Here is a 56,312-nt window from a genome sequence, read left to right as displayed (position 1 = left end):
CGCGGATCCCGAGAAGGACATGGGCGAGTACTTCGGCATCGGCAAGATGCCGCAGTACTCGCTGCCCGAGCTGGCCGAGTACTACCGCGAGCGGAAGATGGCGGCGGTCGCCTTCGGCGTGGACAGCGTCTCGCAGACCGGTGAGGAGCCGGTGCCCACGAACGAGGAGGTCGCCGAGCTCGCCGCCGAGCACAGCGACGTCATCATCCCGTTCGCCAGCATCGACCCGGCCCGCGGCGCGGCGGGCGTGCGGGCCGCGCGCCGGCTGGTCACCGAGTACGGCGTCCGCGGGTTCAAGTTCCACCCCAACACCCAGGCGTTCTTCCCGAACGACCGGCTGGCCTACCCGCTCTACGAGGTCATCGCCGAGCACGGCCTGGTCGCCCTGTTCCACACCGGCCAGACCGGCGTCGGCGCCGGTCAGCCGGGCGGCGGGGGCATCCGGCTGAAGTACTCGAACCCGATGTACGTCGACGACGTGGCCGTCGACTTCCCCGACATGAAGATCATCCTGGCCCACCCGTCCTTCCCCTGGCAGGACGAGGCGCTGTCGGTGGCCACGCACAAGCCGCAGGTGTACATCGACCTGTCCGGCTGGTCGCCGAAGTACTTCCCGCCGCAGCTGGTGCAGTACGCCAACTCGCTGCTGAAGAACAAGGTGCTCTTCGGGTCCGACTTCCCGGTCATCACCCCCGAGCGGTGGATGAAGGACTTCGACGGCATCGCGATCAAGGACGAGGTGCGCCCGAAGATCCTCAAGGAGAACGCCGCGAAGCTCTTCGGCCTGGGCGGTTCCGCGGCGTGAACGAGAGCCTGGCGACCGTCCTGGAGACGGTCGGGGACCTCCGCCGCGACCGGCTGGCGGTCAGCCACGGCGAGCGCAGCCGCACCTGGGCCGAGCTCGACGAGCGGGCCGCCCGGCTGGCCGGCCACCTCGCCGCGCAGGGGATCGGCCCGGAGTCGCGGGTGGCGGTGGCGCTCTACAACGGGATCGAGTACATCGAGAGCGTCTACGCGATCCTCAAGCTCCGCGCGGTGCCGCTGAACGTCAACTACCGCTACCGGCGGGACGAGATCGTCGGCCTGCTGGAGGACGCGCAGGCCGAGGCGGTCGTCTTCGACGCCGCCCTGGCCGAGCGGTTCGGCGAGGCCCGCCCGGCCCTGCCGAAGCTGCGTGCGCTGGTCCAGGTCGACGGTCCGGACGACGTCCCGGAGTGGGCCGTCGACTACGAGCAGGCCGTGGCCGCCGCCGAGCCTGCGCCGCGCATCCAGCGGGGCAACGACCACTGGCTGATGTACACCGGCGGCACCACCGGGCGGCCCAAGGGCGTGCTCTCCCGGCACTCCGGGCTGTTCGCCACGGTCTGCGCCAACGGGCTGCTGCTGCTCGGGGAGTCCGTTCCGCAGTCGCTCGACGAGCTGCGGGCAGCCCTGGAGCGGCTCGGGCTCGACCGGGACGCGATGGTGTGCCTGCCCGCGCCGCCGCTGATGCACGCGACCGGCATGTACACCACCCTGGGAGCCCTGCTGGCCGGCGGTCGCGTGGTCTACCTGGCGTCGCGGTCCTACGACCCCGACGAGCTGGCGGCCACGGTGCAGCGGGAGCGGGTCGACACCGTCTCGATCGTCGGCGACGTCTTCGCCCGGCCGCTGGCCGACGCGCTGGACGCCGCGGAGGCGGCCGGCCGGCCCTACGACCTGTCGACGCTGAAGCTGATGATCAGCGTCGGCGTGACCTGGAGCGCGGACGTCAAGGAGCGGCTGCTGCGGCACGCCCGCGACATGGTCTGCCGTGACCTGGTCGCCTCCTCGGAGGGCGGGCCCTACGCCGTCCAGGAGACCCGCCGCGGCGACCCCACCGAGACCGCGCGCTTCCAGCTGTTCCCGGGGGCGCAGGTCATCGACGACGCCGGACGGCCGGTGACGCCGGGCTCCGGGGAGATCGGGCTGATGGCCGCGCCGGTCGACGAGCACATCGCCTACCAGGGCGACGCCGAGGCGACGGCCAAGACCTTCCGGGAGATCGGCGGGCGGCGCTGGGTCGTCCCCGGCGACATGGCCAGCCTGGATGCCGACGGCACCGTGGTCTTCCACGGCCGCGGCAGCCGGGTGATCAACACCGGTGGCGAGAAGGTCTTCGCCGAGGAGGTCGAGCAGGTGCTGCTCACCCATCCCGCCGTCCGGGACGCCATGGTCGTCGGCGCCCCCGACCAGCGGTGGGGCTCCCGGATCGTCGCCGTCGTGGCCCTGCAGCCCGGTACGGAACTCTCCGACGAGGAGGCCCGTGCCTACGTCGGCGAGCGACTGGCCGACCACAAGAAGCCGCGGGAGCTGGTCGTCGTCGACGAGCTCAAGCGCAGCCCCTCCGGCAAGGCCGACCTGACCTGGGCGCGGCACGTCGCCGAGTCCACCCCGTAGTCCCCTCACCTCAGGAGATCCCCATGAGCACTCCCATCACCGTCGACGGCGTCGAGGGCGTCAAGAGCATGGTCGGCAAGGAGGTCGGGCCGACCGACTGGGTGGAGGTCACCCAGGACATGGTGAACCTGTTCGCCGACGCCACCGGTGACCACCAGTGGATCCACGTCGACGTCGAGCGGGCCAAGAAGGAGAGCCCCTTCGGCGGCCCCATCGCCCACGGCTTCCTGACCCTCTCGCTGATCCCGCGGTTCCTGCCCCAGCTGTACACGTTCACCGGCTTCGGCATGGGCGTGAACTACGGCCTGGAGAAGGTGCGCTTCCCCTCCCCGGTGCCGGTGGGCAGCAAGCTGCGCGCCAAGGCCAGCATCGACGAGGTCACCGACATCAAGGGCGGCATCCAGGTGCTGACCACCGTCACGTTCGAGGTCGAGGGCTCGCCCAAGCCGGCGTGCGTGGCCGCCAGCGTGGTGCGCCAGCTGGTCTGATGTCCCTCGTCGGCCGGGCCGGCTGCGCAGCCGGCCCGGCCGACGACCCCTGCGATCCCCGAGGAGCCCCGCCCGATGAGCGATCCGCTGCAGGCCGCCGACCCGTCCGACCGCCTGCCGGCCGACCTGGTCGAGCGGGCCGCCCGCCTCGGCGCGTCGACGGTCCACGAGGCGGCCGGCCGGATCGGCGCGCTGCCGTCGTCGATCGGGGCCCTGTACCGCGAGCAGCCGTCCGTCGCCGGCCCCGCCGCGACCGTCCTCTGCCCGGACGGCGACAACCTGTGGCTGCACCGCGCGATCTACGCCGCGGCCCCCGGTGAGGTGTTGGTCGTCGAGGTCGGCGCGGGGGAGGACTTCGGCTACTGGGGCGAGGTCATGGCCACCGCCGCCCAGGCGCGGGGCATCGCCGGGCTGGTGATCTCCGGCTGCGTGCGGGACGCGGTGCAGGTGCAACAGCTCGGCTTCCCGGTGTTCAGCACCGGCACGTGCATCCGCGGCACGGTCAAGGACCCGCTGCGGCCCGGCGCGATCGGCGGCCGGCTGCGGCTGGGCGACGTCCTCGTCTCGCCGGGGGACCTCGTCGTCGGCGACGCCGACGGGGTGGTCGTCGTCCCGGCCGGTCAGGCCGAGGCGGCGGTCGCGGCCGGCGAGGCCCGGGAGCGCAAGGAGGCCGGCCTCATGGCCCAGCTGCGGGCCGGGGCCACGACCCTGGAGCTGCTCGGCCTGCCCGGGGACACCGGCGCCGGCCGGTAGTCGAACGCCTCGAGCGGTTGCCGGGGACGCGTCGCGCGTCCCCGGCAACCGCCGTCGGTCAGCGGGAGCCCAGCCCGAAGACCCGCTCGGCGTTGGTCTGGTACAGCGCCTTCTTCGTCGCCGCGTCCACACCCAGGTTGTCGTGCGTGCGGACCTCGTCCACCTCGTACTGGTACGGGTAGTCCATCGCGTAGAGCACGCGGTCGGCACCCAGGACGTCCTGGCAGAACCGGATCGCCGGCTCCCAGGCCATCCCGCTCGTGGTGATGTAGACGTTCTCCCGCATGTACTCGCTGATCGTGCGCTTGATCGGCTTCATCGACTCGTACCGCTGCGCGCGCACGGTGGCGGCGTGCATGTGGTCGAGCCGGAACAGCCAGAACGGCAGCGCCTCGCCCGCGTGACCGACGACGATCCGCAGCTTCGGGAACCGGTCGAAGACGCCCGCGGTGATGATCCGCAGCAGGTGCAGACCGGTCTCCACGCCGAAGCCGTAGATGGCACCGTCCAGACCCGCCTCCTGGAACGGGCGGATCATGTCCTTCGGCAGGCCGGTCGGGTGGATGTAGATCGGCACGTCGAGGGCCTCGGCGGCCTCGAAGATCGGCCAGTACTCCTGGTCGGAGAGGTACCGGCCCTGCGTGTGGGAGTTGACCACCGCGCCGCTGAGACCGAGTTCGGTCACGCCCCGGCGCAGCTCCTCGGCGGCGGCCGCCGGGTCCTGGGGGGCGATCGCGGCGAGCCCGCTGAACCGGTCGGGGTGCCGGCGGATGGCGTCGGCCAGCACGTCGTTGGTCGACCGGGCCAGGGCGACGCCCTCGGCGGTGTCGAGGACCTGCACGCCCGGGGCGGTCAGCAGCAGCAGCTGCCGGTCGATGCCGGTCGCGTCCATGTCGGCGATGCGCTCCTCGCCGAGGTCCAGGAGGCGGCGCTTGATGTTCTGCGGGCGCTCGGCCTGGCTGGCGGTGTAGAAGCCGGCCAGCCCGACGAAGCCGGGGTCGGCGCCGGGCTCGGCCATCTTGCGGTCCCAGGCGTCGAACAGGTCCTGGGTGGCCCAGGCCTCCTCGGTGGCGATGCGCAGGTAACCCTGGGACCCGCCGGTGCGGGGCGTGTCGTCGGTCATGGGTGCTGTTCCTCCATTGGCGGTGTGGGTGGTGGCCGGGGCAGGCCTCAGCCGACGACGACCTCGTCCAGGTCGACCTCGTCCTCGATCAGGCCGTACCGGAGCATCAGCTCCTGGATGAGCTCCAGCGACTCGCGGTCGCTGGCGCCCTGCCACAGGTTGATCCGCACGTCCGCCGCCAGCTCGGGCGAGATGTCGCTGATCTCCGGCAGGGCGGTGCGGAACGCCTCGGGGTCCTCGCGGATGGCGTCGGCGGTCGCCTGGACGCCGGCCAGGAAGGCCTCGGCGATCTCGGGGTTCTCCTGGACGAACTGCTGGCTCATCACGTACGTGCCGATCTGCAGGCCGGGCTTGGCCGACGTGTAGGGGCGCTCGACGATCTTGAGCCCCTGCTGCTCGGCGGCGGTGACGAACGGCTCGATGAGCAGCGCGGCCTCGACGTCCCCGTTGATCACGGCCGGGGCCATGTCCGGGAAGGGCAGCTCGACGAACTGGACGCTGTCGGCGGCGAGGCCGGCGTCCTCCAGCAGCGACCCGATGACGATGTCGTTGATGTTGCGCAGCGTGTTGACGGCGACGCGCTGGCCGGCCAGCTGCTCGATGCCGGTGATCGGGCTGTCGCCGGCGACCATGATCGCCGAGAAGTCCTGCTCGGGCTCCTCGGAGGTGCTGGTGCCGCCGGCCACCATCCGCAGCGGGAGGCCCTGCTCGGCGGCCACGAGCACCGACACGACGTTGGAGCCGGCGACGTCGAGGTCGCCGCCGATCAGCTGCGGGATGACGGTGGCGCCGCCGGCCGACGAGGAGATCTCGAGGTCGAGGCCGGCCTCCTCGAAGTAGCCCTCGCGCTGACCGTAGGTCAGGAAGTTCAACGGAGCGCCGGCGGTGTCGGCGACGGTGACCGTCGTCAGCTCCTGGGCGCCGCCGGACGCGGAGCCGGAGTCCGACCCCCCGGCGTCGGGGTCGCCTCCGCAGGCGGCCAGGAACAGGGCCGCGGTCGCGAGGGCTGCGGCGGGACGGAACCGGGGCATGGGGATGGTGCTCCTCTCGAGACGGGATGACCGGCTGTGATGGGCACCACCCGGTCGCCCAAGACGTTAGCTTGCGTTCCGCCCGTTGACCTAGTTCTCCGAGACGATTCCGTTGGGAGGAATGCAGCGCCGGTGTCGGCGGCTCAGTGCAGGTACCCGCCGCCGTCACAGACGACGGTCTGACCGGTGACCATCCGGGCGTCGGGGCCGCACAGGAACGAGACCAGCCCGGCGAGGTCCTCCGGGCGGACCCGGCGCGGAATGGCCTGCTGGGCCATGGTCCGGTCGAAGTCCTCCTCGGCGTTGTACTGCTCGGTCCCCGGGGTGGCGACCTGCCCCGGCATCACCGCGTTCACGGTGACCCCGTGCGGGCCGAGCTCCCGGGCGAGCACCCGGGTCATGCCGATGACCGCGCCCTTGCTCGCGACGTAGGCGAGCTGGCCGGGGCTGCCGGTGAAGAAGGTGCGCGAGGCGACGTTGACCACGCACCCCCGGTCGGAGGCCACCAGCCACGGGTGCGCCGCCTGGGTGGCCAGCGCGCCGCCGACGGCGTTGACCGTCAGATAGCGCAGGAGTTCCTCCTTGCCCGACTCCAGGTAGGGCCGGCGCGGCGAGATCAGGCCCGCGTTGTTCACCAGGACGTCGATGCCGCCCGACTGCTCGGCGACCGTCCCCATGGCGGCCGCCAGGTCGTCGGGCTCGGTGACGTCGCAGCGGATCCAGTCGGTCGTCGCGTCGTCCTCGGGCTCGAGCACGTCGAGCACGGTGACCCGGTGCCCGTCGGCGTCCAGCCGCTCGGCGAGCGCTCGGCCGATGCCGCGCGCGCCGCCGGTGACCACGGCGGTGGTCGCAGCGCCGTCCCGGCCGGGCCCGGGAGAACCGGACATGCGCGGACTCCTCCCTCCCGCGGGCGGGGTGCCCGCTCGAGCCGGGGATCCTCCCCGGCGCCCCTCAGCGCGCCGGGGCGAGGTCCTCCCGCACCAGCGACTCCCGGTCGGACTCCAGCACGTCCGCGGCGGCCACCACGATGTTGGGGTCCGGCCGGCCGACGACCGACTCGTCCTTGCCCTCGTAGGGCAGCGAGCAGAGCACGACGCGCAGTGCCTCGAGCCGCGCCCGCTTCTTGTCGTTGCTCTTGATCACCGTCCAGGGCGCGTACTCGGTGTCGGTGACGGCGAAGATGGCCTCCTTGGCCGCCGTGTAGTCGTCCCACTTGTCGAGCGAGGCGAGGTCGGTGGGGGAGAGCTTCCACTGCCGCACCGGGTCGATGGCCCGCACGATGAAGCGGGTCCGCTGCTCGCGCCGGGACACCGAGAACCAGAACTTGACCAGGTGGATGCCGCTGTCCACCAGCATCCGCTCGAACTCCGGGCACTGGCGCATGAAGCGCTGGTACTGCTCCTCCGTGGCGTAGCCCATCACCCGCTCGACGCCGGCGCGGTTGTACCAGGACCGGTCGAACAGCACGATCTCGCCGGCGGCCGGCAGGTGCTGCACGTAGCGCTGGAAGTACCACTGCGTCTGCTCGCGCTCCGACGGCTTGTCCAGCGCGACCACGGTGGCCCCGCGCGGGTTGAGGTGCTCGGTGAAGCGCTTGATGGTGCCGCCCTTGCCGGCGGCGTCCCGGCCCTCGAAGACGACGACCACCTGCTGCCCGGTCTCCTTCACCCACCCCTGCAGCCGCAGCAGCTGGATCTGCAGCCGCCGCTTCTCCAGCTCGTAGTCCTTGCGCGGGAGCCGCTCCTCGTACGGGTAGCCCTCCCGCCAGGTCTCGACCCGGGCGCCGTCCGGGCCGTACAGCTCGCCGTCGTCGTCCCAGTCCTCGTCGGAGTGCTCGTCGGGGAGCGCCTGCAGCCGGTACCGGGACACGTCGATCTCGCTCACGCAGGCTCCTCGCTGGCGCTCGTCGCCGCGTTCGCGGCGCTGCTGTGACCACTCGTGAGCTCGCACGCTCGCTCACGTCTGCGCAGTACCCGGCAGCGGACCCCTCCCATGCCCCGCTGCCATGCTGACCGGCGTGTCCGACCCCTTCGACACCGCTCGGCTGCGCCGGCGGGTGCTCGCCGCCTGGTCCGACTCCCCGGCGCGCTTCCGCGAGGACGCCAACGCCGAGGAGGACCTCGTCCGCGGGGGGTACCGCGACCGGCTGCTCGTGGAGCTGGCCCAGAACGCCGCCGACGCCGCCGCGCGGGCCGGCGTCCCGGGACGGCTGCGGCTGGAGCTCACCGGGGACGGCGCCGGTGGCGAGGTGCTCCGGGCCGCCAACACCGGCGCGCCGCTGGACGCCGAGGGGGTCGCGGGGCTGGCGTCGCTGCGCGCCTCGGCCAAGCGCGACGAGGCCGGCACCGTCGGCCGCTTCGGCGTCGGGTTCGCCGCCGTGCTGGCGGTCTGCGACGAGCCGGCGGTGCGCTCCACCTCCGGGGGTGTCGCGTTCAGCGCGGCGCGCACCCGCGCCGAGGTCGCCGCGGTGCCGGCACTGGCCGGGGAGCTGGCCCGGCGCGAGGGCGGGGTGCCGGTGCTGCGGCTGCCCTGGCCCGACCCGGTGTGCCCGCCCGAGGGGTTCGCCACCGAGGTGGTCCTGCCCCTGCGGCCCGGTGCCCGCGCCGCCGTCCGGATCGCGCTGGCGGAGTTCGAGGCCGAGCTGCTGCTCGCGCTGCCGACCCTGGCCGCGGTCGACGTCGTCCTCGACGGCGCGACCCGCTCGATCGCCGTCCGGCACGCCGGGGACGGCGCCCAGGTCACCGACGGCACCCGGACGACGGTCTGGCGGCTGGCCCGGCGCGCGGGCTCGCTGGCTGCCGAGCTGCTCGCCGACCGGCCGGTCGAGGAGCGAGCCCGCCGGGCCTACACCGTCACCTGGGCCGTGCCGGTGGACGACGGCGGCCGGCCGGTGCCCCTGCCGGTGCCGCAGCGGGTGCACGGCCCGACCCCCAGCGACGAGCCGCTGACCCTGCCCGCCCGGCTCGTCGCGCCCTTCCCGATGGGGCCCGACCGCCGGCGGGTGCTGCCCGGACCGGTCACCGACGCCCTGGTGGCGGTCGCGGGGGAGACCTACGCCGACCTGCTGGCCGGGCTCCCGGCCGATCCGGCCGTGCTCGCGCTGGTGCCCCGCGTCGGGCTGGCCGCCGGGGAGCTCGACGCGGCCCTGGGAACGGCGGCCCTGGAGCGGCTGCGCGGCAGGGCGTGGCTGCCGGTCGCCGGGCACGACCGGGACCGCCAGTCGCCGGGACGGGCCGCCGCGCTGGCCGAGCCGAGCGAGGAGCGGGTCGCGGCGCTCGTCGACGTCGTGCCCGGGCTCCTGCCGGCCGGCTGGTCCCGGCGCACCGACGCGCCCGCGCTGGCCGCGCTCGGCGCGCGGCGGGTCGGCACCGCCGACGTGGTCGAGGCGGTGCGCGGCGTGGACCGGCCGCCGGCCTGGTGGGCGGCCCTGTACGCAGCGCTGGACGGCGCCGACCGCGAGGAGCTGGCCGCCCTGCCGGTGCCGCTCGCCGACGGGCGGACCGCGCACGGCCCGGCCGGCGTGCTGCTGCCCGACCCCGCGCTGCCGGTGGCGCGGCTCGGCCCGCTCGGGCTGCGGGTGGCCGCTCCCGAGGCGGTCGCCCCCGCCGCCGCGCGCCGGCTGCTGGAGCGGCTGGGGGCGGTTCCGGCGACCGCCGCGAGCGTGCTCGCCGACCCCGGCGTGCGCGCGGCGGTCGAGGGGTCGGTGGACGCGGTGGACGACGGCTGGGACGCCGGGGCCGACCCCGCCGCCCTCGCCGAGGCGGTGCTCGCGCTGGTCGCCGCGGCCGGGACCGCGCCCGGCGACCTGCCGTGGCTGGCCGAGCTCGCGCTGCCCGACGCCGAGGGCGGCTGGGCGCCGGCCGGGGAGCTGGTGCTGCCGGGGTCGCCGTTCGCCGCGGCGCTCGAGCCGGGTGCCCTCGGCACGCTGGACGCGTCGGTCGAGGCGGACCCCGCCGCGCTGCGGGCGGTCGGCGTGCTCGACGGCTTCGCGTCCACCACCGCCGAGGACCCCGACGACCTCGACGTCGACGGGGTGGAGGACTGGCTGGACGCGGTGCTCGACCGGCTGCCCGCCGGGGCGCCTCCGCCGCGGTGGCCGGCGCTGACCGCCGTCCGGGACCTCGAGCTGGTCGCCGACTGGGGGCGGGCGCTGCCACTGCTGGCCGGACTGCCCGCGGCGGCGTGGGCGGACGTCGTCCTCGACGGGGTCGCGGTGCCCGGCCACCTGCGCTGGTGGCTGCTCACCCACCCGGTGCTCGACGGGCGCCGTCCGGACCGCCTGCGGTCCCCGGACGCGCCGGAGCTGCAGGGACTGTACGAACCGGCGCGGGCCGATGCCGCGCTGCTGGCCCTGCTGCGCCCGCCCGCGTCGGTGGCCGACGTCCTGGCCGACGTCGAGGGCGCGCTCGACCTGCTCGACCGGCTCGGGGACCCGCGCCGCAGCGTCCACCCGTCGGTCCTGCCGACGGTGTACGCCCGGCTGGCCGCGGCGCTGGACGGGGTGGACGTCGAGCCGCCGGACCGGGTGCGCGTGGCACCGGATCGGGTCGTCCCGGCCGAGGACGCCGTGGTGCTCGACGTGCCGTGGGTACAGCCACTGGTCCGGTCGGGGCTCGTGCCGGCCGGGGGTGCGCCCGGGCCCGTCGCCGACCTGCTGGACCTCCCGCTGGCCGGGGAGGTGGTGCGGGCGCGGGTGGAGAGCAGCCCGGTGCGGCGGCTGCGGTGGGCCGACGTGCCGGGCGCGGAGCTGGCCGCCGCCCGGCTCGGCGCGGCCGTCCCCGCCACCGAGGTGGCGGTGCACGATCGGCTGTTGGTGGGCGGCCGGGGAGCGCGGTGGTGGCCCGACGGCGACGTGGACCACGTCGACGGCACGCCGGCCGCGCTGGGCCGGGCGCTGGCCTGGCGGGCGGGGGCGTGGCCGCTGCGCCAGGCGCTGGCCGAGGCGTTCGCCGAGCCCGACGCCGGCGACGCGCTGGCCGCCGAGGACGGCGTGGCGCCCTGAGGAGCGCGGATCGCGAACCGAGCACGCCGCCGGTCCGGGAACCGGACCGGCGGCGCGTCCCTCGGTAGCGGGTCTCGTGGATCAGTACCAGCGCGGCACGGCCTTGGCCCCGGGCGCGTGGCCGTGGGCCGACGGCCGACCGCCGCCCCGGCCGGCCGGTGCCCCGGCGGTCGGCGCCGCCTGCCTGCTGCGCCAGCAGTCGTAGAGCGACCGCCACTGCGCGGCGGTGAGGGCGGCGGCCCGGGTCGTGGGGGACAGGCCCTCCTGGCGCAGCCAGCGGATGCCGGCCGTCCCGGGCAGCTGCGACCGCAGGGCGGCACCCAGCGCCGCGCCGGGCTTGGCCAGGACGGCGGCGGCCAGGCGGTCGAACGCCGCGGCGTCCTCGGTGGGGAGGTCGTCGCGGGCGGTGGCGGGTGCGCCGTCGAGGGCGCGGTGGGGGCGTGACATGGCAGACCTCCGGAGGAGGGCAGGGCTGCGCGCACGGCGCAACCGCGTATCAGGGAGGAGTGCCCGCGCGGGGCGGGCGGACGGCGGGGAGCTGGGCTCGACCCGCGGTGCGTGTCGCTCGGGTGGGATCAGGACCGCATGACGAGGACGGTAGGACGACACCACCGCGGCCGTCGACCGCTTTTCGGCGACCGTCGGTGTCAGCGGGGCGAGCGGCCGGCCTTGCGCTGCCGGTTCGCCTCCCACCGGGCCTTGTCCCGCGCGCGGGCGTCGGCGTTCTTCTCCCACTGCTCCGCACGACGCCGCGCCCGGGCCAGTTCCCGCTCCTCGAACGTGGAGTGCTGGTCCCAGTCGCGGGCCAGCAGGGCCACGATCCACAGGCACAGGCCGACGACGGCGAGGAAGGTGGCGAGGATCGGGTCGAGGGTCAGGAAGGCGGCCGCCGTCCCGGCGACCCAGATCCCGCCCCACACCGCCAGACGCATCGACACCGCCCCAGTATCCCCCGGTCGCGGGGCGTCCTCCCCGGCCGTCCAGGGCGGTTGGACTCTTGCTTCCTCGGCGGTGGGTCCCTACGGTCGACACCAGCGGTTCAACAGTCAGCCGTGGAACCCGTGCTGGATCCGTTCCGCAGGTGCCCACCCGCGCGGCTGGAACGGCTCCACCCCCGAGAGGGGTCCCGTGACCGCTACCTCCCTGTCGCCCACCGACGACCTCGTGTCGATCACGGTGGCCGGCACGTCGTCCACCGCTGCCCTCACCGTCGCCGGCGAGGTCGACTCCTCGTCCGCCCCCGTACTCCGGACCGCCGTCGACCAGGCCCTCGCCCGGGGCGTCCGCGAGCTCGTCGTCGACCTCGACGCCGTCACCTTCCTCGACTCGGCCGGGCTCTGCGTCCTCGCGGCCGCCCACCGCAGCGCCTCTCTGCAGGGCGTCCGGCTGCGCGTGCTCGCCTCGGGCAGCGCCGTCATCCGGCCGCTGCAGATCACCGGACTGTGGGAGCTCCTGGCCGTGGAGCTGGTGCAGCCGGGCGCCGGCGCCGCCTGACGGCGCTCCCACCGGCGCGGGACGGGCGCGGCCGCCGGGCCGCCGCTCCGCCCCGGGCACTCCTCCGTCCCCCCGGATGGCGCACACTCGTAGTCGCCGACGTGCCCTGACGAGGAGGACCCCGTGCGAGATGCGGTCATCTGCGAGCCCCTGCGGACCCCGGTCGGGGGCTTCGGCGGCTCGCTGCGCGACGTACCCGTGCAGGAGCTGGCCGCCACCGTGATCCGCGCGGTCATGGAGCGCACCGGCCTGCCGCCGGAGTCGGTGGACGACGTCCTGCTCGGCCACTGCTACCCGACGATGGACGCCCCGGCGCTGGGCCGGGTGGCGGCGCTGGACGCCGGCCTGCCGGTCACCGCCTCCGGTCTGCAGATCGACCGGCGCTGCGGCTCGGGGCTGCAGGCGGTCCTCTACGCGGCGATGCAGGTGCAGTCCGGCGTCTCCGACGTCGTCCTCGCCGGTGGTGCCGAGTCGATGAGCAACGCGCCCTTCTACTCGACGGCGATGCGCTGGGGGGTCAAGGCCGGCCCCGGGGTCATGCTGCAGGACGGTCTGGCCCGCGGCCGGGTGACCGCCGGCGGCCAGAACCACCCCGTGCCCGGCGGCATGCTGGAGACGGCGGAGAACCTCCGGCGGGAGTACGGGATCGGGCGCGAGGAGCAGGACGAGTACTCCGTCCGCAGCCACCAGCGCGCCGCGGCCGCCACCGAGGCCGGCCGCTTCGCCGACGAGATCGTCCCCATCACCGTGAAGAGCCGGAAGAGCGAGACCGTCGTCGACCGCGACGAGCACATCCGGCCCGACTCCAGCGTCGAGACCCTGGCCAAGCTGCGGCCGATCCTCGGCAAGGACGACCCGGACGCCACCGTCACCGCCGGCAACGCCAGCGGCCAGAACGACGGCGCCGCGATCGCGATCGTCACCTCGCCGGAGAAGGCCGCCGAGCTCGGGCTGCGCCCGCTCGCCCGGCTGGTCTCCTGGGGCGTCGGCGGCGTGCCGCCCAAGACCATGGGCATCGGCCCGGTCCCGGCGACGGCGAAGGCGCTGGCCCAGGCCGACGTGAAGCTCTCCGACGTCGACCTGATCGAGCTCAACGAGGCCTTCGCCAGCCAGGTGCTCGCGGTGACCCGCGAGTGGGGCTTCACCGAGAGCGACTTCGAGCGCACCAACGTCAACGGCTCGGGCATCTCGCTGGGCCACCCGGTCGGCGCCACCGGCGGCCGCATCCTGGCCACCCTGCTGCGCGAGATGGAGCGCCGCGACGCCCGCTACGGCCTGGAGACGATGTGCATCGGCGGCGGCCAGGGCCTGGCTGCCCTCTTCGAGCGCGTCTGAACAAGGACCCCGAGAAGGACCCCGTCCTCCCCACCGCTCGGAGAAGGACCCCGCCCCCGTCGGTTGTCGCGACAACCGACGGGGGGGGTTCAGGACGACGGGTCGCGGTCGGGGTAGCGGGCCCGGGCGAGGGCGTACAGGCCGAACGCGGCGAACCCGGCCGCGACGCCGCCGAGCAGCCACGGCCCCGCCCGCACCCCGGCGATCGCGGTCATCGCGCCGTCCAGGCCGGTCGCGGTGGAGACGTCGGCCGAGGTCGCGGCCCGCCACAGCAGCACGCCGACCAGACCGAACGCGACCCCCTTGGCGACGTAGCCGACCCGCCCGACGGCGAGGATGAGCGGCTCCCACCGGTCGGGGGCCGCCGGCAGGTCGATGTCCTTCATGAACCCGCCGGTGACCCCGCGCAGCAAGCTGTAGGCGCCGACGGCGACCACCCCGGTCGCGACCGCGGCCACCAGCGCGGCTCCGCCGGGGATCTCCAGCGTCTCGCCGGTCAGCTCGCGCAGCCGCTGGTCGGCCTCGTACTCCGCGCCGACGGCGAACAGCAGGGCGGTGCCCCCGAGAACGGCGTAGACGGTGGCCTTGGCCAGGCACCGGGCGCAGACGAACGCCGTCCGCCGCCGGTGCGCGCCGTCGAGCAGCCCGCGCCACCACAGCAGCACCTCGCCGGCCTGCCACAGCGCCAGCGCCAGCAGCCCCAGGCCGATGAGCCACAGGAGGACCAGGCCGCCGGGGGAGCCGGCGACCGTGTGCAGCGCACCGGTCTGGTCGGCGTCGGTGCGCCCGGAGCCCCGCGCCAGCTGGAGGGCCAGCCAGCCGATGAGCAGGTGCACCGCCCCGTAGGCGACCAGCCCGATCCGCGCCACCGCCTCCAGCACCGGGTGGTCGGTGACCTCCCGGGCGTGGTGGACCGCCCGGTGCACACGGTCCAGCAGCGAGCGCGGCGAGGGCACCGCACGATGGTGCCCCAGAGCTGATGACCTCGCCCCCGGGCCTGCCTCGGCCGGGGACGGCTCTTGCGGCCCCGTCCAGGGCACCGCCGCGAGCGTGCGAGCGGTGGGGAGGAGGGGGTCCTTCCTCAGGTGCGCTCGGGGTAGCGGGCCCGCACGAAGCAGAACGCCCCGAACGCGGCGATGCCCAGTGCGACGAGGGTGAGCAGCACCTGGCCGAACGGGGCGTCGAGCACGGTGCGCAGGGCGCCGTCCAGGCCACTGGCCTTGGCCGGGTCGAAGGTGATCGCGGCGTAGACCAGCAGGGCTCCCACCAGGCCCAGCGCGACGCCCTTGGCGGGGAAGCCGACCAGGCCGAGCTTCTCGACCAGGTTCCGCGTCCGCGGGGGCGCCTGGCCCAGGTCGATCTGCTTGAGGAAGCGCTTGGAGACGCCCTTGTAGACGAGGTAGACGCCGACGCCGATCACGACCAGCCCCACCAGCCCGACCAGCCATCGGCCGGCCGGCCAGCCGAAGACGCCGGCGGTCTGCTGCTGTTGCTGCCCGGAGCTGGACTGCCCGCCGCCGGTGGCGAAGCGGATCGCGAGGATCGCCAGCGCGGCGTACACGATCGCCTTGGCCACCGACTTGACGATCTTGGTGACCGCCTTCTTGCGGGCGTCGCCGGAGGCCGACAGGCCCTGGCGCCAGCGGAGCACCTCGCCGGCCTGCCACAGCGCCAGCGCGATCAACCCGATGGCCAGCACCCACAGCAGCGGCTTGCCCAAGGGCTGCTGGGCCAGCGTGGACAGCGCGCCGGACTGGTCGGCCGACTGGCCGCCCCCGCCCCAGGCCAGCTGCAGCGCCAGCCAGGCGATCAGCAGGTGCACGACGCCGTAGGCGATCAGCCCGACCCGGGCCAGGTTCTCGAGGGCGTCGCTGTTGCCCGCCCGGTCCGCCGCGCCTGCGGCCGACCCCACCGTCCCGCGCCCGCTCATGGCCGGCTCCTCTCCGTCCCCACCTCGTCGAGGGGGCAGATCAGCGTGGCACAGGACGGACGTCTCCGCTGGTCGGAGCCGGGTCCGGGGCCGAGTCCGGGGTGGGGAGCCGCCACCAGAAGGCGGTGAAGAAGAAGCCCTCGCGCAGTCCGGCGGAGTGGCAGGCCACGTGGTCGGCGTGCAGTGCCTCCTGGCAGCGGATGTCGGTGCCCGGCAGGAGGTCGGGGCAGCGCTCGGTGTCCGGGGGGACGCCGGTGCCGGTGATGGGCGGGGAGTCGAACGCGCGCGGGGTCAGCGTCTCGCGGCGGGGGTGGCTCAGTCGGGCGGCGGAGGCGTTCACGGTTTCCCTCGGGCGCAGGGGGGTGCGGACGACACCACGGTCCCGCGCCCGGCCTCCCGGCGTACCGGATCCGGCCGCCGGGAGGCCGGGCGTGCCGCGGGTCGCAGCCGCCTGTGGTGGACACTGGCACCCGTGGTGGACACCGGCTCGAGGACGGCGCAGGCGACGACCCCGGAGGCGGCCCGCCGGGCGTGGCCCCGGTGGGTGGCCGGCGGCGTCGCGCTGCTCGTCGTCGCGGGCGTCGCGGTCTTCTGGGACGCGGCTGGGGCGCGGCTGCTGCTCGGGGTGGTGGGCGCGCTCGCCGTGGCGCGCGGCGTCGTCCTGACCCGGGCCGGGGACCGGAGTCCCGGTGCCGTGGCGGTCGGCGCCGGGCTCGCCGCGGCCGCCGTCGCGGTCGCCTCCGGCGGCCTCGCCGCGTGGGTGCTGCTGGCCGCCGTCCCGGCCGGGCTGCTGGCCGGGGCCGTCCTGCTGCTGCGCCGCGGGGGCGCGGTGCGCCGCAGCGGTCAGGCCGCGCTGGTCTGGTGGGCCCTGGTGACCACGCTCCTGGGAGTCACCGGGACGCTCAGCACCTGGACCCGAGCCGCCGACGGCGCCGCGGTGGTCGCGGCGCTGGCCGTCGGCCTGCTCGGGGTCGTCGTCCTCGTCGGCGGGGTCAACCTGCGGACGCTGGCCGCGCGGCCGCCGGCACCGGCCCGTCCGGCCGCCTGCGCGGGGTGCGCCTGCAGCGCCGGGGGCTGCGGCGCCTTCGGCTGAGCCGGAGCACGGGCGCGGCGCGCCGGGAGAGGCCGGTCCCGTTTCGGTTACGGGGTGCCCGGTGCGGGGCACCCGGGTTGCGTGACCGGACACGTCTTCGTGGTCGGCGCCGACCTGCGCCGCCTGGTGTGCGACGACGTCCTCGTGCCGACCGACCGCTCGGCGCGGGTGACCGCCGGGTGGCAGGAGCTGCTCCCGCCGGACCTGGTGGCCCACGCGGACGGCGACGGCGTCTGCCTCGACCTGCGCTGGAACGGCGGCGAGCGGGCGATGCAGGTGCCCGGCGACGGGTCCCCGCGGCTGTGGCTGGTGGACACCGTCGACGGCGCCGACCGCGACGCCGACTCCGACGACGCCCTCCCGTGGCTGCTCGACGGCGCCCGCGAGGCGCTGGCCGCGGTCGCCCGCCGGGAGGTGCCCGAGCCGGTGCACGGGCGGGCCCGCCGGCTGGTCGCCCTGCCGGCTCTCGGCACCGGCTGGGGCGGAGCCGGCGGCTGGCGCGGCACGCTGCTGCAGCAACTGCTGCCCGTGCTCCGCGAGGCGGCGGCCGAGCACGGCTTCGACGTCGCCCTCGTCCTGCGCGGGCCCAGCGACCTGGCCGCGGCCCAGCGGGTGCGCCGCGGCGACGAGCACAGCTGGGACCTGCCCGACCACCTGATGACGCTGGCCGAGGACCTCGGCGAGCGCGCCCGGCGGGGGCAGCTGGCCGCGTTCATCGGCGCCGGCGTCAGCGCGGCGGCGGGCCTGCCCACCTGGGAGGAGCTGCTCGACGAGCTGGCCGAGCGGTCCGGGCTGGACGACGGACTGCGCACCGGGCTGTCCGGTCTGCCGGCCCAGGACGCCGCCGCGCTGCTGGCCCGGGAGCTGGGCCGCGGGCAGCTGGAGTCCTTCGTCGAGGAGCGCTTCGGGCCGGCGCACTACGCGCTGGCGCACGCGCTGATCGCCGACCTGCCGGTGCAGGAGTTCGTCACCACCAACTACGACCCGCTGGTCGAGCTCGCCGCCGCCGACATCGGGCGCGAGCTGACCGTGCTGCCCTTCGACGACCCGGAGCCCGGCCGGCCGTGGCTGCTCAAGCTGCACGGCGACGCCGCGCACCCGGAGAGCATCGTCCTGACCCGCGAGGAGTACCTGCAGTTCGGCGACTCCCGCGCCGCGCTGGCCGGCGTCCTGCACTCGCTGCTGCTCACCCGGCACGTGCTCTTCGTCGGCACCTCGATGCAGGACGACGACCTCATCCGGATCGCCCACCAGGTGCGCACCGCCATCCAGGCGCCCGGCGCGGCGCCCCGCCGGCGCAGCGGCACGGTCCTGGCGCTCCAGGAGGACCCGGCGCGGGCCCGGCTGTGGGAGCGGGACGTCGAGACCGTGGCCATCTCGCCGGCCGGCACGTCGCCGGCCGAGGCGGCCCGGCTGCTCGAGGTGCTGCTCGACCTCATCGGCTGCCTGTCCACGCCGCCGACCGGCTACCTGCTCGACCCGGCCTACCGGGGCCTGCTCAACGAGGAGGAGCGGGCGCTGGCCGAGGCGCTGGCCACGGTCGAGCGCGCCGTGCCCGAGCGGACCGGCACCTCGGCGACCGGTGAGGTGGCCGCCCTGCTGCGCCGGCTCGGCTCGCGGACCTGCGCCTCCGAGCCGCCGGCCGACGGGCCGACCGACCGGGCCGACGACCGGCTGCAGCAACAGCGCCCCGGCTGACGCAGGGGGGCGGTGTGAGGCCGCGGCGGCCTGGGCAGGGGCGGGGCATGCGCCGACCCCGGTGGGAGAACAGCCTGAACGCCGTCGCCAAGGGCTACGGCTGGCTGCCCGACAAGCGCCGGTCGCAGGGGCGGCGCACCGTCTCCGCCCGGCTGCTCGGGCTGCCCGTGGTCGGCATCGTGGGCCCGGACGCGGCGCGCTTCCTCTACGACGAGGACCACGTCCGCCGCTCGCACGCCATCCCCGAGCCGGTGCAGGGCACCCTGTTCGGCAAGGGCGCCGTGCACACCCTCGACGGCTCCGAGCACCGCGTCCGCAAGGCCGTGTTCGTCGCGCTGCTGATGGACGACGACCGCATCGGCCGGCTGGTCGAGCGGGTGACCGCCGCCTGGGACGCCGCCGCCCCCGGCTGGGTGCGGCAGGAGCGGATCGTCCTGTTCGAGGAGGCGCGGGTCGTGCTCACCCGCGCGGTGTGCGACTGGGCCGGCGTCCCCCTGGCCGACGACGAGGTGCCCGGGGTGGCCCGCGACCTCACCGCGCTGGTGGACGGCTTCGCCACCGGCGGGCCCCGGCACTGGCGGGCACGGCGCGCCCGCGGACGGCTGGAGGCCCGGCTGTCCCGGCTGGTGGCGGACGTCCGCAGCGGGGCGGCGACCGTGCCCGGGGGCTCGGTGGTCGACGTCCTCTCGGGGCACCGGGACGCCGACGGGGAGCAGCTGGACCCCCACGGAGCCGCGGTCGAGCTGCTCAACGTCATCCGGCCGACCGTGGCGATCAGCTGGTTCGTCGCGTTCTCCGGGCACGCCCTGGTGCGGTGGCCGCAGTACCGCGAGCGGCTGGCCACCGGGGACGTGGCGTTCGCCGAGGCGTGGGCGCACGAGGTGCGCCGCTTCTACCCTTTCGCACCCTTCATCGGCGGGCGGGCGCCCCGCGAGGTGGAGTGGGACGGCGAGCGGATCCCGAAGCACGCCATGGTGCTGCTGGACCTCTACGGGCAGGACCACGACGCCGACCTGTGGGGCGACCCCTACACCTTCCGCCCCGAGCGCTTCCTCGGCCGGGAGATCGGCGCCTTCGAGCTGGTGCCGCAGGGAGGCGGGGACCCGCGGACCACCCACCGCTGCCCGGGCGAGCAGCTGACGGTCGCGGTGCTGGCGGCGCTCGCCGTCCGGCTGGCCCGGCTGCAGGTCGACGTCCCCGAGCAGGACCTCAGCATCTCGCTGCGCCGGATCCCGGCGGTCGTGGCCAGCGGCGTGGTGCTGGAGGTGCGGGGCGGCCGCTGAGAGTGCAGCCGCGTCGTCGCGCTCCGCAGCGGGCGCGCCGGAGGCGGTCCTGGGTGTCGGTGCCCCATGGTCTCATCGGAGCCGACCCGGGGGAGGACGTCGATGAGCAGGCTGCTCGCACCGTTGATCGCGATCGTCGGTCTGGTGGCGCTCGCCGTCGGCCTCGTGTGGGCCGAGCTCGAGGTCACCTCCATGGGCGGCGTGCGCCTGGTCGGCGTCGGCGCGCTGGCGCTGCTCGCCGCGGCCGCGCTCGCCGGCGTGCACGAGAGCGGGGCCCGGGCGTCCCGGCGGCGCCGCGTCGCCCGCTCCTGACCCGAGCCCGCTCCTGACCGCGCCCGCTACTGAGCTGCGCCCGCGGGTGCCGGGCCCAGCCCGGCGTCGCGGGCCAGCGCCACCGCCTCCGCGCGGCTGGCCGCGTGCAGCTTGGTGAGCACGTCGGAGACCCGGTTGCGCACCGTCTTCTCCGACAGGAACAGCCGGGCGGCGATCGCGGCGTTGGGCAGACCGTGCGCGACCAGGTCGAGCACCTCCCGCTCCCGGTCGGTGAGCTCGGGGAACGGCACGGCCGCCGAGCGCGCCCGGGACGAGGCGAAGAACGCCAGCACCCGGTCGGCGATCCGCGGGCCGAACACCGCCTCGGAGCGGGCGGCGGCGCGCACCGCCCGGAGGATGTCGGCGGCCTCGGACTCCTTGAGCAGGTAGCCCCGCGCTCCCGCGCGCAGCGCCGCGAACACCGAGTCGTCGTCGTCGCTCATGGTCAGCACGACCACGGCGGTCCCCGGGTGGGTCGCGCTGATCCGCGCGGTGGCGGCGACCCCGCCGGTGCCGGGCATGCGCAGATCCATGAGGACGACGTCGGGCCGGTGCCGCTCGACCGCCGCGACCGCCGCCTCGCCGTCGGCCGCGGTGCCAACCACCTCGACGTCGTCGGCGTCGCCCAGGGAGTCGGCGACCCCGTCCCGGTAGACCGGGTGGTCGTCGACGACCAGCACGCGGATGGCCCTCACCGGGCGGCCAGGGGGAGTCGGGTGCGCACGGTAGTCCCTCCACCGGGGGTCGGATCGATCTCCAGGGTGCCGCCCACCTCGGCGGCGCGTTCCCGCATGCTGGTCGAGCCGACGCCGGGCACCGCGTCCGGGGCCACGCCGGTGCCGTCGTCGGCCACCTCGACCAGCAGGTCGCCGTCCGCGACCGCGAGGGTGACCCGGCAGGTCGCGGCGCCGGAGTGGCGGACGGCGTTGGTCACCGCCTCGGCGGCGATCCGGTAGGCGGCCACCTCCACCGCCGCCCGCAGCGGCGGCAGCTCCCCGGCCACGACGGTGACCGGCGCGGGCGCGTCCCCGGCGGCGGCGGCGGCGGGCACGGGCAACCGGTAGGCGGCGACGTGCTCGCGGAGCGCGCCGGCCAGGCCCAGCTCGTCGAGGGCCGGCGGGCGCAGGTCGTCGACGGCCCGGCGGACGGCGGCGACGGTGCGCCGCATCTGGTCACGCAGCCGGCCGGCCAGCGCGGCGAGGTCGGGCTCGCCGGACAGCTTCCCCGCCAGGCGCTCCAGCTGCAGCGCCATGCCGGCCAGCTCGGGGCCGACGCCGTCGTGCAGGTCGTGCCGCAGCCGGCGGCGCTCCTCCTCCCGGCCGGCGACGATCCGCTCGCGGCTGGCCTGAAGGTCGGCGACCAGGCCGGCGGCCCACACCAGGGTGGCGGCGCGGCGGGCGACGTCGTCCAGCGCGCCCTTCTCCGGGCGCCGCCAGCGCTCGCCTGGGGACCGGTGGGTGACGTGCAGCTCGCCCACCGGCTCGCCGAGCGAGGTGAGCGGGAGGACGTCGGTGTCGGCGGCGTCGGGCGCCGGACCGGCGGACGTCGTGGGCGCCAGCCGCGGATCGGCCGGGACGACGGCGACCCGCGGCAGCCGCAGTACGCGGGCCACCTCGTCGACCAGCGCCTGCAGGGCGTCGGCCGGGCCGCCCGCGACGTCGAGCGTGGAACCCACGCGGGTCGCGACGGCCAGCGGGTCCCGCCGCTCTCCGTAGAGCAGCCGGTCGACCGCCCGCTGCGCCCGCTCCCAGCCGGCCGCGGCGGCCAGCGCGGCGACCGCGGCCGCGGCGACGGCGAACCGCCGCTCCCCGGCGCTGAACTCCCCGACCACGGCGACCAGCCCGCCGTAGGCGAGCAGCAGCAGCACCGACAGCAGGGTGAAGACCACCGCGCGGCTGACCACCTGGCCGACGTCGAACAACCCGTGCCGGAGGACGGCGACCGCCACCGCCAGCGGCACCGCGGCGAAGCCCAGGGCGAAGAAGGCGCTGGTGAGGACGGGCAGGTCGACGACGAGGGAGGCCAGCGTGCCGACGACCAGCACCGAGGCGCCGAGCACCAGCCACTGCAGCTGGGTCCGCTCGACCCCGGTGGAGTGCCGCATGCGCACCACCAGGGCGGCCACGCCGACCGGCCCGCCGACGAGGAAGACCGCCATCGAGCAGACGATGAGCACGTAGTTGGGCCACAGCGCGTCGGTGAGGTGCCACGGGTTGGTCAGCCGCGGGTCGACGTCCAGCTCGGTGGGCCGGATCATCGCCGCGACGGTGCCCGCGACGACGACGGTGACCAGGAGCCGGGCCACCGGCCGCCAGCGTGGGGAGGGCAGCCGGCCGGTCGGGAAGTACAGGGGCACCAGCGCGACGACCACGTAGTAGGTGGCGAAGCCCCAGGCCGCCGTCCAGGTCGCCAGGTCGGGGAGGAAGCCGGTGTCGCCATCGACCAGGACCGCGCGCACCGCGTACTCGCCGGCCAGCAGGTAGGGGCCGGTGAGCGCGCTGGTCATCAGCAGCCAGCCGACCAGGTTGCCCGGCCGGCGCCGCAGCACCAGCGCGCCGACCAGGGGGTAGAGCAGGCCGAGGACGGCGTCGCTGGCCTCGACCGGCACGCCGGCGTCGGTCCAGGCGCCCATGGCGACGGCGGCGAGCGTGCAGGAGACGCCGACCGCGGCGAGCAGCCCGGGCAGCCAGCACGGGGCGGTCGGCGGGGGCACGGCCGACATCCTGCCCGGCGGGAGGCCGCTCAGGCCCGCAGCACGTCCACGCCGGCGGCCCGCAGGTCGCGGACGGCCGGGTCGTCGTCCGGGGCGTCGGTGACCACGCCGGTCACCGCGGACAGGGGGAGCACGGCGAACGGCGAGGCGGCGCCGATCTTCTCGACGCTGGCCAGGACGTAGGTGTCGGCGGCCCGGCGGGCCAGGGCCCGCTTCATCGCGGCCTCGTCGGCGTCGCCCGTGGTGAGCCCCGCCTCGGCGTGCACGCCGGTGACGCCCAGCAGGAAGACGTCGGCGGTGACCAGCTGCGCGGCCTCGACGGCGGCGGCGCCGCAGGCGACCACGGAGTGCTTGAACAGCCGCCCGCCGATCAGCTGTACCTCGACGCCGGGGTGCTCGACGAGGGCGACGGCGACCGCGGGGCTGTGCGTCACCACCGTGGCGGTCAGCTCGCGTGGCAGGGCACGGGTGACCGCGAGCGCCGTCGTGCCGCCGTCCAGCAGCACCGTGCTGCCCGGGCGGACCAGCCCGGCGGCGCGAGCGGCGACCCGCTCCTTGCTCTCGACGGCGACGCTGCGCCGCGCGGCGGAGTCGGCGACGGCGGGGGACGCCGGCAGCGCGCCGCCGTAGACCCGCTGGCACAGCCCGGCCGCGGCCAGCTCGCGCAGGTCGCGGCGGACGCTGTCCTCGGAGACGCCGAGCTCGGCGGCGAGGTCCTTGGCGACCAGGCGGCCGTCGGTGCGCAGCCGGCCGAGCAGCAGGTCCCGGCGGTGGGCGGCGAGCATGCACGTTCCTCCTTGTTTATGCACGATTCTGCACTATCGTCCGATGTCATGACCACCACCGTGCAGGAACCCGTTCCCGGCATCGACATCCCGGACGCCCGCGGGCGGACCGGCCTGGACCGCACCGGCCGCCACCTCACCGGCAACCCGGACGTCCTGGTGACCGACGTCGAGCTCGTCGCGAGCGCCTGGCACGTGCTGCGGCGCACCACCTTCCGTTACCGGCACCGCGACGGCCGGTGGACCACCGAGCAGCGTGAGACCTACGACCGCGGCAACGGGGCGACGATCCTGCTGCACGACGTCGCCCGCGGCACGGTCCTGCTGTCCCGGCAGTTCCGCTTCCCCGTGTACGTGAACGGCCACCCCGACGGGATGCTGGTCGAGACGGCGGCGGGCCTGCTCGACGCCGACGACCCGGAGATCGCCGTCCGCAGGGAGACGCAGGAGGAGCTCGGCGTGGCCGTCGGCCCGCTCGAGCACGTCTTCGACGTCTTCATGAGCCCGGGGTCGGTTACCGAGCGGCTGCACTTCTACGCCGCCGCCTACACCGCCGCGGACCGCACCGGCGCAGGCGGCGGGCTGGCCGAGGAGGGGGAGGACATCGAGGTGCTGGAGCTGCCGTTCGCCGAGGCGCTGGCGATGGTCGACGACGGCCGGATCGCCGACGCGAAGACGATCCTGCTGCTGCAGTGGGCGGCGCTGCGGGGGCCGTTCGCGCGGGCCTGAGCCCGGGCGCCGCTGCCCGAGAGGGAGGGACGCACAGCCCTGGGGTCCGGGACACGGGGCGGGCGAGGGTCTGTCCGTACCGAACGACCCCCTGAGAGAGGAACGAGACGATGACCGCGTCCACCGAGCCCGCCGCCCCCACCGAGGCGGCACCGCGGACCGGGTCGACCCCGGGTGCCCGGTTCCGCCGGATCGGCGGTGGGCTGTCCCTGCTGGCGTCCGGCACCCTGGTCGCCGCCAGCCTGGCGATGATCCCGTACCAGAACGAGACCCAGGCCGAGTACCTGCAGACCGGCGTCGACCACACCGGCCCGATCCTCTGGGCCGCCGTCGTCCTGCACTACGGCTACCTGCTGCTGCTGCCGGCTGCCCTCACGCTGGTGCACCTGGCCCGCCGCGGGGCGCGCCGCACCTCGCTGGTCGCGATGGTGCTCGCCGGCCTCGGCGCCGGGCTGTCGGGCATCGTGGTCGTGGACTTCTACCACGTGGCCCTGGCCAACGCCCTGCCGCTCGAGGAGGCGCAGGGGATCGTCGACCTCGCCGACGGCTACGGGCAGGGTGCGCTGATCGCGCTGCCCTCGATGCTCGGGCTGCTCGTCGGCACCAACCTGGCCATGTTCGCCGCCTGGCGGGCTCGGATGATCCCGCTGCTGCCCGTGCTCGTCACGCTGGTCGGCTTCGGCATCTTCCTCTTCGCCTCGGGCGACGCCTGGCTGCCGACGATCGGCGGGACGCTGGCCGCGATCGGCCTGGGCTGGGCCGGGACGATCGTCCTGAAGATGCGCGACGAGACCTGGGACCGCATCTGAAAGAGGACCCCCTGCCCCCCACCACTCGCACGCTCGCGGCGGGCCCCTGCAGGGGGCCGTCCGCGAGCGGCCCTCGTGGCCACAGAGGCCCGCCCCCAGGTGGCCTCCGTGGCCACTTCGGCCGTTCTCAGGTGAGGCGGGCCAGCTCGGTGGGGAGCGGGCCGGGGGAGAGGACGCCGAGCCGCTGGGTGGCCCGGGTCAGCGCGACGTAGAGGTCGTTGTGGCCGCGCACGCCCTCGTCGAGGACCCGCTGTGGATCGACGACGAGCACGTCGTCGAACTCCAGCCCCTTCGCCTCGGTCGGGGTGAGGACCACCGGGCCGAGGGAGGAGTCCGCCTCCGGGCCGGAGGAGACGCCGGCCAGCCGCTCGGCCAGGGCGGCGGCGACCCCCGCCACCCGGCTGGCCGGAGCGATCACCGCGGTGGTGCCCTCGTGCCCGGCCCACCCCGCGACGACGTCGGCGACCCGGCCGGCGAGGGCGTTCTCCCCGGTCACCTCGGCCCACGGCGGCTCGGTGCCCGGCCGGACCGAGCGGGGCGCGGTCGCACCGGTGCCGCCGGCGGCCAGGACGTCGGCGGCGACGGTCATGATCTCGGCGGGCGTCCGGTAGTTGACGGTCAGCTCCTCCAGCCGCCACGCGGGGCCGACGTGCGGCTCCAGCGTCTCGCCCCACCCCGAGGACCCGGCCAGCGTGCCGGTCTGGGCGAGGTCGCCGACGGCGGTCATCGACCGGGTCGGGCAGCGGCGCACCAGCAGCCGCCACGCCATCGGGGACAGCTCCTGCGCCTCGTCGACGACGACGTGACCGAAGGTCCAGGTGCGGTCGGCGGCGGCCCGCTCGGCGGTGGTGCGGGTGTCGATCGCCCGCTGCCGATCGGCCAGCTCCTCGGCGCCGATGAGGTCACCGGCGCTGAGCACCTCGGCCTCCAGGTGCTCGTCCTCGAGGTCGATCGACCGCGAACCGTGCAGCACGTCGAGGGTCTCCTGGGCCTCGGCCAGCCGGCGGCGGCGGTCGCGCTCCTCGCGGGCGCGCTGCGCGCTGTCGTCGAAGCCGAGCAGCTCCTCGGCCTCCTCCAGCAGCGGGACGTCGGCCGGCGTCCACCCGGTGCCGCGCGCGCGGTGCAGGAGGGCCCGCGTCGCGTCGTCCCATCCCGGGGTGGCCCGCTCGATCCGGGCGGGGTCGGCGTAGAGGTCGCGCAGCAGCCGCTCGGGGGTGAGCACCGGCCACAGCTCCTCGACCAGCCCGCGGACAGCGGAGTCCTCGGCGACCTCCTTGCGCAGCGCGGACAGGTCCTCGGGGTCGAGCAGGTCACTGCCGAGCCGCTCGGCGTACCGCTTGGTCAGCGTGTCGACGACGCGGGCGGCGAACACCGGCCGCGCCAGGTTGTGCAGCCGGTCGGCCCGGCGCGCGGCGTTCTGCGCGCGGCTGACGTCGATCGGCCGCAGCCGCAGGAGGAACCCGTCGATCGTCACCTCGCGCGGCCGGTCCGGCAGGACCTGCCGGTCGGTGACCGCCCGCTGCAGCACCTCGACCATCTCCAGCCGGCCCTTGACCGCGGCCGTGGCCGGGTCCTCCGCCGCGCGGGCGTCGAGGCCGGGCCGCAGCTGGCCGAGCCCGGCCAGCAGTACGCCGGTCTCGCCGAGGGAGGGCAGCACGTCGGCGATGTAGCGGAGGAAGGTCGGCGTCGGGCCGACGACGAGCAGGCCGCGGCGGGCCAGCCGCTCGCGGTGGGTGTAGAGCAGGTAGGCCGCCCGGTGCAGCGCGACGGCGGTCTTGCCCGTGCCCGGCCCGCCCTGCACGACGAGCACCCCGCGGTCGTCGGCGCGGATGATGCGGTCCTGCTCGGCCTGGATGGTGCGGACGATGTCGGTCATCCGGCCGGTGCGGGCGGTGTCGAGGGCGGCCATCAGCGCCGCCTCGCCGGTGAGGTCGGAGCCGGCGACCCCGCCGGTGAGCACCTCGTCGTCCAGCCGGACGACGCGGCGCCCGCGGGTGCGGATGTGCCGGCGGCGGTCCACGCCGAGCGGGTGCACCGGGGTCGCGGTGTAGAAGGGCCGGGCCGCGGGCGCGCGCCAGTCGACCAGCGCCGGGTCGCCCCCGGCGTCGTCGGCGGGCAGGCCGATGCGGCCGATGTAGAGCGGTCCGTCCTCGGTGCGGTCGATCCGCCCGACGCACAGGCCGGCCTCGGCGGCGTCGAGGGCGGTGACCCGCTCGGTCTGGAACCGGACGGTGGCGTCACGCTCCTGCAGCGCCTGGGGGTCGACCGCGGGCCAGGAGATGGCCTGCTTCAGCCGCGTGGCGGCGAGGTCCCGGGCGGCGTCGAGGCGTCCGTAGAGCTCCTCGACGTACTGCTGCTCGGCTTCGATCTCGGGGTGGGGAACGACATCGGGCTGCGTCGTCGGCACTGCACGTCTTCCTGTCGGCATCCGTCTGCGGCAACAGACGAACGTCCATGGTGCCCCGGCATTCCCGTCCGTGCGGCGAGCCGCGGCCTATCCTCGCCGAATGGGTCCCGGGGTGCTCGTCGCGCTGACCCTGCCGGGCCTGGTGCTGCTGCTCGTGGGAGTGGCCGTCGCCGAGCAGGGCTGGTCGCGGCTGGGTCGGCGCAGCCCGGTGACCCGGCGCGAGCGGCACGCGCTGTCGGCCGGTGGGCTGGACGTCTTCTCGGCCGCGCTCGCCCCCGGCCGGGCGGCCGACCTCGAGCAGCAGCGCATCCAGGAGACGAAGCGGGACGACGTCGAGGACGGGGCGCCGCCGGCCAGCACCGTGGACCTGGCCGGCGGCGTCGCCGTGCTCGTGGTGCCCCGGTCAGCTGCCCAGTAGCCGCCGCAGCCAGCGGAGCCGGGCCGCGCGGGCCTCCCGCGAGAGCTGCGCGCCGGGCGCGAACCCGTCGAAGCCGTGGAACCCGCCGGGCCACACGTGCAGCTCGGCGACGCCGCCGGCCTGCCAGAGGCGGGTGGCGTAGGCGACGTCCTCGTCGCGGAAGGTCTCGGCCGAGCCGACGTCGATGAACGCCGGCGGGAGACCGGACAGGTCCTCGGCGCGGGCCGGGGCGGCGTAGGGGGAGACGTCGGGGCCACCGCGGGCGTCGCCGAGCAGCGCCGTCCAGCCGGTGTCGTTGGCGGTGCGGTCCCAGATGCCGCGACCGGCCATCTGGCGGGCCGAGACGGTCTCGTTGCGGTCGTCGAGCATCGGGCACAGCAGGAGCTGCCCGGCCAGCGCCGGGCCGCCGCGGTCGCGGGCCATGAGTGCCAGCGCCGCGGCCAGCCCGCCGCCGGCGCTGACGCCGGCCACCACCAGGCGGGCAGGGTCGATGCCCAGCTCGTCGGCGTGCGCGGTGGTCCAGACCAGGCCGGCGTAGCAGTCCTCGACCGGGCCGGGGTGCGGCGTCTCGGGCGCCAGCCGGTAGTCGACCGAGACCACCGCCATGCCCAGCTCCTGCGCGTGCTCGAGGACTCCGAGCACCCCGGAGCGGGCGTCGCCGACGATCATCCCGCCGCCGTGGGTGAAGTAGACGGCCGCGGTCGGGCCGGTCGCGCCGGTGGGTCGGCAGACCAGCAGCCGCACGTCCGGCGCGCCCTCGGGGCCGGGCACCGACCGCTCCTCGACGGTGAACGCGCCGTCGCGGCGCAGGTCCTCGTCGGTCGGCCGCGGGGTGAGCGGGTTCTGCCGCAGCACCGGGATCAGGTCGGCGGTGAGCGGGGTCGAGAAGGCGTCGAACTGATCGAGGGCGACCGCGCACTCGGGGTCGAAGGGGGGCGGCGGGCCGACCTCGGCGGGGGCGGGACCGGCGGACGGCGACGTCAGTGTCACGGCATCTCCTGCGCAGCGGGACGGCGGCCCGACGGGACCGCCGGTCCCATCCTGGCCGACCGGCCGGCTCAGGTGGGCAGGTAGGACACCAGCCGGTCGGCCAGCTCGCCCGGGCGGCTCAGCGCGACCAGGTGCCCGCCGGGGACCTCGTCGACCGGCAGCCCCAGCCGCTCGTCGGCGACCCGGCGTTGGAACGCCAGGGGGAAGAACCGGTCGTCGCGGGCCGCGAGGACGCGGGTGGGGACGTCCGGCCAGCGCTCCAGCGGCCAGGGCTCGGCGAACGGCGTCCCGGACTGCTCGAAGGGCTGCGTCATCGCCGCGGCCACCACCTCGGCCGGGACGTCGCCGAAGAACGCGTCGTCGTCATCCCGCGGCCAGCCCGCCTGCTCGGCCGCCGCGGCCCGGGCGTCGGCCTGACCGGTGACCGCCCACCACTCGCCCCCGGACTCCCCGGGCCGCGGCACCATCGCGTTGAGCAGGACCAGCAGGTCCACCGGCGTCCGCGTGCACACGATCGGCGCGGTCAGCCCGCCCATCGACTGCCCGACGACGACCAGCGGCCGCCCGGGAGTCGGCCCGATCGCGTCGAGCACGGCCTGGGTGTACTGCTCGAGGCCGGCCGCGTCGTCGCCGGCCGGCAGGTCGACCGGGACGGCGGCGCAGTCGCGGCGCTCGAGCTCGGGCACCAGCCGGTGCCAGTACCAGGCCTGCCCGCCCGCTCCGGGCACGAGGACGACGGTGGCGCGCACACGGGGGTGACCGCCGGCCCGGCCGGAACTCATCGCCGGGCCGGCCGGACCGCGCCCGGCCGTGGTGCGGATCCCGCGCCGAGACGGCAACCCGGAGGTCATCTCCCCGACATCTCGGGTGCCTACCGTCGGGTTGCGCACCACAGGAGGTAGTCATGAGCCCGATCACCGCGAACCGCCCGGCCCTCGAGCGGTCCACCCGCCGTCCGTCCCGCTCCCGCAACCGGCCCCCCGTGGACCGCACGCCGTGGGCGTGCCCGAACTGCCACCGGGAGACGGTGCCGCCGCGCAAGCGCTGCGCCGAGTGCGGGACCTCCCGCTACTGAAGAAGGACGGCGTCAGGCGGCCGGGGGCGCACCCCGCAGCCGCACCACGGCGGCCCGGTGCCGCCGGCGGCCGGCCAGCCGCCAGGCCAGCCGGTTGAGCGGGGACAGACCCGCGAGCAGCCGTGCCCGGTCGCCGGGGCAGGCGTCCTCGAGCGCGAGGCCGAGCACGAACAGCTGCTCCTGCGGCGCCAGCGTGCAGCGGGCGGCCCGGGTCACCGCCGTCCAGGCCTCGGCCGGCAGGTGCTCGGTCAGCAGCGGCAGGAGCTCGCGCTCCTCCTCGGCGGTCTGCGCGTCGACGGCGTCGGCGAGGTCCAGGCAGGCCATCGCGAAGGCGTCCCGCGCCGACGCGGTCTCCGCCACGGCCCACTGCCGGGCGGCCGTGGAGAGGTCGCGCAGCCCGTGGTCGAGCCCGGCGACGCGGGCGGTCCAGTCCTGCACGGACGCGCGGACCGGCTCCACGCGGTCGGCCGGCACGGCGCGGAGCAGCGCGGGCCACAGCAGCTCGCGCTCGGTGGCGTGGTGCTGCAGGAGCAGCCGGCCCATGAGGTCGGCGTGCCGGGTGAGGTCCCGGGTGCGGTCGACGTCGCCGGCCGGCGCCCAGGTGGCCAGCTCGGCGAGCAGGCGCAGCTCGCGCCGGACCAGCTGGTGCACCACGCGCTGGGAGGCGACGGCGCGGCAGGCCGCGCGGGCCGGCGTGGACGGTGCGGTTCGGTGTGTGGAGCGGGGGAGGACCGCGGCGGCGGTCATGGGGCACCTCGTTGCGGGTCGTTCGGCTCTGGGATGGAGAGGAGCGTAGGGACGCCGATGTCCCGGACGACAGGGTTTTCCGTCCCTGTCCGGGCGGGACGGCACGATCTCCGTGCCCGGGTGGACGGCGGGTCCGCCCCAGGGCGGACGCGGCTGCCGGTCACGGGGCTCCGGGAGGGCGACAGGAGCGGTACAGGACGGATACGTTCAGCCGGTGAGCACGATCATGCGGAACCGGGTCCGCGTGAGCGGGATCCCGAACGGACGCCCGATGGTGTTCGCCCACGGCTTCGGGTGCGACCAGGAGATGTGGCGGTTCGTCGCCCCCGACTTCGAGGTGGACCACCGCGTCGTCCTCTTCGACCACGTCGGCTCCGGGCGGTCGGACCTGTCGGCCTACGACCCGCAGAAGTACGCCTCGCTGCGCGGGTACGCCGCCGACCTCGTCGAGATCTGCCGCGAGCTGGAGCTGACCGACGTCGTCCTCGTCGCGCACTCGGTCAGCGCGATGATCGGGGTCCTCGCCGCCGAGCAGGCCCCGGAGCTGTTCGGCGCCCTGGTGATGGTGGGGCCCAACCCCCGGTACGTGGACGAGGAGGGCTACACCGGCGGCTTCTCCCGGGCCGACATCGCGGGGCTGCTGGAGCAGCTGGACAGCAACCACCTGGGCTGGTCGGCGGCGCTCGCGCCGGTCGTCATGGGCAACCCCGACCGGCCCGAGCTCACCGAGGAACTGACCAACAGCTTCTGCCGGACCGACCCCGAGATCGCGCGGCAGTTTGCCCGCGTCACGTTCCTCTCCGACAACCGCACCGACCTGCCCGGCGTCCGGTTGCCCACGCTCGTGCTGCAGTGCAGCCGCGACGTGATCGCGCCCGAGCCGGTCGGACGGTACGTACACGAACAGGTGCCCGGGAGCGTCTTCACCCAGCTGGCCGCCACCGGCCACTGCCCGCACCTGTCGGCCCCGGAGGAGACGACGGCCGCGATCAGGGCGTTCCTCTCGCGTTGACCGGACCCGCCATGGACGCCCCCGACCCGGCCCTGAACCAGCTGCTGGAGGACGACCCGGCCGACCTCTACGAGAACGCCCCGTGCGGCTACTTCTCCGCGCTGCCCGACGGCCGCCTGGTCAAGGTGAACCGGACGTTCTGCGCCTGGGTCGGCCGGGACGCCAGGGAGCTGCTCGGGACCCGGTTCCAGGAGCTGCTCGGCCTCGGGGGGCAGACCTTCTACGAGACCCACCTCGCGCCGCTGCTGCGGATGCAGGGTGCGGTGCGGGAGGTGGCGCTCGACGTCGTCCGGTCCGACGGCTCCCTGCTGCCGTGCCTGGTCAACGCGGTGGAGGTGCGCGATGCGGCCGGGGGGCCGCTGCTGCTGCGGGCGACGGTGTTCGAGGCGACGTCCCGGCGGCGGTACGAGCGGGCGCTGCTGGCCGCCCAGCGCGCGGCCGCCGAGTCCGAGGCCCGCATGCGCACGCTGCAGCAGGTGGTCACCCAGGTCTCCGCGGCAGCCTCCGTCCGGGAGGTCGCCGAGGTGATCGTGGCGCGCAGCCGCGAGGCGGTCGGCGCGTCGGGTGCCGGGCTGTGGCTCTCGTCCGAGCGTCGCGCCAGCGAGCGCCCCGGGACGTCGGTGCCCCCGGTGGAGCTGCTGGCGGTCGACGGGATCCCCGCCGACGTGCTGCGGGAGATGGAGGCGGCGGCGATCGGCGGAGCGGAGCTGGCGCGCAGCGGCGGGGTGCACACGGTACCGCTGGGCGCCGGCCTCCGGTCGGTGTGGCCGGAGCTCGCCGCGGCGATGGCGGAGGCGGGGCAGGAGGCGCTGGTGATCGTGTCGGTGAACGCCGACAGCCGGCACCTGGGCGCGCTGGTCCTGCTGCTCGGCTCGGCGGGGGACAGCGAGCTCGTCGACCTCACGGAGCCGGGTCAGCGGGGCACGCTCAGCCAGGTCGACGCCGACCTGCTGGAGACCCTCGGCCGACAGGCCGGGCAGGCCATCGAGCGGGTGCGGCTGTACGAGGAGACCGCCCGGCAGGCGTCCCGCTCGACGTTCCTCCTGGACGCCTCCCGGCTGATGGCCTCGGCGGGGGGCGTCGCGGAGACGGCGGAGCGTCTGGCGGAGCTGGCCGTGCCCCGGCTGGCCGACCTCTGCGTCATCGACCTGGCCGGCGAGCGGGGGCTGTCGCGCCCCGCGGCGCGGCACGGCGACCCCGTGCACCGGGCCCTGATGGCCGAGCTGCAGGAGCGGCACCTGCCGTTCCGCCGCGCTCCGCACCCGAGCGTGCAGGCCATGCGGGAGCAGCGGACGGTGTGGGTCCGCCGGGTCACCGAGGAGTGGCTGCGGCGGATCACCACCGACGAGCGGCACCTGGAGATCCTCCGGTCGCTGGACCTCACCGCGGTGATCTCGGTGCCCCTGCTCGCCGAGGGGCGCCCGCTGGGCGTGGTGACCCTCGGCGCGGACCGGCGGCGCGGGCCGTTCACCGCCGCCGACGTCGAGGTCGCCGAGCAGTTGGCCCTGCAGGTGGCCCAGGTGGTCGACAAGGCCCAGCGGCTCGAGGAGGAGACGCTCACCTCGCACACGCTCCAGGCCAACCTGCTGCCGCCCGCGCCGCCGCCGGTCCCCGGACTGGCGGTCGCCGTCCGGTACCTGGCCGCCAGCCGCGGCGCCGACGTCGGCGGGGACTTCTACGACGTCGTCCCGCTGCCCGGGGACCGGGTGGCCCTCGCCGTGGGGGACGTCGTCGGCCACGACATCACCGCGGCCGCGGTGATGGGGCAGCTGCGCAGCGTCTACCGCGCGCTGCTGGCCGACCGGCCGACGCCGAGCGAGGTCATCCACCGGCTGCAGTCGGGCTGGCCGCTGCTCGGCATGCAGCGCATGGCGACCGCACTGTTCGCGATGCTCGACCCCGCGACCGGCCAACTGCGGGTGGCCTCGGCCGGCCACCTGGCCCCGCTGGTGCTGACGGCGGGGGAGACGGCGCTGCTCGACGTCGAGCCCACCCGGATGCTCGGCGCCCCACCGGCAGCCATGCCCGCGGCCGAGTGGGTGGGCGTGCTGCCGCGCGGCTCGACGCTGCTGCTCTACACCGACGGGCTGGTGGAGAGCAGGGACGCCGACCTGGACGAGGGCCTGTACCGCCTGCTGGACGCCGCCGCCGGGAGCGGCGCGGGGACTGCCGACCCCGACGAGCTGTGCGACCGGCTGCTGGCGGAGCTGGCCGGCGGGGTGCGGGCCGACGACGTCGCGCTGCTGGCGATCACCCGGCTGCCGTAGCGGTGTCCTCTGGCGCCGGGCACCGGGGCGCGCGACCATCGGCGCACGGCACGTGCGGCGCGGAGGCGGCCATGGAGCGTTCCCCCAACCCGGGGGCCCCCAACCCGATCATCGAGTCGATCGACGGGGCCACCGGTGACATCACGATGTCCGGTGACGCGATGCGCTGGTCACCGGACCTCGCCGACGGGCAGGGCCCGAGCTCGGCCGCCGGGTTCCCCGGGGTCGACGTCGCGGCCGGGTTCGGTTCGCTGCTCGGGCTGGACGGCGCCGGGGTGCGCCGGCTGGTCTCCGGCGCGGTGAGCTCGCTGACCACGGTGGCGACCGACGTCGTCTCCGAGCTGCGGCAGCTCACCCGCGGTGCGGCCCCCGGGGACGACGAGCCCGAGCGCTGAGGCGCGCGAGCCCAGCTCCGCCGGCTCTGGCACCCTGCGACCGACGCACGGCCACACCTGGGAGTCGCCCGGCATGAGCAGTCCGCTGACCCTGGCGCCCGCGCCATCCTCCGAGGCCGCCGAGCGGGTGCGCGCGGAGGTGCGCGAGTTCCTCGCCGCCGAGCTGGCCGCCGGCACGTTCACCACGCACGTGGACACCTGGCTGTCCGGCGTCGACCCGGCCTTCTCGCGCAGCCTGGGGGAGCGCGGCTGGCTGGGCATGACCTGGCCGAAGCGGTACGGCGGGCACGAGCGGTCGGCGATGGAGCGCTACGCCGTCACCGAGGAGCTGCTCGCCGCCGGTGCGCCCGTGGCGGCGCACTGGATCGCCGACCGGCAGTCCGGGCCGAACCTGCTGCGCTACGGCACCGAGGCGCAGCGGCGGGAGATCCTGCCGCGCATCGCGGCGGGGCAGTGCTACTTCGTCATCGGGATGAGCGAGCCGGACTCCGGCTCCGACCTGGCCTCCATCCGGACGCGGGCGGTGCGCAACGCCGGCGGCGACTGGGTGGTGAACGGCGCCAAGGTGTGGACGTCGAACGCGCACGCCTCGCACTACGGGATCGTGCTGGTGCGCACGGCGCCGCTCGACCCGGCCGACCGGCACGCCGGGCTCTCGCAGCTGCTGGTCGACCTGTCGCTGCCGGGGATCACGGTCAACCCGATCCGCATCCTCGACGGCGGTCACCACTTCAACGAGGTGGTGTTCGACGACGTCGTCGTCCCCGGGGACATGCTGCTGGGCGAGGAGGGGGCCGGCTGGCACCAGGTGACCGCGGAGCTGGCGTTCGAGCGGTCCGGGCCGGAGCGGTTCCTGTCGACCTATCCGCTGCTGGCCGAGTTCGGCCGGCGCGCGTGCGACTCCGGGGACGCCGGGCAGCTGGCGGTGCTGGGCCGGTTGTCGGCGCGGCTGCTGGCGCTGCGGCAGCTGTCGCTGCGGATCGCGGCGGCGCTGGACCGCGGCGAGCTGCCCGACATCCCCGCGGCACTGGTGAAGGACGTGGGGACGACGTTCGAGGCCGACGTGGTCGACGAGGTGCGGAGGGTGGTGGAGGTGGTCCCGTCGCTGGACTCGCCGGACCCGCTGGGCCGGGCGCTGGCCGAGGCGCAGCTGCACGCGCCGGGGTACACGCTGCGCGGGGGGACCAACGAGATCCTGCGGGGGATCGTGGCCCGCGGGCTGGGCCTGCGATGACGACAGCCGAACAGGACCTGGTGGTCGGGACGGTCCGGGACATCCTCGCGGCCCACGAGCCGTTCTCCCTCACCCCGGAGCGGCCGTGGGACCCCGGGCTCTGGGCTGACCTCGCCGACGCCGGGCTGACCGGGGTGGGGCTGCCCGAGGAGGCCGGCGGCTCCGGCGGCGAGCTGGCCGACGCGGTGGCCGTCGTCCGCACGCTCGCCGCCGGCGCGGCAGCGGTGCCGGTGGCCGAGCAGCTGCTCGTGGCCGGGCCGGCGCTGCTGGCCGCCGCCCTGGACCTGCCCGCGCCGGAGCAGCCGCTGACCCTCGCGACCGAGGGCGCGGTGCACGCCGAGCCGGTCGACGACGGCGACGGCCCGGGGCGCTGGACGCTGACCGGGACGGCGACCGACGTGCCGTGGTCCGGGGTGGCGCGGCACGTCGCCGTGCTGGCCGCCGCACCGGCGGGCATCGAGGGGGCGGTGCTGGCCCTCGTGGACGCCGAGGAGCGGCCCAGCACCGACGCGCGCAACCTGGCGGGGGAGCCGCGCGGCTCGCTGGTGCTGGCGGGTGCCTCGGCGCCGGGCGCGCTGCTGCGGCCGGCGCAGGCGGCGACGATCAGGGCCCGGTTCGCGCTGGCCCGGGCGGTGCAGCTGGCCGCGGCGCTGGAGCAGGTGCTGGCGTGGACGGTGCAGTACGCGGGGGAGCGGCACCAGTTCGGCCGGCCGCTGGCCCGGTTCCAGGCGGTGCAGATGGAGCTGGCGGAGATGGCCGGGGAGGTGACCGCGGTCAGCGCGCTGGTCGACGCCGCCGTCCGGGTGCTCGACCGCGGGGACGACGTCATCCTGGCCGCTGCGGCGGCGAAGGTGCGGGCCGGGGCGGCGGTGGAGGTCGTGGCGCGGCTGGCGCACCAGGTGCACGGCGCGATCGGGTTCACCCAGGAGCACCGGCTGCACCACCTCACGCGGCGCTGCTGGTCGTGGCGGGACGAGGCGGGGTCGGAGCTGACCTGGTCGAAGGTGCTCGGCGTGGGGCTGCTGGCCGGCGGGCCCGACGACCTCTGGCCGGCGCTGACCCGGGTGGTGTGAGGGTCAGACGGGTCTCGGGCACTCGCAGGTGGGCGAGCACCAGCTCGTACTCGGCGACCGCGACCACCTCGACGCCGGTGGCCCGCGAGAACTCCGCCTCCAGCGCGGCGGCGGGCTCGCGGCCGGCCGCGAGGGCCGTCCGGTCGGCGACGGTGACCGAGCCCGCGGTCAGCCCCTCCGCGGCGTCGACCAGCAGGCTGGCGCTGCAGAAGCCGGGGAGGTCCTCCAGCAGCGGCAGCAGGCCGATCCGGTAGGTGTCGAGGAGCTGCTCGACGCGGTCGGCGGGCCCGCGGGTCCAGGTGACGCGGGTGCGGGCGCCCTCCGGCGCCTCACGCACCCGGTGCAGGGCCCCGATCTCCCACGTCTGCAGCTGCGCCGGCCCACCGAGCAGCTCGGCGAACCGGGTCCGCAGGGGACGCAGCTGCGCGGCCGAGGCCTGCATCGCGGCCTGGTCGACCCAGGCGGTGGTCGCGATGCAGTGCCCGGACGTGCGGTCGGCGAGCATCGACAGCCCGACGTAGCCGGGCAGACCCTCGACGGCGGGCATGACGCGGTCGTGCAGGAACGCGATCCCCCGGTCCACGGCGCGCGGATCGCCCTGGACGGTCAGCGTGCGGGCGGGCACGGCCTCTCCTCTCCGTCGGGTGTGCTGGGCCGGTGTCCGCCGGACGGCGGGCACCGGCCGCACGCGGTCAGGCGGTCTCGGGCACCCGCAGGTGCGCGAGGACCAGTTCGAACTCGGCGATGTCGGTGATCGCCATCCCGAGCTGCGGCGCGAACTCGTCCCGCATGGCGCGGGCCCGCTCACGGGTGTTCTCCATCGCCGCGCGGTCGGCGAAGGTGACGGCCGAGACGCCCATCCCCTCCGGGCGGCTGACCATGAGGCTCACGCTGCAGAAGCCGGGGTACTCCTCCATCCGCGGCACCAGGCTCATCCGGAAGGCGTCGACCGCGCGGTCCATCTGGTCGGGGTCGGCGCGGGTCCAGGTCACGCGGGTGCAGGCGCCCGCGCGGGTGTCGTGCACCCGGTGCATGACGGCGATCTCCCACTCCTGCACCTCGGGCGAGCCGCCGAAGACCTCGGCCGCCCGCTCGCGGATCGAGCGGACCCCTTCCCGGCTGCCGTGCATCGAGTCCTGGTCGCGCCAGGCCGTGCTCACGATGCAGGTGCCGCGCTCGCGGTCGGCGAGCATGGAGAGGCCGACGCAGCCCTCCATGCGCTCGACCGCCGGCATCACCTCGTCCCGGACGAACGCGATGCCCTCCTCCATGGCCTGCGGGTCGCCGTGGATGGTGGTCGAACGGGCGTACATGCCACCACTCCTCTCCCAGAGGTGCTCCCGGTGGAGGCGGCGTGCCCGGTGCGGCACAGCCGCGGCACCAGGGTCCTCGCCGGGCACCCCCGGGGCAACGGTCCCGGTGCCGCCTCCCACGGTGCGCGACGTGTCGTCGTGTCGTCGTGTCGACACGTCGGCGAGTCGTCTCGGCGCCGTGTCGACAGGTCGCTGCGTCGACCGGACGTGGACCGGCGCAGGCGTCGTCCGCTCGGTGCGAGCCGTCGCCCCCCGCGGCGGGCCCCTGGACGACGGTCCCGCGGAGGTGGCGTCACCCTTCGCAGACCAGTCCCCGCTGCAGGGCCGAGAGGTTGTCACGCATGAGCTCGAGGTAGTCCGCGTCGGCTGTGACCCGCTCGACCGGGTCGAGCACGTCGGTGGCGACGCCGAGGTCGTCGGCCAGGGCGGCCGCCGTCGCCTGCGACGCGGCGGCGTCGAAGAAGACCGTGCGGGCGCCGGTCGCCCGGACGACCTCGGCCACCTCCCGCAGCCGGGCCGGGGAGGGTTCGACGGCCGGGTCGATGCCGGTGATCCCCACCTGCTGCAGGCCGTGGCGCTCGGCCAGGTAGCCGTACGCCTCGTGCGCGGTGACCAACGTGGCGCCCCGGCAGCCGGCCAGCGCCGACGCGTACTCCTCGTCGAGGTCCGCCAGGGCGGCCTGCACCTCGGCGACACGAGCGTCGACGTCGTCCGCCGCTCCGTCGTCGAGCTCCGCCAGCTCGACACCGACGTCCCTGGCGACCTCGGCCAGCCGCCGCGGGTCGAGCCAGAAGTGCGGATCACCCTCGAGGTCGGCGACCGGAGCGGCGTCCACCAGGTGGTCGGGCGGCTGCTGGGCCAGGACCGCGTCGACGCCCGGTTGCAGGCCGCCGGACACGTGCACCACCAGGTCGGCCTCCGCCAGCGCGACGACGTCGGCCGGCGAGGGCTCGAACCCGTGGGTGTCGCCTCGGGGTCCCACGAGGTTGGTGACGACCACCCGCGGACCGGCGACCTGCTCGGCGACCCACTGCAGCGGATGCGACGTCGTGACGACGTGGGTCGTGCCGCCCGCGTCCCGCGCCGCCGCGTCGGTGCACCCGGCGAGGGCGACAGTGGCCAGCGCGAGCACGGCGGCGCGGGCGCGGCGGCCGGTCACTCGGCGTCGTCCTCCGCGTGCGCGCCTTCCTCGGAGCCGGTGCCGGCCTCGGCGTCCCCGGAGACACCGCTCAGCTCGTTGGGCGTGACGGTGAGTTGGGCGCTCTTCCAGACCACGCCGCCCTCGACGTCCACGGCGTGGACCTGCTGGCTGGCGGGCTCGGTCACGTAGGCCATGCCGTCGACCACGGCGACCTGGGGGTGGGGGTCCTGCCAGTCCTCGGACTCCTCCCAGGGCGCGGTGACCGGGATGGAGCGCGTGACCGTGCCGGTGGCCGGGTCGATGACCTGCAGCGCGCCGTCGTAGGTCAGGACCAGGCCCTCGCCGTCGGGCCCGCGGCCGAACGAGCGGTACCAGTAGGGCGCCGGCAGGTCGACCAGGCGCAGCCGTGCGGTCGTGGTGTCGATCAGCGCGACGGTGCTGGAGCGGTCCTCCGCGCTCCGCTCGTAGTCGCCGAGCACGATGGGCGAGGTCTCGCTGCCGAACTGGTTGCCGATGCGGCCGTACGCGTCCGGGCTGTCGATCTTGGTGAGCCGACCGTCGGCGTACAGCACCGCGCCGTCCTCGCAGCCGATCACGACGGCCTCGCCGGCGGCGACGGTCTCGCCGTGTACGTCGGGGCAGTCGTCGGTGGCGGCGATCTCCCGGTCGTCGGCGTCCAGGACGCGGACGCCGGAGCGTTCGTCCTCGGTGCCGTCGGAGACCAGCATCCGGCCGTCCTCGAGCTCGACGGCGACGCCGTGGTGCGCGGACGGCGTGCTGAACGCGCGGAACTCGCGGTCGGGGTCGGCGACGTCGGCGCTGTCGAACGCGGTCACGTCCCCGGTGCCGTCGTCGAAGAGCACGGTGCGGCCGGCGTGCGTCACCACGTGCCCGGGCTCCTCGGCCGGGAACACGACGTCGGTGAGCCCGGGCTCGGCCGTGTAGTAGTGCGCGTGGTCCCCGTGCGGCTCGGCCCAGGCGCCGGCGTCGAGCAGCCGGAAGCCGCCCTGGGTGGAGACGAGCAGGTGCCGGCCGTCCCCGCCCGGGTTGAGCCGGCTGAAGCCGGGCAGCGGCTCGTCGGCGAGCACCTCCAGCGTGGCGGCATCGACCACCTGGACGCCGCCGTCGTAGGTGATGGCCAGCCGGGGGGCATTGGCCCCCACCTCGAGCGCCGAGGCGTCCTCCGCCTCGTGCCCGTCCCCGGCGGGGGAGGACGAGCCGGCGGAGGCCGGTCGGCCGGCGTCGGTGGAGGCGCAGCCCACCACGAGGGCGAGCGGGAGCGCGGCGGCCAGGGCGGGGGCGCGTCGGAGGCGCGAGCGGTGCACGGGGACTCCTCGGGGTCGGGGATCAGACGCGGGTCAACCTATCGCAAACGGGAATCGTTCTCAGTCCGCCCCCCAGACGTTGGCCTGCCCCGCGTGACCGGGCACCATGCGCGGGTGACTCCCGCGACCGACCGGCACGGACACACCCACCGCCTCGACCTCGCCGACGCCACCGTGCGCGAGTGGGACGCGACCGTCGTCGCGGCCGACCCCGAGCAGGGGATCGTGCTCGACCGGAGCGCCTTCTACCCCGGCGGTGGCGGGCAGCCGCCGGACGAGGGCGTGCTGCTGTGGGGCGGCGTCCGGACCCGCATCGCCGGCACCCGCAAGGGCGACGAGCTCTACCTGGTCCCGGTGGAGGGCGATCCGGTGCCGCCCGCCGGCACGCGGGTCCGCGGCGCCCTGGACGACGAGCGGCGCACCCGGCTGATGCGCACCCACTCCGGCCTGCACGTGCTCACCGGCGTCGTGTTCCGCGACTTCGGGGCGCTGGTCACCGGCGGCAACATGGAGCCGCTGACCGCCCGCATGGACTTCGACCTGGCCGAGGTGCCGGCCGACTTCAAGGAGCGGGTCGCCGAGGCGGTCAACGCCGAGATCGCCGCGGACCGCCGCATCGAGGTGATGACGCTGCCCCGGGACGAGGCGTTCGCGATCCCGGACATCATCCGCACCGCCACCAACCTGCTGCCGCCCGACATCGAGGTGGTGCGGATCGTCGACATCGTCGGCCTCGACACCCAGGCCGACGGCGGCACCCACGTGGCGTCCACGTCGATGGTCGGCCGGGTGGAGGTCACCAAGATGGAGAACAAGGGCCGCGGGTTCCGCCGGCTGCGCATCCGCATCGTCTGACGGCCGCGGGTCACACCTCGGCTGCAGAGGCCCACTCCGGCGCGGCCCGTCCGAGGCCGACGGCGTGGCCCAGCCGCAGGCTGCCGCTGAGCCACAGCAGCACGTCGTGCAGCCGCAGCCGGCTGACCTCGAGGCCGCCGAGCAGCGCGGTCACCGCCGTGCCGAGGGCCGCGAACCCCTCGGCGTTGGCGGTCAGCTCCCGGTGCACGACCGCCGCCACGCCGCTGTCGCCCTCCTCGACGTGCGGCCAGAGCTGGCGCCCGGTCGGCCCGCCGAGCAGCGGGAACAGCTCCGGGCGCCGGTGGTGCAGGGCGGCCGCCACGTACGCCGCCTGCGGCGCGGAGCCCAGCTTCCCGAGCCCGCGGAGGGCGGCGCCGACGGTCCCGGGCTCGCCGAGCACCGAGAACTCGTCGGCGGGCAGGTCCCAGAAGGCCCGGCCGCCCGCCCGGGCGGTCGCGGCGTCCGCGAGGTCGCGGGCGTCGTCCAGCGCCTGGCGCACCGCCGCCCAGCCGTCGGGGGAGAGCCGGCCGTGCAGCCCCTCGGCCACGAGGACGTCGGCGTCGCGCAGCGGGCCGTCCGGCCGGGGGTGCCGGTCGAACCGCTCGAAGCCGAAGGCGAGCACCTGCACCCACCGGCCCTCCGGCGTGCTCGGGGACCGGAAGCGCAGCGGCCGGCGGCCGCGTGCGTAGCCGAGGACGGCCGCGGCGGCGACGTCCAGGGGGATGGGGTCCGGGCCGGTGCTGGGCAGGAAGAGGGCACCGTCGGCAGCCACCCACCCAGCGTCCTCCGGTCAGCCGCTCCCGCGCGTCTCCGGCGCGTCGACGAGTGGGACGACCCGCCCGCCGGCGGCCAGGTGCAGGCTCCAGGTGCCCTCCAGACCGGCGCCGAAGCGCTCGCGGAGCGCCGCCGTCCACGCGTCGTCCTCCGCGGTGACCGTCGGCTGCCCCGGCCGGCACAGCGCCATCGCCACGTGCCCGCCGGCGAGCCGACCCTCGACCACGGTGTCGTGCAGGAGCAGCAGCCCGGTCACGGTCGCGCGGTCGGGGCGCCGTGGCAGGTCGTCGACCGGGACCACGAGCGGCAGGGACAGCCCGTCGGAGTCCAGCCACATCAGCCAGAGGCTGCGGGCGGCGAAGACCGGCGGGTCGAGGACGTCGGCCCAGCGGCGGGTCAGCTCGGCGGCGGAGCGGACGGGGACCTGGAGGAGCGGGGGAGTCGTCATGCGGTCCACCGTGGCGGCACGCGGCGACGCGGCGGCCGCTGTCCACAGGGCCGACCGCCGTCCACCGGCGCCGAGGCGCCCGGGACGCGGTTCGTGCTAGCCCCCCGGGCGTGTTCCCGGCGGCTTCCCTACCGTCAGGGGTGCGCCCTCGCCGCCCCGCCGTCGGGAGGACCTCCCCGTGCTCCGACGCACCCGCACCGCAGTCGCCACCGCGGCCCTCCTCGCGCTCCCGGTGACCGCGTCCGCCGCCGAGGAGTGCGCCGCCCCCACGCACGAGATCGGCCAGGTCCAGGGCAGCGGGTCGGCCACGCCGTTGGCCGGCCGGCAGGTGACCGTCCGGGGTGTCGTCGTCGCCGACCTGCCCGGCCTCTCCGGCTTCACCGTGCAGGACCTCGACGGCGACGCGGACGACGCGACCTCCGACGGTGTCTTCGTGTTCAGCCCGGTCGAGGTCGGCCTCGGCGACACCGTCGCGGTCACCGGGACGGCGGAGGAGTTCGAGGGGCAGACGCAGGTCGTCGCCGGCCAGGACGTGCAGCGCTGCGGCACCGCCGAGCTGCCCGCCGCGGCGCCCCTCGACCTGCCCGCGGACGACACCGAACGGGAACGCCTGGAGGGGGTGCTCGTCGAGCCGGCCGACGTCCTCACCGTCAGCGAGGTCTTCGACCTGGTCAGCTTCGGCGAGCTGACCCTCTCCGCGGGCGGCGTCCTCGTGCAGCCCACCGAGGTGGCCCGGCCCGGCCCGGGCGCCGAGGCCGTCGCGGAGGGGAACGCCCTGCGGCGCATCGTGCTCGACGACGGCGCGAGCGCCCGGGTGTCGGTCGCCGAGCGCCCCTACCTGTCGCCGGAGACCCCGGTGCGGGTCGGTGACGCGCTCGAGCTCACCGAGCCGGTGGTCCTCGGCTGGGGCTTCGGCCAGTGGCGGCTGCAACCGGCCGACGGCACCGCCGAGGGCGTGTTCGCCCCGCAGGACACCCGGCCCCGAGCGCCGGACGACGTCGGCGGCGACCTGCGGATCGGCGCGTTCAACGTGCTCAACTACTTCCTCACCCGCACCGGACCCGACGCCCGCGGAGCCCGGACCGACGCCGAGTTCGAGGCGCAGGCGGCCAAGGTCGTCGCCGCGATCGACGGCCTCGGCGCCGACGTCGTCACCCTGCTGGAGATCGAGGACACCGACTCGACCGGCTTCAGCCCCGGCGACGCCGACCGGGCGCTGGCCGACCTCACCGGGCTGCTGAGCGCGCGCAGCGGCGACGCGTGGGCGTACGTGCCGCTCCCGGCTGAGCTGTACGGCGTCGAGCGGGACGCCATCCGCAACGCGATCGTCTACCGGACCGCCGCCGTCGCACCGGCCGGCGACCCGGTCGGACTGGTCGACGAGACCGTGTGGGGCAACGCCCGCGAGCCGGTCGCGCAGACCTTCACCGCGGCCGGCGAGGTGCTCACCGTGGTCGCCAACCACCTCAAGTCGAAGGGCTCGGCGGACGCGGCGACCGGCGACAACGCCGACAGCGGGGACGGGCAGGGCGCGTGGAACGGCGACCGGGTCCGCCAGGCGCGGTCACTGGCGGCCTTCGTCGACCGGCTGGCCGCGGTCGACCCCGACGTCGTCGTCCTGGGCGACCTCAACGCCTACACGCAGGAGGACCCGGTCCAGGCGCTGCGCGAGGCGGGCCTGACCGACCTCGGCGAGCGGTTCGACCCCGGCCGTCACAGCTACGTGTTCGACGACCAGTCGGGCTCCCTGGACCACGCTCTGGCCACGCCGTCCCTGACCGCGCGGGTGACCGGCCTGGCCCACTGGAACGTCAACGCCGTCGAGTCCGTGGCCTACCAGTACGACGGCGACCCGGAGCTGTACGCACCCGACCCCTACCGCTCCAGCGACCACGACCCGCTGGTGCTCGGGGTCGGCCTCGGCTGCGGGTGACGCCTCAGCGGTGGCCGACGCCCCCGGGGCCGGAGTCGGTCGGGACCTCCTCGCCCTCGGCTACCGGACCGGGCGGCGTCCCGTCGCCGAACGGCGCGCCGCCGAGCTCCTCGCGGCCGTGGGGGGTCAGCCAGGTCGACGTGTCCGGGCCCTGCGGGATGATCCGCGTCGGGTTGAGGTCGGCGTGGACGACGTAGTAGTGCTCCTTGATCTGCGGGAAGTCGATCGTGTCGCCGAACCCCGGCGTCTGGAACAGGTCGCGCGCGTAGGCCCACAACACCGGCAGCTCCGACAGCTTCTGCCGGTTGCACTTGAAGTGGCCGTGGTAGACGGCGTCGAAGCGGACCAGCGTGGTGAACAGCCGGACGTCGGCCTCGGTGATCGTCTCGCCCACCAGGTAGCGCTGGCCGGCCAGCCGGTCGGTCAGCCAGTCCAGCGCGGTGAACAGCCGGTCGTGGGCCTGGTCGTAGGCCTCCTGCGAGCCGGCGAACCCGCACCGGTACACGCCGTTGTTGACCTCGGTGTAGACGCGCCGCATGACCTCGTCCATCTCGTCCCGGAGCTTCTCGGGGTAGAGGTCCGGGGCCCCGTCGCGGTGCAGCGCCGTCCACTCGGTGGACAGGTCGAGGGTGATCTGCGCGAAGTCGTTGGTGACGACCTGCCCGGTGGGGACGTCGACGATCGCCGGCACGGTGATCCCGCGGTCGTAGTCGGGGAAGCGGGCGAGGAAGGCCTCCTGCAGCCGCTCGTAGCCCAGCACCGGGTCCCGGCCGCCGGGGTCGAGGTCGAAGGTCCAGCTGCGCTCGTCGTGGGTCGGCCCGCACAGGCCGAGGGAGATCGCGGATTCCAGGCCCAGCAGCCGCCGCACGATCACCGCCCGGTTGGCCCACGGGCAGGCGCGGGCGGCCACCAGCCGGTAGCGGCCGGCCTCCACGGGCCAGCCGCTCGAGCCGTCGGCGGTGATGCGGTCGGGGATGTAGTTGGAGTCCCGCGTGTACTCGCCGCCGCTGACGTAGCTGTTTCCCTCGCTCACGGGCCTCAGCCTGTCGGACGACGGGCGGACCCGCGCGTTTCACAATCGGGCGAGTGTCGCCTCGTCCCGCTCGCCGGCGAAGAAGCGGTCCAGCACCCCGCCGAAGACGGCGGCCTCGGGCGCGGCCCGCTCGAACAGCGTCATCGACGAGCGCAGCTTCACCGCGTCGATCGGGCCGAGGACGGCGACCGCGTCGGAGGTCCCCAGGTCCAGCAGGGCCTGCGCGCACTCGACCAGCCGCGGGCCCAGCACCGGGTGGTCGAGGTAGGCCTGCGCCTCCGGCAGGCCCGAGACGGCGTAGTGCTGGGCGGTGGAGCTGCGGCCGAGCCCGGCGACCTGCGGGAAGACGAACCACATCCAGTGCCCGCGCTTGGTGCCGGCCCGCAGCTCGCGCAGCGCCGCCTCGTGCACGCCGCCGTCCTGGGCCTGAACGAACCGCTCGAGGCCGAAGGGGTCGCTCACTCGGCGCTGACCGGCTCGGGGCGCGGCCGGGCCGCGACGCCGGCGAAGGCGCGGGCCAGGAACCGGACCATGGTGGCGTTCAGCCGCTTGCGCGAGTCGGTGCGCCGGTACTCGTGGCCCTCTCCGGCGAGCTCGAGGTACTCCACCGTCCGCCCGAGCTCGCGCAGCGCCAGCACGATCTGGTGCGCCTCGCCGATCGGGACGTTGGTGTCGTGCTCGCCGTGCACGACCAGCAGCGGGACGTCGATCGCGTCGGCGGCCCGCATCGGCGAGATGTCGTCCAGCAGGGCGCGGTCCCGCTCGGGGTGGCCGTACTTCGACACCGCGGCGGCGGCGATCCACGGCTCGCTGTCGCGGTAGAAGGTGACCAGGTCCGACATCCCGCAGACGTTCACGCCGGCCGCGAACACCCCCGGCGTGAACGCGAGCGAGGCCAGGGTGAGGTAGCCGCCGTAGGAGCGGCCACCCACCGCGATCGAGTCCGGGTCGGCGATGCCGCGGTCCACCAGGTGCTGCGCCGCGCGCAGGACGTCGGAGAACGCGTCGTACCGCCCGCCGATGTCGTCGGCGTGCACGAACTCGCGCCCGAAGCCCGACGAGCCGCGGATGTTCGGTGCGAACACCGTGATCCCGGCCGCGGCCAGCGCCTGGTGCTGCGGGGAGAAGACCGGCCGCTCCTGGTCCTCCGGGCCGCCGTGCAGGCTGACCAGCGCCGGGCCGAGGTCCTTGAGGTGGCTGGGGGCGCGGTACAGCCAGCCGGTGAGCGTCAGCCCGTCGCTGCCGGTGAAGGTCTCCAGCGCCGGGACGACGAGCCGCCGCGCCGGCAGGGGAGGAGCCGAGGTGACCCGGGTCCAGGCGTGGGTGGTGGTGTCCAGCTGCCACAGCTCCCGCGGCCGGGTGGGGCCCTGCACACCGAGCACCACGCTGGAGCCGTCGCGGCTGAGCACCGGGTCGGCGGCGACCAGGCCCGGCAGCCCGGAGATGGGCGTGCGCCCGCCGGTGGCGGTGTCCATCAGCTCGAGTTCGCTGCGGCCGGCGACGTTCCAGACCAGCAGGAGCAGCTTGCCGGCGTCGTCGGCGTCGATGTCCTCGAGCTCGGCGTCGTCCCGGGCGGCCAGGCAGCGGGCCTCCCCGCGCCACCCGTTGGGGCCGAAGGGCAGGCCGATCAGCTGCCGGCGGGGCAGGCCGACGTCGGAGGCGAGGTAGACGTAGACCGGCCCGTTGTGGTCGTCGGGCGCCGGGCGGATGAGGGCGACGTCGGTGGAGCCGGTCGCGCCCTGGGGCAGGGCGCTGAAGTCCTCGTCGGTGAGCCGGTCGACGACGGAGACGTACTGCTGGCCGCGCTCGCCGTCGCGGACGACGATGAACCGCTCCTCCAGCGAGATGTCCAGGACGTGGATGAGGTCGCCCTCGGCCAGCGGGTCGAGCCGCCCGGTGGCGGGGTCGGCGAGGTAGGCGAGGGTCGGCGCGCCCAGGGTCGCCCCGGGGATCGTGACCACGAAGCGGTGCCCGCTGCGGGTCCACGGGCCGAGCTCCGCGTGCTCGTCGGGCCCGCCGGCGATGCGCCGGGCGTCCGAGCCGTCGGGCCGCACGACCCAGACCGCCGTCCGCACGCCGCCGTCGGTGGCGACCTCGCAGGCCAGCCACCGGCTGTCGGCGGCCCACCGGACCGACACGACCGGGTCGTCGGACAGCCGGATGGACCGCGCGGGCGGGGGCGGACCGTCGAGGACGACGTCCTGGATCCACACCTGCGGCGTGCCGGAGCGGTCGCTGATGAACGCCACCTGCGTGGCGTCGGGGGTCATGTTGGGACCCCAGCTGCCCCAGGCGTCGACGAGCTCCTCGGACAGTGCCACCGCCTCGGCCACCGCCCGCGTGTCCTCGACGGCTGTCGTCTCCCGGCCCACGTCCGTCGTCACCCTGTCGTGCCCTCCTGCCCGTCGTCCCCCGTGCCGCGACCACGGTACGGCCGGGACACGAAACGGATGGTCAGACAGGCGGTGAGCTGCCACGCTGCCGCGGTGACACGGGGATGGGCGGCGTACGTACCTGCAGGTCCGGCGGAGGTGCCGCCCTCGGCCGACGACCGGCCGATCGAGCTGGCCGACCTCGGCAAGCTGGCGCGCCGCGGCGTGCGGGCGGTCACCCGGGCCGCGCGCGCCGGGGACCAGGTGACCCTCGCCGCGCTGCTGGCGGCGCACCTCGGCGAGGCCGGGGTCGGCGGCGACGTGGTCGAGGAGACCTGGCCCGCCTACGAGCACGTCAACGTGCAGGCCGGCCTGGACGCGTGGCTGACCGGCCGGAGCACCGAGCTGGTCGGCATCGTCAACTTCCGGCACCGGCCGTTCGGCCTGGCCGAGCTGGTCGCGATGGCCGGGCAGCCGGCCGACCCGTTCGGCCCGCGGCCGGGCAACGCGGCGACGGTGAACCTGCCGTGCGGTCCGGACGGCGAGACGCGCCCGTGCCTGCGCTGCGCGGTGCACCTGGTGGACGACGGCGGCGTCCGGACGGCGCTGCTCGTGCGGGCCGCCGAGCCCGAGACCGGGATCGAGCGGGTGTCGGTGCAGGCGCTGTCCACGGATCCGGCCGCGGCCCGCGCCGCGGTGCGGGAGATCCGGGCCGCGGCGGACCGGGAGAACGTGTTCCGCGGACAGGTGCTGTCCTTCGCCGGCGAGGTGTTCGGGCCCGGGCAGACGCTGCTGCAGTTCCACCGCCGGCCCCGGCTCGAGTCCGGCCAGCTGGTGCTCGCCGCCGACACGCTGGCGGAGATCGAGCGGCAGGTGGTCGACGTCGCCCGGCACAAGGAGCGGCTGCTCGCGGCCGGGCAGCACCTCAAGCGCGGGCTGCTGCTCTATGGCCCGCCCGGGGTGGGCAAGACGCACACCGTGCGGTACCTCGTCGGGCGGCTGCCCGGCACCACCGTCGTCCAGCTGACCGGCGGCGCGCTGCACCTCATCGCCGAGGCGTGCTCGGTGGCGCGGACGCTGCAGCCGGCGATGGTCGTGGTGGAGGACGTCGACCTCATCGCCGAGGACCGCGGCATGCACCCCGGCCAGCACCCGCTGCTGTTCCAGCTGCTCAACGAGATGGACGGGCTCGCCGAGGACGCCGACGTCGTCTTCCTGCTCACCACCAACCGGGCCGACCTGCTGGAGCCGGCGCTCGCCGCGCGGCCGGGCCGGGTGGACCAGGCGGTGCAGCTGACGCTGCCCGACCGCGACGCCCGCCGGGCGCTGTTCGAGCTGTACCGCGGCGACCTGGCGATGGACGTCTCGGGGCTGGACGAGGTCCTCGACCGGACCGACGGCGTCACGGCCTCGTTCCTCAAAGAGCTGATCCGGCGGGCGGCGCTGTTCGCGGCGGAGCGTTCTCCGGCCGGCTCCGGCGCGCTGTCCGTGTCGGCCGCGGACCTCGCCTCGGCGCTGGACGAGCTGCTGGACACCCGCAACGCGATGACCCGCACCCTGCTGGGCGCCGCGGCGCAGGGCTGATCCGCCGGTCCGCCGGAGTGGTCCCCCTCCGCTCCCGCACAGGAACACCCACCGTCCGGGTCTCAGCCCGGCAGTTCCACGGCGTAGGACCGGATCTCGGTCACCAGCCCGGAGGTGAACGCGTAGACGTCGCAGGACGACACCACGCTCACCCCGCCGTCGGCGTCCACGTAGCGGGCGATCGAGTCCACGGCGACCGTGTCCCCCTCGGCGACCACGACGAAGCGCGAGAACTCCGCCGTCCCCGACGCCAGCTCGGCGAGCGTGGCCTCGCACACCTCGACCACCGCCTCGCGGCCGACGGTCTCGCCCTGCCCCACCGCGGTCCACCGGACGTCGGGTGCGAGGGCGTCGTAGACGTCGCGGAAGCGGTGCCCGGAGAACGCCTCGGCGACGTCGCGCGGTGTCAGGACGGTGGCGGTCATCGCAGCTCCTCCGACGGGACCCCCACCCTGGCCTGGTGCGCGACCGGCGGTCAACGGGCGAGCACCGCCGGACGCCGGTCGGCCCACGGCAGCGCCTCCTCGAGCAGCGCGGCCAGCCCGAGCAGCGTCTCCTCGCCGGCGTACCGGCCGACCAGCTGGACCCCGACCGGCCAGCCCTCGGGCGACGGCTGCCCCGGCACCGAGATCGCCGGGTTGCCGGTGACGTTGGCCAGCGCGGTGAAGGGCGCGAAGGTGAAGATCCGGTCGTACCAGCCCCGTGCGTCCAGCGACGGGTCGTTCGCGTCCAGGTGGCCGAGAACGGTGTTGGGCGTGGCGGTCGTCGGGGTGAGCCAGGCGTCGTAGCCGGTGAGGAACTGCGCCAGCGACCGCGTGGTCGCGTTGAACACCCGGTCCACCCCGTACATGTCCAGCGCCGTGAGGGTGGCCCCGTACTCGGCGCAGGCCAGCGTGGTGTGCTCGAGGACGGCGGTGGACAGGTCGATCCCCAGGGCGGCGGCCGCGCCGTACGCGCCGTCGGCGAGGAAGCTGCACCAGGCCTTGAGGTTGGCGTCGTCGAACGCGGCGACGTCGAACTCCGGAGCGGCCTCCTCGACGGTGTGCCCCGCCGCCTGCAGCGCCTCGGCCGCGGCCCGGACCGCGTCGACGCAGGCCGCCGCCACCGGCGCCCCGTTGGGTGCGGTGGTGCTCATCGCGATCCGCAGCGGCCCGGCGGGCGGGCGCGCGGCGTCGAGGAAGGTGGTCGCCGGGGCGGGCAGCAGGTACCGGTCGCCGGGCTCGGAGCCGTGGACGGCGTCGAGCAGTCCGGCCGCGTCGCGCACGGTGCGGGTGACGGCGAACTCGATGCCCAGGCCCAGCAGCGGGTCGGAGTAGTCGGGGGCGACGCTGACCCGCCCGCGGCTGGGCTTGAGGCCGACCAGCCCGGAGGCGGCGGCCGGGATGCGGATCGACCCGCCGCCGTCGTTGGCGTGGGCCACCGGCAGGGCGCGGGCGGCGACGAGGGCGGCCGACCCGCCGCTGGAGCCGCCGGGGGAGCGGGTCGGGTCCCACGGGTTGCGGGTGGGGCCGTTGGCGACCGACTCGGTGCTGGCGTTGAAGCCGAACTCCGGCGTCGCCGTCCGGGCGAGGGCGGTGAGGCCGGCCGCGCGGAAGCGGCGCATCAGCGCGGTGTCGTAGGGGTGCGGGAAGCCGGGGCCGAGCATGCGGCAGCCGGCCCCCTGGGGGACGCCCTCGGCGTGCAGCACGAGGTCCTTGATCGCGAACGGCACGCCGCCGAACGGGCCGTCTCCGTCGGCGTCGAGCGGCTTCTCGAACGGCTCGCCGACGAGGGCGTTCAGCTCCCCGTTGACCGACGCGACCGCCCGCTGCGCCGTCGCCTGCACCTCGGCGGCGGAGACCTGGCCACCCCGGACCAGCTCGGCCAGCCCGGTGGCGTCGTACTCGGTGTACTCGGAGACCTCCACGGTCGCGCTCCTCGCGTCGCCGGCGGGCCCGGCTGCCCGCGCGCCGCCGATGCTCGCCGCGCGCCGCCCACGGCCGCATCGGGCGAACTACCGACCCCGCGTCCCTTCCCGGAATCGGGCCGTCGTGCCACCCTCGCGCGCATGCGCGACGCGCGGGGCAGCGGCCGGCTGGCCGCCGCGCTCGCCGTCCGCGAGGCCGCCGAGGCGGTCGCGGCGGGGGAGCCGGTGCCCGAGGCGGCCCGGGCCGAGGCCGTGCTGGCCGCCCTGGAGTCGCTGTCGGCGTGCGCGGCCGCCGTCGAGCGCTGGGACCCGGTGCGCTCCCGGCACGAGACGCTGGCCAGCACCGGCTACGTCGCCGAGGCGCTGGCCGCGATGGAGTCGGCCTTCCACGAGGACCCGCTGTTCCCCGCCGTCCGTGCCTCCGGCCGGCCGCTGCGGGTCCGCGACATCCACCCCGCGGACCGGCGCGGGCCGATGTTCGAACGGGTCATCACCCCGCTGCGCTTCACCGACGGGGTGAGCGTGTGCCTGTCCGCCGGCGGCCGGTACGTGGGGTCGCTGCACGCGAGCACCGTGTCGGTCGGCGTGGACGACGAGGCGGTGTCGTGGTTGCGGCTGCTGCGCGCCGACCTGGCCAGCCTGGTCGACCCGCTGGGCGGGATCGTCCCGGTGGTGCCGGGGGACGGCGGCGTGCTGGCCTGGACGCCGGACGACGGGCGGGTGCTGGCGCTGACGCCGTCCGCCCGGCCGGCGCTGCTGGCCGGACCGCTGGGTGCGCTGCTGCACCCCTCGGCGTGGCCGTCGCGGCTGGGCCGGCACCTCCTGGTGCTGCGCGGAGGCGAGCTGTCCGCCGTCGAGGCGCGCCCGGCCGGGCGCTGGGTGGTCGTGGAGCACCGGCCGGCCGCCGCGCCCGCCGGCCTGTCCCTGCGCGAGCTCGAGGTGCTGTGCGGCCTGGCGGCCGGGGAGACCAACCGGATGGTCGCCCGGCGGCTCGGCGTCACCGAGCGGACGGTCGGCACCCACGTCGAGCACCTGCTTAGCAAGCTCGGCGCCGGCAACCGCGCCGCCGCGGCGGCCTTCGCCGTCGGTGCCGGGCTGGTCCGGTTGCCGGCCTGACACACCTCCTCTCGGGGAGCTCGTGCTCTGCCCACCCGGGTGGGCAGAGCACGAGTTGTCGCCGTGACATCCCCTCCCGGGTGGCACCCCGACCACTGGTCGCATCGGCCCGATGACACGGGCGAGGACCTCGTCCCCTGTACGCCTGACGGCCTGCGCCCCACATTCTGTGGACCACTCACGGGGGAGGCGGATGTGAGCACGGGGAGCCCGCAGGGCGGCGACGACTGGAAGCCCGGCGAGCGCCGCTATCGCAAGTGGGAGGTGGCCCTGCACGCGGTGTCTCTCCTCGTCACCCTCGTGATCGTCGCAGCGACGATCTGGGCTGCGGCGTCTGCGTCGAAGGCGGCGGAGGCGGCAGCGGAGGCGGTCAGTGTCGCCCAGGCGGCGATCGAGCGCGGGGCGAGCGAGGCGCGGTACTCCGCGGGGGTGCAGGCCATCGGCGGAGACCTGGCTGTCGAGCGCGTGGCGGGGTTCACCATGCTGCGGCGCAACGTGGAGGACCGCCTGCGCGACGCGCAGGCGGTCGACGCGGAGTCGTACGAGCGCGCTCGGGGCGATGCCCTCGCGCTGTTCCAGGTCACCCTGGACGTCTACGAGAACTACCTCAAGTTCCCGCCGGACGGCGAGCCGGCGGACGAGGCGGCGCCGCCGCCGGCCGCGGCCGCGGGCGGAGTCGAGCTGACGACGGGGGACCAGCCGTTCGCCGAGAGAATGTTCGGTGAGCCGGATCGACCCCAGGACCAGATCTACGCCGCGGCGAACCTGCGCGGCATCCTCGGCGACACCAATCGAGCAGCGGTGGACGTCCTGAGTCCGGACGAACCGATCAACGTCGATCTCGCCGCCGCTCCGCTGTACGGCCAGACGTGGCGAGGCATCGACTTCTCGTGGCTGGACGCCAAGTACTTTGTCGCCATCGACCTGCGGGGCGCCGATCTCACGCGATCGGAGTGGGGGAACGCGACGCTCACCTCCGCCCACTTCCAGTGCGCCGATCTCGCCGGCGCTCGCCTCAACACGCCCGACCCGGAGTCGGACGACGAGCTCATCGGGGCGAACCTGCGCCGAGCGCGGCTCACGAACGCCAACCTGCAGGGTGCCGACCTGCGGGATGTCGACCTGACCGGTGCAGATCTGACCGGCGCGTACGTGGAGGGAGCGATGCTCGACGGCGCCGTTCTCGATGAGGTCACGACGACGGGTGTCGTGGGACACCCCGCCAGCGGAACCGACATCGGTGAGATCGAGGCATCCGACGTGGCCGAGTACGAAGTCGGGAGGTGCCTCGACGAGGGACACGCGCTGGAGTGAGCCTGGGACGGCATCCGCTGCGGTCCGGCCGGCTGGTCAGTGCACGGCGCGCTCGTGCCCCTCCCAGTACGGCTTGCGGAGCTCGCGCTTGAGCACCTTCCCGGCGGCCGACAGCGGCAGCGCCTCGACCAGCTCCACCGACTTCGGGATCTTGAAGCCGGCGATCCGCTCGACGCAGAAGTCGTGCAGTTCCGCCAGCGTCGGGGTGGCGCCCGGCACGGGGACGACGACGGCGTGCACCCGCTCGCCCCACGTCTCGTCCGGTACGCCGATCACCGCGCACGTCGCCACCGCCGGGTGCTGGGCGAGGGTGCTCTCCACCTCGACCGAGTACACGTTCTCACCGCCGGTGATGATCATGTCCTTGAGCCGGTCGGTGAGGTACACGTAGCCCTCGTCGTCCATCCATCCGGCGTCACCGGTGTGCATCCAGCCTCCGCGCAGCGCCGCGGCCGTGGCCTCGGGCCGGTTCCAGTAGCCGAGCATCACGTTGCCGCCGCGGACGACGATCTCGCCCACCGCCCCGCGCGGCAGTTCCGCGTCGTCGGGTCCGACCACGCGCACCTCGGTGTGGTACGCGGCCCGCCCCACCGACCGCCGGTGCCGCGGGTCCTCGTGGTCGGCGGCGGTGAGGATCGTGGCGGAGGGCGCGAGCTCGGTCATCCCGTAGGCCTGCATGAACCGGGCGTTGGGGAGGGTCTTCATCACGCGGCCGAGCAGCGCGTCCGACATCGGAGAGGCGCCGTAGAGCACCTGGCGGACGCTGGTCAGGTCGAAGTCGTCGATCCGCGGGTGGTCGACGACCAGCTGGAGCATCGTCGGCACCAGCAGCAGGTCGGTGACCCGGTGCTCCTGGACGGCGGCCAGCACCGCGAGCGGGTCGAAGGCGGGGATCGTCACGTGGGTCCCGCCGGCGACGACCTCGGTGACCCACATGGCGAAGTCGGCCAGGTGGAACATCGGCGCGGCGTGCAGGTAGGTGCTCTCCAGCCGCGGTTCCGCCACGGCCGCGCCGCCCATGATCGCGGTGAGCAGGTTGCGGTGGCTGAGCATGACGCCCTTCGCCCGGCCGGTGGTACCGCCGGTGTAGAAGACGCCGGCCAGGTCGTCCCCGCCCCGGCGCACGTCGTCCACGGGTTCGCTGACGGAGACGAGGTCCTCGACCGCCAGGGCGCCCTCCGGGGTGGGGCCGTCGCCGATGGAGACGACGGATCGCAGGCCCGGCAGGGCCTGACGCAGGGCCGGGACGATCGGCGCGAAGACGTCGTCGACGGCGAGCACCTGGGCTCCGACCTCGGCCAGCGAGTCGGCGATCTCCGGGACGGTCCAGCGGGAGTTGACCGGCACGAGGACGCCGCCCGCCCACAGGGTCGCGGCGAGGTACTCGTGGTAGCGATCGGAGTTGAGGGCGACGATCGCCGCTCGGTCGCCGTCCGCCACCCCGAGCGAGCGCAGGGCGCCGGCCAGCCGGGCGATCCGGTCGACCGACTCGGCGTGGGTGCGCGTGCGCTCGCCACAGACCGTGGCGAGGGCGCCGGGGCGCTGCTGCACGGCGCGGTGCAGTCCCTGGGTGAGGTACACGGTGCTTCCTCCCGGGCCGGTGGCGTGGCGTGGGGCCACGGTCCGCTGCCGGGCTGCGACATCGCCAGGGGCCCAGGTCCCGTGGCGGGCCGGAGGTCCCTGGCCGGTGCGGCTCCGCGCCTCGACGCTGGACCTCCCACCGTCGAGGAGGCCGCCATGAGCCGCAGTGACATCGACGCCCTGAACACGACGTTCGTGCAGGGGCTGGAGAAGGGCGACGCCGTGGTGATGGCGTCGGTGTACGCGCCGGACGCCCGCCTCCTCCCGCCGGGTTCGCCTCCGCTGACCGGGGACGGCATCCAGCGGTTCTGGCAGGGGGTGGTCGACCAGGGCGTCGACGGCGGCGCGCTCAGGACCGTCTCGCTCGAGGAACGCGACGACCTCGCGGTCGAGGAGGGCGCGTACGAGATGCGTGCCGGCGGCACCGTCGTCCAGACCGGGAAGTACGTCGTCGTCCACCGGCGGCAGCCCGACGGGTCCTGGAGGTGGGCGACGGACATCTACAACGCCGACGAGGAGACTGCCGCGGGCTGACCGCCGTCCTCAGGTCGTGCTGCGGCCGACGTCCTCCACGTCGAAGAAGGTCACCGAGACGCCGCCGGTGGCGAAGTTCGGGACGTCCTCGCCGGCGGCGGCCCACTCCGGCGTGCCCATGGCCTCGCCCATCGCCTCGGCGGACGCGAAGTCGAGCTCGGCGACGAGGTAGGTGGCGGGGGGCTCACCGTTGCGCGCCGCCGGCCGCCCGAGCGTGTAGCGCAGGACGCCCGGCACCTCGTTGATCAGCCGGACGTGCTCGGTGTAGCGCTCCTCGAAGACCGCCGCGTCCGTGGGCTGCCCGTACTGGACGACCATCCTGTGCACCATGTCTCCACCTCCGTGCCGGGACCGCACCGGTCGCCGCCGACCCAAGCAGGTCGGCGGCGCGCGGGAGAACCGGGCTTCCGCCGGACGGCTCAGGACCCTCTGCGGGAGCTCGTGCTCTGCCCACCACGGTGGGCAGAGC

54 protein-coding genes (1 of these 54 running past the window's edge) are annotated in these 56,312 nt (G+C 75.6%); 26 read left to right on the top strand and 28 right to left on the bottom strand.

Annotated features, from left to right (window positions below; all coding sequences use genetic code 11):
- From PGN05_RS18840 to PGN05_RS18825, 4 genes are all read left to right on the top strand, one after another.
- On the top strand, positions 1–805 hold the 3' portion of the coding sequence (locus PGN05_RS18840; protein WP_419754103.1) for an amidohydrolase family protein. 80 nt of this gene lie to the left of the window's left edge; the window shows 805 of its 885 coding nt (coding positions 81–885); its start codon lies off the left edge, out of view; the stop codon is at positions 803–805.
- The gene (locus PGN05_RS18835; RefSeq protein ID WP_419754102.1) at positions 802–2,418 is read left to right on the top strand and encodes an AMP-binding protein; all 1,617 of its coding nucleotides are present in this window, start codon (positions 802–804) and stop codon (positions 2,416–2,418) included. The genes PGN05_RS18840 and PGN05_RS18835 overlap by 4 nt, the downstream gene beginning before the upstream one ends.
- Before the next feature lie 23 nt (positions 2,419–2,441).
- Positions 2,442–2,906 carry a MaoC family dehydratase gene (locus PGN05_RS18830; protein ID WP_419754101.1) on the top strand — a complete coding sequence of 155 codons (465 nt, stop codon included), beginning with the start codon at positions 2,442–2,444 and terminating at the stop codon, positions 2,904–2,906.
- Between the two features lie 75 nt (positions 2,907–2,981).
- Positions 2,982–3,659: an RraA family protein gene (locus tag PGN05_RS18825; protein WP_419754100.1), complete on the top strand. Its 678-nt coding sequence runs from the start codon at positions 2,982–2,984 to the stop codon at positions 3,657–3,659.
- A gap of 58 nt (positions 3,660–3,717) precedes the next feature.
- On the opposite strand, the gene PGN05_RS18820 is transcribed toward PGN05_RS18825, so the two are convergent.
- The 4 genes from PGN05_RS18820 to ppk2 all read right to left on the bottom strand — a co-directional run bounded on the left by PGN05_RS18820 (position 3,718) and on the right by ppk2 (position 7,697).
- The gene (locus PGN05_RS18820; protein ID WP_419754099.1) at positions 3,718–4,782 is read right to left on the bottom strand and encodes an amidohydrolase family protein; all 1,065 of its coding nucleotides are present in this window, start codon (positions 4,780–4,782) and stop codon (positions 3,718–3,720) included.
- Between the two features lie 47 nt (positions 4,783–4,829).
- On the bottom strand, positions 4,830–5,813 hold the full coding sequence (locus PGN05_RS18815; RefSeq protein WP_419754098.1) for an ABC transporter substrate-binding protein: 984 nt from the start codon (positions 5,811–5,813) through the stop codon (positions 4,830–4,832).
- Between the two features lie 143 nt (positions 5,814–5,956).
- Entirely contained in the window at positions 5,957–6,700 is a 744-nt protein-coding gene (locus PGN05_RS18810) for an SDR family NAD(P)-dependent oxidoreductase (protein ID WP_419754097.1), read from the bottom strand.
- 64 nt (positions 6,701–6,764) lie between these two features.
- A complete protein-coding gene (gene ppk2 / locus PGN05_RS18805; RefSeq protein ID WP_419754096.1) occupies positions 6,765–7,697 on the bottom strand; it encodes a polyphosphate kinase 2 in 933 nt (310 codons plus the stop codon).
- A 133-nt stretch (positions 7,698–7,830) separates the two neighbouring features.
- Here ppk2 and PGN05_RS18800 point away from each other — a divergent pair, with 133 nt between their 5' ends.
- Complete coding sequence (locus tag PGN05_RS18800) at positions 7,831–10,815, top strand: sacsin N-terminal ATP-binding-like domain-containing protein (RefSeq protein WP_419754095.1); 2,985 nt, start codon at positions 7,831–7,833, stop codon at positions 10,813–10,815.
- Between the two features lie 81 nt (positions 10,816–10,896).
- Here PGN05_RS18800 and PGN05_RS18795 read toward each other — a convergent pair whose 3' ends face one another.
- Both PGN05_RS18795 and PGN05_RS18790 read right to left on the bottom strand, forming a co-directional pair.
- Positions 10,897–11,262, bottom strand: a complete 366-nt coding sequence (locus PGN05_RS18795) for a hypothetical protein (RefSeq protein ID WP_419754094.1) — start codon at positions 11,260–11,262, stop codon at positions 10,897–10,899.
- A gap of 200 nt (positions 11,263–11,462) precedes the next feature.
- Positions 11,463–11,753, bottom strand: coding sequence for a hypothetical protein (locus PGN05_RS18790; protein WP_419754093.1), 291 nt, complete (start codon positions 11,751–11,753; stop codon positions 11,463–11,465).
- Between the two features lie 190 nt (positions 11,754–11,943).
- Here PGN05_RS18790 and PGN05_RS18785 point away from each other — a divergent pair, with 190 nt between their 5' ends.
- Entirely contained in the window at positions 11,944–12,309 is a 366-nt protein-coding gene (locus tag PGN05_RS18785; protein WP_419754092.1) for an STAS domain-containing protein, read from the top strand.
- 123 nt (positions 12,310–12,432) lie between these two features.
- Positions 12,433–13,644, top strand: a complete 1,212-nt coding sequence (locus PGN05_RS18780; protein WP_419754091.1) for an acetyl-CoA C-acetyltransferase — start codon at positions 12,433–12,435, stop codon at positions 13,642–13,644.
- Between the two features lie 89 nt (positions 13,645–13,733).
- Here the strand turns inward: PGN05_RS18780 and PGN05_RS18775 are convergent, their stop codons facing one another.
- The 3 genes from PGN05_RS18775 to PGN05_RS18765 all read right to left on the bottom strand — a co-directional run bounded on the left by PGN05_RS18775 (position 13,734) and on the right by PGN05_RS18765 (position 15,914).
- Positions 13,734–14,600: a DUF1206 domain-containing protein gene (locus PGN05_RS18775; protein WP_419754090.1), complete on the bottom strand. Its 867-nt coding sequence runs from the start codon at positions 14,598–14,600 to the stop codon at positions 13,734–13,736.
- A gap of 125 nt (positions 14,601–14,725) precedes the next feature.
- Positions 14,726–15,574, bottom strand: a complete 849-nt coding sequence (locus PGN05_RS18770) for a DUF1206 domain-containing protein (protein ID WP_419754089.1) — start codon at positions 15,572–15,574, stop codon at positions 14,726–14,728.
- A 40-nt stretch (positions 15,575–15,614) separates the two neighbouring features.
- The gene (locus tag PGN05_RS18765) at positions 15,615–15,914 is read right to left on the bottom strand and encodes a hypothetical protein (RefSeq protein ID WP_419754088.1); all 300 of its coding nucleotides are present in this window, start codon (positions 15,912–15,914) and stop codon (positions 15,615–15,617) included.
- A gap of 132 nt (positions 15,915–16,046) precedes the next feature.
- Here PGN05_RS18765 and PGN05_RS18760 point away from each other — a divergent pair, with 132 nt between their 5' ends.
- The 4 genes from PGN05_RS18760 to PGN05_RS18745 all read left to right on the top strand — a co-directional run bounded on the left by PGN05_RS18760 (position 16,047) and on the right by PGN05_RS18745 (position 19,960).
- On the top strand, positions 16,047–16,667 hold the full coding sequence (locus PGN05_RS18760; RefSeq protein ID WP_419754087.1) for a hypothetical protein: 621 nt from the start codon (positions 16,047–16,049) through the stop codon (positions 16,665–16,667).
- An 81-nt stretch (positions 16,668–16,748) separates the two neighbouring features.
- Positions 16,749–18,365, top strand: a complete 1,617-nt coding sequence (locus PGN05_RS18755; RefSeq protein ID WP_419754086.1) for an SIR2 family protein — start codon at positions 16,749–16,751, stop codon at positions 18,363–18,365.
- A 47-nt stretch (positions 18,366–18,412) separates the two neighbouring features.
- Positions 18,413–19,648, top strand: a complete 1,236-nt coding sequence (locus tag PGN05_RS18750; protein WP_419754085.1) for a cytochrome P450 — start codon at positions 18,413–18,415, stop codon at positions 19,646–19,648.
- Between the two features lie 102 nt (positions 19,649–19,750).
- Positions 19,751–19,960, top strand: a complete 210-nt coding sequence (locus tag PGN05_RS18745; RefSeq protein ID WP_419754084.1) for a hypothetical protein — start codon at positions 19,751–19,753, stop codon at positions 19,958–19,960.
- Between the two features lie 26 nt (positions 19,961–19,986).
- On the opposite strand, the gene PGN05_RS18740 is transcribed toward PGN05_RS18745, so the two are convergent.
- From PGN05_RS18740 to PGN05_RS18730, 3 genes are read right to left on the bottom strand one after another with little or no spacing between them, the layout of a single operon-like run.
- Complete coding sequence (locus tag PGN05_RS18740; protein ID WP_419754083.1) at positions 19,987–20,655, bottom strand: response regulator; 669 nt, start codon at positions 20,653–20,655, stop codon at positions 19,987–19,989.
- Positions 20,652–22,673 carry a sensor histidine kinase gene (locus PGN05_RS18735; protein ID WP_419754082.1) on the bottom strand — a complete coding sequence of 674 codons (2,022 nt, stop codon included), beginning with the start codon at positions 22,671–22,673 and terminating at the stop codon, positions 20,652–20,654. Before PGN05_RS18735 ends, PGN05_RS18740 begins: the two co-directional genes overlap by 4 nt.
- Positions 22,674–22,702: 29 nt before the next feature.
- Positions 22,703–23,458: a DeoR/GlpR family DNA-binding transcription regulator gene (locus PGN05_RS18730; RefSeq protein ID WP_419754081.1), complete on the bottom strand. Its 756-nt coding sequence runs from the start codon at positions 23,456–23,458 to the stop codon at positions 22,703–22,705.
- 48 nt (positions 23,459–23,506) lie between these two features.
- On the opposite strand from PGN05_RS18730, the gene PGN05_RS18725 reads away from it, so the two are divergent.
- Positions 23,507–24,187 (top strand): NUDIX domain-containing protein, encoded by a 681-nt coding sequence (locus PGN05_RS18725; RefSeq protein WP_419754080.1) that lies wholly within the window; start codon positions 23,507–23,509, stop codon positions 24,185–24,187.
- 110 nt (positions 24,188–24,297) lie between these two features.
- Positions 24,298–24,996: a hypothetical protein gene (locus PGN05_RS18720; protein ID WP_419754079.1), complete on the top strand. Its 699-nt coding sequence runs from the start codon at positions 24,298–24,300 to the stop codon at positions 24,994–24,996.
- A gap of 127 nt (positions 24,997–25,123) precedes the next feature.
- On the opposite strand, the gene PGN05_RS18715 is transcribed toward PGN05_RS18720, so the two are convergent.
- Positions 25,124–27,403 carry a HelD family protein gene (locus PGN05_RS18715; protein WP_419754078.1) on the bottom strand — a complete coding sequence of 760 codons (2,280 nt, stop codon included), beginning with the start codon at positions 27,401–27,403 and terminating at the stop codon, positions 25,124–25,126.
- Positions 27,404–27,503: 100 nt separating this feature from the next.
- On the opposite strand from PGN05_RS18715, the gene PGN05_RS18710 reads away from it, so the two are divergent.
- On the top strand, positions 27,504–27,821 hold the full coding sequence (locus tag PGN05_RS18710) for a DUF6191 domain-containing protein (RefSeq protein WP_419754077.1): 318 nt from the start codon (positions 27,504–27,506) through the stop codon (positions 27,819–27,821).
- Here PGN05_RS18710 and PGN05_RS18705 read toward each other — a convergent pair.
- Positions 27,807–28,811: an alpha/beta hydrolase gene (locus PGN05_RS18705; protein ID WP_419754076.1), complete on the bottom strand. Its 1,005-nt coding sequence runs from the start codon at positions 28,809–28,811 to the stop codon at positions 27,807–27,809. The two genes, PGN05_RS18710 and PGN05_RS18705, sit on opposite strands and share 15 nt — an antisense overlap.
- A 68-nt stretch (positions 28,812–28,879) precedes the next feature.
- Entirely contained in the window at positions 28,880–29,560 is a 681-nt protein-coding gene (locus tag PGN05_RS18700) for an alpha/beta fold hydrolase (protein WP_419754075.1), read from the bottom strand.
- Positions 29,561–29,715: 155 nt separating this feature from the next.
- On the opposite strand from PGN05_RS18700, the gene PGN05_RS18695 reads away from it, so the two are divergent.
- Positions 29,716–29,886 carry a hypothetical protein gene (locus tag PGN05_RS18695; RefSeq protein ID WP_419754074.1) on the top strand — a complete coding sequence of 57 codons (171 nt, stop codon included), beginning with the start codon at positions 29,716–29,718 and terminating at the stop codon, positions 29,884–29,886.
- Positions 29,887–29,898: 12 nt separating this feature from the next.
- On the opposite strand, the gene PGN05_RS18690 is transcribed toward PGN05_RS18695, so the two are convergent.
- Positions 29,899–30,633 carry a hemerythrin domain-containing protein gene (locus PGN05_RS18690; protein ID WP_419754073.1) on the bottom strand — a complete coding sequence of 245 codons (735 nt, stop codon included), beginning with the start codon at positions 30,631–30,633 and terminating at the stop codon, positions 29,899–29,901.
- A gap of 214 nt (positions 30,634–30,847) precedes the next feature.
- On the opposite strand from PGN05_RS18690, the gene PGN05_RS18685 reads away from it, so the two are divergent.
- The 5 genes from PGN05_RS18685 (at position 30,848) to PGN05_RS18665 (ending at position 36,614) form a co-directional block, all read left to right on the top strand.
- Positions 30,848–31,645, top strand: coding sequence for an alpha/beta fold hydrolase (locus PGN05_RS18685; RefSeq protein ID WP_419754072.1), 798 nt, complete (start codon positions 30,848–30,850; stop codon positions 31,643–31,645).
- Positions 31,646–31,656: 11 nt separating this feature from the next.
- Entirely contained in the window at positions 31,657–33,912 is a 2,256-nt protein-coding gene (locus PGN05_RS18680; RefSeq protein ID WP_419754071.1) for a SpoIIE family protein phosphatase, read from the top strand.
- 71 nt (positions 33,913–33,983) lie between these two features.
- Positions 33,984–34,307, top strand: a complete 324-nt coding sequence (locus PGN05_RS18675; RefSeq protein ID WP_419754070.1) for a hypothetical protein — start codon at positions 33,984–33,986, stop codon at positions 34,305–34,307.
- 73 nt (positions 34,308–34,380) lie between these two features.
- Positions 34,381–35,541 (top strand): acyl-CoA dehydrogenase family protein, encoded by a 1,161-nt coding sequence (locus tag PGN05_RS18670; RefSeq protein ID WP_419754069.1) that lies wholly within the window; start codon positions 34,381–34,383, stop codon positions 35,539–35,541.
- Positions 35,538–36,614, top strand: a complete 1,077-nt coding sequence (locus tag PGN05_RS18665) for an acyl-CoA dehydrogenase family protein (protein ID WP_419754068.1) — start codon at positions 35,538–35,540, stop codon at positions 36,612–36,614. Before PGN05_RS18670 ends, PGN05_RS18665 begins: the two co-directional genes overlap by 4 nt.
- 692 nt (positions 36,615–37,306) lie before the next feature.
- On the opposite strand, the gene PGN05_RS18660 is transcribed toward PGN05_RS18665, so the two are convergent.
- The 3 genes from PGN05_RS18660 to aztD all read right to left on the bottom strand — a co-directional run bounded on the left by PGN05_RS18660 (position 37,307) and on the right by aztD (position 40,393).
- Positions 37,307–37,927 carry a hypothetical protein gene (locus PGN05_RS18660; RefSeq protein ID WP_419754067.1) on the bottom strand — a complete coding sequence of 207 codons (621 nt, stop codon included), beginning with the start codon at positions 37,925–37,927 and terminating at the stop codon, positions 37,307–37,309.
- 292 nt (positions 37,928–38,219) lie between these two features.
- Positions 38,220–39,086, bottom strand: a complete 867-nt coding sequence (locus PGN05_RS18655) for a metal ABC transporter substrate-binding protein (protein WP_419754066.1) — start codon at positions 39,084–39,086, stop codon at positions 38,220–38,222.
- Entirely contained in the window at positions 39,083–40,393 is a 1,311-nt protein-coding gene (aztD, locus tag PGN05_RS18650; RefSeq protein ID WP_419754065.1) for a zinc metallochaperone AztD, read from the bottom strand. Before aztD ends, PGN05_RS18655 begins: the two co-directional genes overlap by 4 nt.
- Before the next feature lie 114 nt (positions 40,394–40,507).
- Between aztD and PGN05_RS18645 the strand changes: the two genes are divergently transcribed.
- A complete protein-coding gene (locus PGN05_RS18645; RefSeq protein WP_419754064.1) occupies positions 40,508–41,248 on the top strand; it encodes an alanyl-tRNA editing protein in 741 nt (246 codons plus the stop codon).
- 10 nt (positions 41,249–41,258) lie between these two features.
- Here PGN05_RS18645 and PGN05_RS18640 read toward each other — a convergent pair whose 3' ends face one another.
- Both PGN05_RS18640 and PGN05_RS18635 read right to left on the bottom strand, forming a co-directional pair.
- Positions 41,259–42,020: a DUF6308 family protein gene (locus tag PGN05_RS18640; RefSeq protein ID WP_419754063.1), complete on the bottom strand. Its 762-nt coding sequence runs from the start codon at positions 42,018–42,020 to the stop codon at positions 41,259–41,261.
- 18 nt (positions 42,021–42,038) lie between these two features.
- Entirely contained in the window at positions 42,039–42,470 is a 432-nt protein-coding gene (locus tag PGN05_RS18635) for a hypothetical protein (protein WP_419754062.1), read from the bottom strand.
- Between the two features lie 178 nt (positions 42,471–42,648).
- Between PGN05_RS18635 and PGN05_RS18630 the strand changes: the two genes are divergently transcribed.
- Positions 42,649–44,403, top strand: coding sequence for an ExeM/NucH family extracellular endonuclease (locus PGN05_RS18630; RefSeq protein WP_419754061.1), 1,755 nt, complete (start codon positions 42,649–42,651; stop codon positions 44,401–44,403).
- Between the two features lie 4 nt (positions 44,404–44,407).
- On the opposite strand, the gene PGN05_RS18625 is transcribed toward PGN05_RS18630, so the two are convergent.
- Genes PGN05_RS18625 through PGN05_RS18615 form a run of 3 tightly spaced genes read right to left on the bottom strand, consistent with a single transcriptional unit; the run spans position 44,408 to position 47,820 of the window.
- Positions 44,408–45,436, bottom strand: coding sequence for a glutathione S-transferase family protein (locus tag PGN05_RS18625; protein WP_419754060.1), 1,029 nt, complete (start codon positions 45,434–45,436; stop codon positions 44,408–44,410).
- Between the two features lie 39 nt (positions 45,437–45,475).
- Positions 45,476–45,898 carry a DUF1810 domain-containing protein gene (locus tag PGN05_RS18620; protein WP_419754059.1) on the bottom strand — a complete coding sequence of 141 codons (423 nt, stop codon included), beginning with the start codon at positions 45,896–45,898 and terminating at the stop codon, positions 45,476–45,478.
- Complete coding sequence (locus PGN05_RS18615; RefSeq protein WP_419754058.1) at positions 45,895–47,820, bottom strand: S9 family peptidase; 1,926 nt, start codon at positions 47,818–47,820, stop codon at positions 45,895–45,897. The genes PGN05_RS18620 and PGN05_RS18615 overlap by 4 nt, the downstream gene beginning before the upstream one ends.
- 147 nt (positions 47,821–47,967) lie before the next feature.
- On the opposite strand from PGN05_RS18615, the gene PGN05_RS18610 reads away from it, so the two are divergent.
- Positions 47,968–49,392, top strand: a complete 1,425-nt coding sequence (locus tag PGN05_RS18610) for an AAA family ATPase (protein WP_419754057.1) — start codon at positions 47,968–47,970, stop codon at positions 49,390–49,392.
- A 62-nt stretch (positions 49,393–49,454) separates the two neighbouring features.
- Here the strand turns inward: PGN05_RS18610 and PGN05_RS18605 are convergent, their stop codons facing one another.
- Both PGN05_RS18605 and PGN05_RS18600 read right to left on the bottom strand, forming a co-directional pair.
- Positions 49,455–49,817, bottom strand: coding sequence for a nuclear transport factor 2 family protein (locus tag PGN05_RS18605; RefSeq protein ID WP_419754056.1), 363 nt, complete (start codon positions 49,815–49,817; stop codon positions 49,455–49,457).
- A gap of 50 nt (positions 49,818–49,867) precedes the next feature.
- The gene (locus PGN05_RS18600) at positions 49,868–51,298 is read right to left on the bottom strand and encodes an amidase (protein ID WP_419754055.1); all 1,431 of its coding nucleotides are present in this window, start codon (positions 51,296–51,298) and stop codon (positions 49,868–49,870) included.
- A 141-nt stretch (positions 51,299–51,439) separates the two neighbouring features.
- Here PGN05_RS18600 and PGN05_RS18595 point away from each other — a divergent pair, with 141 nt between their 5' ends.
- Entirely contained in the window at positions 51,440–52,414 is a 975-nt protein-coding gene (locus PGN05_RS18595) for a helix-turn-helix transcriptional regulator (protein WP_419754054.1), read from the top strand.
- A gap of 195 nt (positions 52,415–52,609) precedes the next feature.
- Positions 52,610–53,728 (top strand): pentapeptide repeat-containing protein, encoded by a 1,119-nt coding sequence (locus PGN05_RS18590; RefSeq protein WP_419754053.1) that lies wholly within the window; start codon positions 52,610–52,612, stop codon positions 53,726–53,728.
- A gap of 36 nt (positions 53,729–53,764) precedes the next feature.
- Here PGN05_RS18590 and PGN05_RS18585 read toward each other — a convergent pair whose 3' ends face one another.
- Complete coding sequence (locus PGN05_RS18585; protein ID WP_419754052.1) at positions 53,765–55,309, bottom strand: acyl-CoA synthetase; 1,545 nt, start codon at positions 55,307–55,309, stop codon at positions 53,765–53,767.
- Between the two features lie 156 nt (positions 55,310–55,465).
- On the opposite strand from PGN05_RS18585, the gene PGN05_RS18580 reads away from it, so the two are divergent.
- The gene (locus PGN05_RS18580) at positions 55,466–55,843 is read left to right on the top strand and encodes a YybH family protein (protein WP_419754051.1); all 378 of its coding nucleotides are present in this window, start codon (positions 55,466–55,468) and stop codon (positions 55,841–55,843) included.
- 9 nt (positions 55,844–55,852) lie between these two features.
- On the opposite strand, the gene PGN05_RS18575 is transcribed toward PGN05_RS18580, so the two are convergent.
- Complete coding sequence (locus PGN05_RS18575; protein WP_419754050.1) at positions 55,853–56,173, bottom strand: EthD family reductase; 321 nt, start codon at positions 56,171–56,173, stop codon at positions 55,853–55,855.
- Positions 56,174–56,312 lie beyond the last annotated feature (139 nt).

It is taken from the genome of Geodermatophilus sp. CPCC 206100 (assembly GCF_048569675.1).
Taxonomy (GTDB): domain Bacteria; phylum Actinomycetota; class Actinomycetes; order Mycobacteriales; family Geodermatophilaceae; genus Geodermatophilus.
Note: the sequence above shows the minus strand (reverse complement) of the source record. Positions and strands in the feature narration are given on the sequence as shown.

Bases quoted from the DNA above. Each gene is read 5' to 3' on its own strand.
- PGN05_RS18680 (WP_419754071.1), top strand. From the start codon at position 31,657: ATGGACGCCCCCGACCCGGCCCTGAACCAGCTGCTGGAGGACGACCCG.
- PGN05_RS18575 (WP_419754050.1), bottom strand. From the start codon at position 56,173: ATGGTGCACAGGATGGTCGTCCAGTACGGGCAGCCCACGGACGCGGCG.
- PGN05_RS18660 (WP_419754067.1), bottom strand. From the start codon at position 37,927: ATGTACGCCCGTTCGACCACCATCCACGGCGACCCGCAGGCCATGGAG.
- PGN05_RS18695 (WP_419754074.1), top strand. From the start codon at position 29,716: ATGAGCCCGATCACCGCGAACCGCCCGGCCCTCGAGCGGTCCACCCGC.
- PGN05_RS18665 (WP_419754068.1), top strand. From the start codon at position 35,538: ATGACGACAGCCGAACAGGACCTGGTGGTCGGGACGGTCCGGGACATC.
- PGN05_RS18690 (WP_419754073.1), bottom strand. From the start codon at position 30,633: ATGACCGCCGCCGCGGTCCTCCCCCGCTCCACACACCGAACCGCACCG.
- PGN05_RS18595 (WP_419754054.1), top strand. From the start codon at position 51,440: ATGCGCGACGCGCGGGGCAGCGGCCGGCTGGCCGCCGCGCTCGCCGTC.
- PGN05_RS18730 (WP_419754081.1), bottom strand. From the start codon at position 23,458: ATGCTCGCCGCCCACCGCCGGGACCTGCTGCTCGGCCGGCTGCGCACC.
- PGN05_RS18770 (WP_419754089.1), bottom strand. From the start codon at position 15,574: ATGAGCGGGCGCGGGACGGTGGGGTCGGCCGCAGGCGCGGCGGACCGG.
- PGN05_RS18745 (WP_419754084.1), top strand. From the start codon at position 19,751: ATGAGCAGGCTGCTCGCACCGTTGATCGCGATCGTCGGTCTGGTGGCG.
- PGN05_RS18830 (WP_419754101.1), top strand. From the start codon at position 2,442: ATGAGCACTCCCATCACCGTCGACGGCGTCGAGGGCGTCAAGAGCATG.
- PGN05_RS18720 (WP_419754079.1), top strand. From the start codon at position 24,298: ATGACCGCGTCCACCGAGCCCGCCGCCCCCACCGAGGCGGCACCGCGG.
- PGN05_RS18815 (WP_419754098.1), bottom strand. From the start codon at position 5,813: ATGCCCCGGTTCCGTCCCGCCGCAGCCCTCGCGACCGCGGCCCTGTTC.
- PGN05_RS18825 (WP_419754100.1), top strand. From the start codon at position 2,982: ATGAGCGATCCGCTGCAGGCCGCCGACCCGTCCGACCGCCTGCCGGCC.
- PGN05_RS18750 (WP_419754085.1), top strand. From the start codon at position 18,413: ATGCGCCGACCCCGGTGGGAGAACAGCCTGAACGCCGTCGCCAAGGGC.
- PGN05_RS18810 (WP_419754097.1), bottom strand. From the start codon at position 6,700: ATGTCCGGTTCTCCCGGGCCCGGCCGGGACGGCGCTGCGACCACCGCC.
- PGN05_RS18820 (WP_419754099.1), bottom strand. From the start codon at position 4,782: ATGACCGACGACACGCCCCGCACCGGCGGGTCCCAGGGTTACCTGCGC.
- PGN05_RS18710 (WP_419754077.1), top strand. From the start codon at position 27,504: ATGGGTCCCGGGGTGCTCGTCGCGCTGACCCTGCCGGGCCTGGTGCTG.
- PGN05_RS18580 (WP_419754051.1), top strand. From the start codon at position 55,466: ATGAGCCGCAGTGACATCGACGCCCTGAACACGACGTTCGTGCAGGGG.
- PGN05_RS18670 (WP_419754069.1), top strand. From the start codon at position 34,381: ATGAGCAGTCCGCTGACCCTGGCGCCCGCGCCATCCTCCGAGGCCGCC.
- PGN05_RS18795 (WP_419754094.1), bottom strand. From the start codon at position 11,262: ATGTCACGCCCCCACCGCGCCCTCGACGGCGCACCCGCCACCGCCCGC.
- PGN05_RS18605 (WP_419754056.1), bottom strand. From the start codon at position 49,817: ATGACCGCCACCGTCCTGACACCGCGCGACGTCGCCGAGGCGTTCTCC.
- PGN05_RS18635 (WP_419754062.1), bottom strand. From the start codon at position 42,470: ATGACGACTCCCCCGCTCCTCCAGGTCCCCGTCCGCTCCGCCGCCGAG.
- PGN05_RS18675 (WP_419754070.1), top strand. From the start codon at position 33,984: ATGGAGCGTTCCCCCAACCCGGGGGCCCCCAACCCGATCATCGAGTCG.
- PGN05_RS18725 (WP_419754080.1), top strand. From the start codon at position 23,507: ATGACCACCACCGTGCAGGAACCCGTTCCCGGCATCGACATCCCGGAC.